Origin of the sequence: Kribbella sp. NPDC003505, assembly GCF_040610875.1 — a bacterium.
GTDB lineage: Bacteria > Actinomycetota > Actinomycetes > Propionibacteriales > Kribbellaceae > Kribbella.
Window position 1 is genome coordinate 220364 of the sequence record NZ_JBEXNA010000005.1, and the last position, 56083, is coordinate 276446.

At 70.4% G+C, this 56083-nt stretch carries 54 protein-coding genes and 1 pseudogene (2 of these 55 cut by a window edge); 27 read left to right on the plus strand and 28 right to left on the minus strand.

Annotated features, from left to right (window positions below):
• On the minus strand, window positions 1–861 hold the 5' portion of the coding sequence (locus ABZX12_RS18985; RefSeq protein ID WP_355694703.1) for a proline dehydrogenase family protein. It extends 69 nt beyond the left edge of the window; only the first 861 of its 930 coding nucleotides appear in the window; the start codon lies at window positions 859–861; its stop codon lies beyond the left edge, outside the window.
• A 68-nt stretch (window positions 862–929) separates the two neighbouring features.
• A complete protein-coding gene (gene tnpB / locus ABZX12_RS18990) occupies window positions 930–2303 on the minus strand; it encodes an IS607 family element RNA-guided endonuclease TnpB (protein ID WP_355694705.1) in 1374 nt (457 codons plus the stop codon).
• 133 nt (window positions 2304–2436) lie between these two features.
• Between tnpB and ABZX12_RS18995 the strand changes: the two genes are divergently transcribed.
• The 4 genes from ABZX12_RS18995 to ABZX12_RS19010 are packed head-to-tail and all read left to right on the plus strand — an operon-like array spanning window position 2437 to window position 6047.
• On the plus strand, window positions 2437–3471 hold the full coding sequence (locus tag ABZX12_RS18995) for a DUF695 domain-containing protein (protein WP_355694707.1): 1035 nt from the start codon (window positions 2437–2439) through the stop codon (window positions 3469–3471).
• Between the two features lie 58 nt (window positions 3472–3529).
• Window positions 3530–4036 carry a SigE family RNA polymerase sigma factor gene (locus ABZX12_RS19000; RefSeq protein ID WP_355694709.1) on the plus strand — a complete coding sequence of 169 codons (507 nt, stop codon included), beginning with the start codon at window positions 3530–3532 and terminating at the stop codon, window positions 4034–4036.
• Window positions 4037–4047: 11 nt separating this feature from the next.
• Window positions 4048–5079 carry a hypothetical protein gene (locus ABZX12_RS19005; protein WP_355694710.1) on the plus strand — a complete coding sequence of 344 codons (1032 nt, stop codon included), beginning with the start codon at window positions 4048–4050 and terminating at the stop codon, window positions 5077–5079.
• 59 nt (window positions 5080–5138) lie between these two features.
• Window positions 5139–6047: a hypothetical protein gene (locus tag ABZX12_RS19010; RefSeq protein WP_355694712.1), complete on the plus strand. Its 909-nt coding sequence runs from the start codon at window positions 5139–5141 to the stop codon at window positions 6045–6047.
• 1 nt (window position 6048) lies between these two features.
• On the opposite strand, the gene ABZX12_RS19015 is transcribed toward ABZX12_RS19010, so the two are convergent.
• Genes ABZX12_RS19015 through ABZX12_RS19040 form a run of 6 tightly spaced genes read right to left on the minus strand, consistent with a single transcriptional unit; the run spans window position 6049 to window position 10499 of the window.
• On the minus strand, window positions 6049–6786 hold the full coding sequence (locus tag ABZX12_RS19015) for an ABC transporter permease (protein ID WP_355694714.1): 738 nt from the start codon (window positions 6784–6786) through the stop codon (window positions 6049–6051).
• A complete protein-coding gene (locus ABZX12_RS19020) occupies window positions 6783–7505 on the minus strand; it encodes an ABC transporter ATP-binding protein (protein WP_355694716.1) in 723 nt (240 codons plus the stop codon). Before ABZX12_RS19020 ends, ABZX12_RS19015 begins: the two co-directional genes overlap by 4 nt.
• A 46-nt stretch (window positions 7506–7551) precedes the next feature.
• Window positions 7552–8121, minus strand: a complete 570-nt coding sequence (locus tag ABZX12_RS19025) for an HDIG domain-containing metalloprotein (protein WP_355694718.1) — start codon at window positions 8119–8121, stop codon at window positions 7552–7554.
• Window positions 8121–8711, minus strand: a complete 591-nt coding sequence (locus tag ABZX12_RS19030) for a TetR family transcriptional regulator (RefSeq protein ID WP_355694720.1) — start codon at window positions 8709–8711, stop codon at window positions 8121–8123. The genes ABZX12_RS19025 and ABZX12_RS19030 overlap by 1 nt, the downstream gene beginning before the upstream one ends.
• Window positions 8708–9562 carry a sugar phosphate isomerase/epimerase family protein gene (locus ABZX12_RS19035; protein WP_355694721.1) on the minus strand — a complete coding sequence of 285 codons (855 nt, stop codon included), beginning with the start codon at window positions 9560–9562 and terminating at the stop codon, window positions 8708–8710. Before ABZX12_RS19035 ends, ABZX12_RS19030 begins: the two co-directional genes overlap by 4 nt.
• 4 nt (window positions 9563–9566) lie before the next feature.
• On the minus strand, window positions 9567–10499 hold the full coding sequence (locus ABZX12_RS19040) for a Ppx/GppA phosphatase family protein (RefSeq protein ID WP_355694722.1): 933 nt from the start codon (window positions 10497–10499) through the stop codon (window positions 9567–9569).
• 83 nt (window positions 10500–10582) lie between these two features.
• Between ABZX12_RS19040 and ABZX12_RS19045 the strand changes: the two genes are divergently transcribed.
• Both ABZX12_RS19045 and ABZX12_RS19050 read left to right on the plus strand, forming a co-directional pair.
• Window positions 10583–11323, plus strand: coding sequence for a hypothetical protein (locus ABZX12_RS19045; protein WP_355694723.1), 741 nt, complete (start codon window positions 10583–10585; stop codon window positions 11321–11323).
• Window positions 11324–11378: 55 nt separating this feature from the next.
• Entirely contained in the window at window positions 11379–12011 is a 633-nt protein-coding gene (locus ABZX12_RS19050) for a VOC family protein (RefSeq protein WP_355694725.1), read from the plus strand.
• Between the two features lies 1 nt (window position 12012).
• Here ABZX12_RS19050 and ABZX12_RS19055 read toward each other — a convergent pair whose 3' ends face one another.
• Window positions 12013–13536: a wax ester/triacylglycerol synthase family O-acyltransferase gene (locus ABZX12_RS19055; RefSeq protein WP_355694726.1), complete on the minus strand. Its 1524-nt coding sequence runs from the start codon at window positions 13534–13536 to the stop codon at window positions 12013–12015.
• 201 nt (window positions 13537–13737) lie between these two features.
• Window positions 13738–15162, minus strand: coding sequence for a family 20 glycosylhydrolase (locus tag ABZX12_RS19060; protein WP_355694728.1), 1425 nt, complete (start codon window positions 15160–15162; stop codon window positions 13738–13740).
• Window positions 15163–15251: 89 nt separating this feature from the next.
• Between ABZX12_RS19060 and ABZX12_RS19065 the strand changes: the two genes are divergently transcribed.
• From ABZX12_RS19065 to ABZX12_RS19115, 11 genes are all read left to right on the plus strand, one after another.
• Complete coding sequence (locus ABZX12_RS19065; protein WP_355694729.1) at window positions 15252–16451, plus strand: MFS transporter; 1200 nt, start codon at window positions 15252–15254, stop codon at window positions 16449–16451.
• A 4-nt stretch (window positions 16452–16455) separates the two neighbouring features.
• Window positions 16456–17151, plus strand: a complete 696-nt coding sequence (locus ABZX12_RS19070) for a methyltransferase domain-containing protein (RefSeq protein WP_355694731.1) — start codon at window positions 16456–16458, stop codon at window positions 17149–17151.
• A gap of 113 nt (window positions 17152–17264) precedes the next feature.
• Window positions 17265–17816: a hypothetical protein gene (locus ABZX12_RS19075; protein WP_355694733.1), complete on the plus strand. Its 552-nt coding sequence runs from the start codon at window positions 17265–17267 to the stop codon at window positions 17814–17816.
• Window positions 17806–19065, plus strand: coding sequence for an ABC transporter substrate-binding protein (locus ABZX12_RS19080; RefSeq protein WP_355694735.1), 1260 nt, complete (start codon window positions 17806–17808; stop codon window positions 19063–19065). The genes ABZX12_RS19075 and ABZX12_RS19080 overlap by 11 nt, the downstream gene beginning before the upstream one ends.
• Window positions 19065–20837, plus strand: coding sequence for an ABC transporter permease subunit (locus tag ABZX12_RS19085; protein WP_355694737.1), 1773 nt, complete (start codon window positions 19065–19067; stop codon window positions 20835–20837). Before ABZX12_RS19080 ends, ABZX12_RS19085 begins: the two co-directional genes overlap by 1 nt.
• Window positions 20834–22108 (plus strand): hypothetical protein, encoded by a 1275-nt coding sequence (locus ABZX12_RS19090; protein WP_355694738.1) that lies wholly within the window; start codon window positions 20834–20836, stop codon window positions 22106–22108. The genes ABZX12_RS19085 and ABZX12_RS19090 overlap by 4 nt, the downstream gene beginning before the upstream one ends.
• A 9-nt stretch (window positions 22109–22117) precedes the next feature.
• Window positions 22118–23518 (plus strand): DNA repair protein RadA, encoded by a 1401-nt coding sequence (radA, locus tag ABZX12_RS19095; RefSeq protein WP_355694740.1) that lies wholly within the window; start codon window positions 22118–22120, stop codon window positions 23516–23518.
• A gap of 130 nt (window positions 23519–23648) precedes the next feature.
• Window positions 23649–24587, plus strand: coding sequence for a beta-ketoacyl-ACP synthase III (locus ABZX12_RS19100; protein ID WP_355694742.1), 939 nt, complete (start codon window positions 23649–23651; stop codon window positions 24585–24587).
• 179 nt (window positions 24588–24766) lie between these two features.
• The gene (gene disA, locus ABZX12_RS19105; protein ID WP_355694744.1) at window positions 24767–25861 is read left to right on the plus strand and encodes a DNA integrity scanning diadenylate cyclase DisA; all 1095 of its coding nucleotides are present in this window, start codon (window positions 24767–24769) and stop codon (window positions 25859–25861) included.
• A gap of 195 nt (window positions 25862–26056) precedes the next feature.
• Window positions 26057–26629, plus strand: coding sequence for a PadR family transcriptional regulator (locus ABZX12_RS19110; RefSeq protein ID WP_355694746.1), 573 nt, complete (start codon window positions 26057–26059; stop codon window positions 26627–26629).
• The gene (locus ABZX12_RS19115) at window positions 26605–28122 is read left to right on the plus strand and encodes a DHA2 family efflux MFS transporter permease subunit (protein WP_355694747.1); all 1518 of its coding nucleotides are present in this window, start codon (window positions 26605–26607) and stop codon (window positions 28120–28122) included. Before ABZX12_RS19110 ends, ABZX12_RS19115 begins: the two co-directional genes overlap by 25 nt.
• Here ABZX12_RS19115 and ABZX12_RS19120 read toward each other — a convergent pair.
• The gene (locus ABZX12_RS19120; RefSeq protein WP_355694749.1) at window positions 28110–28784 is read right to left on the minus strand and encodes a hypothetical protein; all 675 of its coding nucleotides are present in this window, start codon (window positions 28782–28784) and stop codon (window positions 28110–28112) included. The genes ABZX12_RS19115 and ABZX12_RS19120 overlap by 13 nt on opposite strands.
• Window positions 28785–28807: 23 nt before the next feature.
• Between ABZX12_RS19120 and ABZX12_RS19125 the strand changes: the two genes are divergently transcribed.
• Window positions 28808–29698 (plus strand): A/G-specific adenine glycosylase, encoded by an 891-nt coding sequence (locus ABZX12_RS19125; protein WP_355694751.1) that lies wholly within the window; start codon window positions 28808–28810, stop codon window positions 29696–29698.
• A gap of 55 nt (window positions 29699–29753) precedes the next feature.
• Here the strand turns inward: ABZX12_RS19125 and ABZX12_RS19130 are convergent, their stop codons facing one another.
• From ABZX12_RS19130 to ABZX12_RS19155, 6 genes are all read right to left on the minus strand, one after another.
• The gene (locus ABZX12_RS19130) at window positions 29754–30704 is read right to left on the minus strand and encodes a DivIVA domain-containing protein (RefSeq protein ID WP_355694752.1); all 951 of its coding nucleotides are present in this window, start codon (window positions 30702–30704) and stop codon (window positions 29754–29756) included.
• Between the two features lie 72 nt (window positions 30705–30776).
• A complete protein-coding gene (locus ABZX12_RS19135; protein ID WP_355694753.1) occupies window positions 30777–32759 on the minus strand; it encodes a kinetoplast-associated-like protein in 1983 nt (660 codons plus the stop codon).
• 511 nt (window positions 32760–33270) lie between these two features.
• Window positions 33271–35820 carry an ATP-dependent Clp protease ATP-binding subunit gene (locus tag ABZX12_RS19140; protein WP_355694754.1) on the minus strand — a complete coding sequence of 850 codons (2550 nt, stop codon included), beginning with the start codon at window positions 35818–35820 and terminating at the stop codon, window positions 33271–33273.
• A 341-nt stretch (window positions 35821–36161) separates the two neighbouring features.
• Window positions 36162–36491 (minus strand): Lsr2 family protein, encoded by a 330-nt coding sequence (locus ABZX12_RS19145; protein ID WP_355694755.1) that lies wholly within the window; start codon window positions 36489–36491, stop codon window positions 36162–36164.
• A 229-nt stretch (window positions 36492–36720) separates the two neighbouring features.
• Window positions 36721–38241 carry a lysine--tRNA ligase gene (gene lysS / locus ABZX12_RS19150; protein WP_355694757.1) on the minus strand — a complete coding sequence of 507 codons (1521 nt, stop codon included), beginning with the start codon at window positions 38239–38241 and terminating at the stop codon, window positions 36721–36723.
• 10 nt (window positions 38242–38251) lie between these two features.
• The gene (locus tag ABZX12_RS19155; protein ID WP_355694759.1) at window positions 38252–39475 is read right to left on the minus strand and encodes an MFS transporter; all 1224 of its coding nucleotides are present in this window, start codon (window positions 39473–39475) and stop codon (window positions 38252–38254) included.
• Between the two features lie 58 nt (window positions 39476–39533).
• Between ABZX12_RS19155 and ABZX12_RS19160 the strand changes: the two genes are divergently transcribed.
• The 5 genes from ABZX12_RS19160 (at window position 39534) to ABZX12_RS19180 (ending at window position 42241) form a co-directional block, all read left to right on the plus strand.
• On the plus strand, window positions 39534–40103 hold the full coding sequence (locus ABZX12_RS19160; RefSeq protein WP_355694760.1) for a winged helix-turn-helix domain-containing protein: 570 nt from the start codon (window positions 39534–39536) through the stop codon (window positions 40101–40103).
• A 72-nt stretch (window positions 40104–40175) separates the two neighbouring features.
• Window positions 40176–40622 carry an NfeD family protein gene (locus ABZX12_RS19165; protein ID WP_355694762.1) on the plus strand — a complete coding sequence of 149 codons (447 nt, stop codon included), beginning with the start codon at window positions 40176–40178 and terminating at the stop codon, window positions 40620–40622.
• Window positions 40610–40747, plus strand: coding sequence for a hypothetical protein (locus ABZX12_RS19170; protein WP_355694763.1), 138 nt, complete (start codon window positions 40610–40612; stop codon window positions 40745–40747). The genes ABZX12_RS19165 and ABZX12_RS19170 overlap by 13 nt, the downstream gene beginning before the upstream one ends.
• A 5-nt stretch (window positions 40748–40752) precedes the next feature.
• The gene (locus ABZX12_RS19175) at window positions 40753–41526 is read left to right on the plus strand and encodes an SPFH domain-containing protein (RefSeq protein WP_355694765.1); all 774 of its coding nucleotides are present in this window, start codon (window positions 40753–40755) and stop codon (window positions 41524–41526) included.
• Window positions 41527–41572: 46 nt separating this feature from the next.
• A complete protein-coding gene (locus ABZX12_RS19180; RefSeq protein ID WP_355694767.1) occupies window positions 41573–42241 on the plus strand; it encodes a DedA family protein in 669 nt (222 codons plus the stop codon).
• Here the strand turns inward: ABZX12_RS19180 and ABZX12_RS19185 are convergent.
• Entirely contained in the window at window positions 42227–43534 is a 1308-nt protein-coding gene (locus tag ABZX12_RS19185) for a hypothetical protein (RefSeq protein ID WP_355694769.1), read from the minus strand. The two genes, ABZX12_RS19180 and ABZX12_RS19185, sit on opposite strands and share 15 nt — an antisense overlap.
• Window positions 43535–43658: 124 nt before the next feature.
• On the opposite strand from ABZX12_RS19185, the gene ABZX12_RS19190 reads away from it, so the two are divergent.
• Window positions 43659–44219, plus strand: a complete 561-nt coding sequence (locus ABZX12_RS19190) for a carboxymuconolactone decarboxylase family protein (protein ID WP_355694771.1) — start codon at window positions 43659–43661, stop codon at window positions 44217–44219.
• Here ABZX12_RS19190 and ABZX12_RS19195 read toward each other — a convergent pair.
• From ABZX12_RS19195 to ABZX12_RS19225, 7 genes are all read right to left on the minus strand, one after another.
• Window positions 44207–45643 carry a multicopper oxidase family protein gene (locus tag ABZX12_RS19195; protein ID WP_355694773.1) on the minus strand — a complete coding sequence of 479 codons (1437 nt, stop codon included), beginning with the start codon at window positions 45641–45643 and terminating at the stop codon, window positions 44207–44209. The genes ABZX12_RS19190 and ABZX12_RS19195 overlap by 13 nt on opposite strands.
• A gap of 29 nt (window positions 45644–45672) precedes the next feature.
• Window positions 45673–46119 (minus strand): hypothetical protein, encoded by a 447-nt coding sequence (locus ABZX12_RS19200; protein WP_355694775.1) that lies wholly within the window; start codon window positions 46117–46119, stop codon window positions 45673–45675.
• A gap of 77 nt (window positions 46120–46196) precedes the next feature.
• Entirely contained in the window at window positions 46197–46961 is a 765-nt protein-coding gene (locus ABZX12_RS19205; RefSeq protein WP_355694777.1) for a type III pantothenate kinase, read from the minus strand.
• Complete coding sequence (gene nadC / locus ABZX12_RS19210) at window positions 46961–47815, minus strand: carboxylating nicotinate-nucleotide diphosphorylase (protein WP_355694779.1); 855 nt, start codon at window positions 47813–47815, stop codon at window positions 46961–46963. The genes ABZX12_RS19205 and nadC overlap by 1 nt, the downstream gene beginning before the upstream one ends.
• Window positions 47808–49475: an L-aspartate oxidase gene (locus tag ABZX12_RS19215; protein WP_355694781.1), complete on the minus strand. Its 1668-nt coding sequence runs from the start codon at window positions 49473–49475 to the stop codon at window positions 47808–47810. Before ABZX12_RS19215 ends, nadC begins: the two co-directional genes overlap by 8 nt.
• Window positions 49476–49497: 22 nt before the next feature.
• On the minus strand, window positions 49498–50325 hold the full coding sequence (panC, locus tag ABZX12_RS19220; protein WP_355481933.1) for a pantoate--beta-alanine ligase: 828 nt from the start codon (window positions 50323–50325) through the stop codon (window positions 49498–49500).
• The gene (locus ABZX12_RS19225; protein WP_355694783.1) at window positions 50322–51197 is read right to left on the minus strand and encodes a Rossmann-like and DUF2520 domain-containing protein; all 876 of its coding nucleotides are present in this window, start codon (window positions 51195–51197) and stop codon (window positions 50322–50324) included. Before ABZX12_RS19225 ends, panC begins: the two co-directional genes overlap by 4 nt.
• 82 nt (window positions 51198–51279) lie before the next feature.
• Between ABZX12_RS19225 and ABZX12_RS19230 the strand changes: the two genes are divergently transcribed.
• Window positions 51280–51837 (plus strand): 2'-5' RNA ligase family protein, encoded by a 558-nt coding sequence (locus tag ABZX12_RS19230; RefSeq protein WP_355694785.1) that lies wholly within the window; start codon window positions 51280–51282, stop codon window positions 51835–51837.
• Window positions 51837–52718 (plus strand): SAM-dependent methyltransferase, encoded by an 882-nt coding sequence (locus ABZX12_RS19235; RefSeq protein WP_355694787.1) that lies wholly within the window; start codon window positions 51837–51839, stop codon window positions 52716–52718. The genes ABZX12_RS19230 and ABZX12_RS19235 overlap by 1 nt, the downstream gene beginning before the upstream one ends.
• Before the next feature lie 17 nt (window positions 52719–52735).
• Here ABZX12_RS19235 and ABZX12_RS19240 read toward each other — a convergent pair.
• Window positions 52736–53998 (minus strand): annotated as a pseudogene (locus ABZX12_RS19240) (PH domain-containing protein); the annotation flags it as partial.
• Window positions 53986–54474, minus strand: coding sequence for a PH domain-containing protein (locus ABZX12_RS19245; RefSeq protein ID WP_355694788.1), 489 nt, complete (start codon window positions 54472–54474; stop codon window positions 53986–53988). The pseudogene ABZX12_RS19240 and the gene ABZX12_RS19245, both read right to left, overlap by 13 nt.
• A gap of 26 nt (window positions 54475–54500) precedes the next feature.
• Here ABZX12_RS19245 and ABZX12_RS19250 point away from each other — a divergent pair, with 26 nt between their 5' ends.
• A complete protein-coding gene (locus ABZX12_RS19250) occupies window positions 54501–55700 on the plus strand; it encodes an NADH-quinone oxidoreductase subunit D (protein WP_355694790.1) in 1200 nt (399 codons plus the stop codon).
• A gap of 6 nt (window positions 55701–55706) precedes the next feature.
• Here ABZX12_RS19250 and ABZX12_RS19255 read toward each other — a convergent pair whose 3' ends face one another.
• Window positions 55707–56083: the 3' portion of an NAD(P)-binding domain-containing protein gene (locus ABZX12_RS19255; protein WP_355694792.1), read on the minus strand. Its footprint extends 319 nt past the window's final position; 377 of the gene's 696 nt are visible here — the last part of the coding sequence; its start codon lies beyond the right edge, outside the window; the stop codon is at window positions 55707–55709.

Genomic DNA, 56083 nt, shown 5'->3' on the forward strand with positions numbered 1-56083 from the left:
CAGGTAGCCGTACCAGTCCTCGCCGTACGGGACGTAGACGCGGACCGTGTGGCCGAGGCCGGCCAGCCGGAGCTGCTCCTCGGGGCGGATGCCGTACAGCATCTGGTACTCGTAGCTGCCCGGCTTGCGCCGCGCGCGGTCGGCCAGCGCCCCGGCGATCCGGATCAGCCGCGGGTCGTGCGACGCGATCATCGGGTAGCCACTGCCGTTCATCAGGATCTTCAGGGCGCGGACGTAGGCCTTGTCGACCTGGCGCTTGTCCTGGAACGCGACCGACTCGGGCTCCTTGTAGGCGCCCTTGCAGAGCCGAACGCGGGAGCCGGCGTACGCGAGGTCGCGGCAGTCGGCCTCGGTACGCCGCAGGTACGCCTGCAGGACCGCGCCGGTCGCCGGGAAGTCCTGGCGCAACTCGCGGAGGATCCCCAGCGTCGAGTCGGTCGTGGTGTGATCCTCCATGTCCAGCGTCACCGCTGTCCCGGCGTTGCGGGCGGCGAGGCAGATGGTCCGCGCGTTGTCGAGCGCGATCTTCTCGCCGTCGCCGGGCAGCGCCTGCCCGACCGCGGACAGCTTCACCGAGACCTCGGCGTACTTCGTCAGGCCGGCGGCGGACAGCTTCTTGAGCAGCTCGAGGTACGCGTCGGCGGTCGCGGTCGCGGCGGCCGGATCGGTGACGTCCTCGCCGAGATGGTCGAGGGTGACGCGCAGCCCGTTGCTGACCAGCTTCTCGGTGGCCAGCACGGCCTCCGGAGCGGTCTCCCCGGCGACGAAACGCGCGACGATGCCGCTGGACACCGGCAGCGACGCCACCGCCTTCTTGATCTGGGGACTGCGGGACACACCCAGCAGCATTCGCCGAAGCACTCCGTGTTCCTCCTCAACCAGGGGTCACTGGTTCGATAGTCGCACCGTTGCAAGCCAGTAGTCAGCGTCTACACACTCACAGCCTCTGGCGAGGCGGTCCCGGTCTCATGCACTGGGCTGCCGGGTAGACGGTTCACAGCCACCTGCCCGGCAACCCGGGACTTCTGGTCGGCTCCACGTCCGTTTAACGTCTCCGCACCACTCGCGGCGACCGCCAGCGCGGCGAGGTTCCTCGCCGCGTTCTCATCACGGTCCATCACCAGACCGCAGGACACACAGCTGTACTCGCGTTCGGACAAGAGCAGCTTGGCTTTCACCACTCCACAGTTCGAACAAGTCTTGCTCGACGGGAACCACCGATCGGCCACGACCAGCCGCCCACCGCTCCACGCGGTCTTGTACGCCAACTGCCGCCGGATCTCGCCGAAACTCGCATCCCCGATCCGCCGCGCCAGGCGCCGATTCTTCAGCATCCCGTCAACATTCAGGTCCTCCACGACGACCGTCCCGTACTCGCGGGCAACGGCCGTGGTCAGCTTGTGTAGCGCGTCGGCACGCTGATACGCGACGCGGTGGTGAATCCGGTTGCGCTGAGCGTTGGCACGTCGCCATCTCTTCGACGGCACCCGGCCGCTACGCCGGTCCGGACCGACGCGACGGGACACGCGCCGCGACAGCTTGCCGAGCTTCCGCAGCGACGCCTCCAGATGCTGTGGATTCGGGATCATTTGCGGAGCACCGTCCGGTCCTGCCAGGACAGCGAGGCTTTTGATGCCCAGGTCCACGCCGACAACTGCGTCAGGCCGATTCGGAGCCCGTTCGCTTGTGTCCTGTTCGACGGTGAACGAAACGAACCACCTGCCGCGCTCGAACCGGATCGTCGCCGCCATGATCCGGGCAGTGCCGTCCAGCAATTCCGCTGCCGGGGTCTCGTGCAGCCGCACCCGGCCGATCCGCGGCAGTACGGCGTACCGCTCCTCACAACCGATAGCACCGGTGGTGAACCGGCACGACTTCACCGCCTTGCGCTTGGACTTGAATTGCGGGAACCCGGTCGCAGGACCGCGGCGTCTGCCGGTGCGCGAGTCGCGCCAGTTCTTCAGCGCGGCTGCCAACTGGGTCAGACCGGAGGAGTAGGCCTCCTTCGAGTACTCCGCCCACCACGGCGCAACGCTCGCCTTCACTTGGTTCCAGGCTCTACGGAACGAATACATCGACCACGAGATCGACGGAGTCATCAGCTCTGTCGGGACGCCGTAGCTGGCTTCGGCCGCCCGCTGATCCATCACCGCCCTGACCCATCCAAGTCCCCAGTTGAACGCCTTACGCGCCGCACCACAGTGCCCGTCCAGGAACCGAGCCTGACGGGGAGTCGGATTCAGTGCGTACTTGTACGCCCGCAGCCTCGGGTAGTTGTCGAGCACAACAGCATCTTCGGGCATACGAGCAGTCTCGCCGATCCCACCGACACAACTCAGCCGTTGCCGACTCCCCACCCTGCTTGACGGGCGAGGAAGTCGGCGTCCTACCCTGTCGCCGCGGCAGATCAACCCCTGCTTGTTAGAGGATGCGCCCATGCCCATCTTCAAGCGCCGCCGGCGGAACGTCGTGGAGGCCGATCCGATCGGCGCGTTCTGGTCCTGGTGGTCGAGCACCGGAGCGGCCGGCGTCGCGGACGCCGTCACCCGCCGGGAGCCGACCGGCGCGAATGCGGAACTGAACGAGCGGGTCGCCCGCATCCATCCCGACCTGGAGTGGGAGCTCGGCCCCGGGCTGCACGCCGAGCACGTCCTGATCGTCACCGCGGCCGGCAACCCGGCGCAGCGCGCGATCGCCCGCCGCTGGCTGCGCGCCGCCCCGCCGTCGGACCCGGTCTGGGAGTACGCCGACCTGCGCCGCCCCGGGCCCGCGGCGACGCTGCAGTTCGACGGGCTCCCGCCGGTCGCGATCGACGAGTCGCTGGTGTCGATCGAGCCCGACGCGGCCGCCGTGCACGTCGGCGTCCACCACCCGCTGTTCCCGTCGCTGTCGGTGGACGCGCAGCGGCGGGTGACGTTCCTGATCCTCGACCTGGTGCTCGGCGAGGAGATGGTGGAGACGTGGGTGGGCGCGATCGACACGCTGCCGGACGCGCCGCAGGACGCCGTACCGGTGACCGAACTGCTGCCGGCGGTGGCCGGGTTCGCCGCCGAGCACACGCTCGAGGACGGCAGTCCGGCGTGGAAGATGCTGGAGGGGACCCGCGACGGACAGCGGGTGATCGCGACCGCCGAGTACCCGCTGCGGTCGATCCGCCGGCCGCACCTCGACACCCACGTGGCGGTCGCCATCCACTATCCCGTGGTCCGTGAGGACGGGCTGCCCGAGTCCGAGATGCTCGACGAGCTGCGCGCCTTCGAGGACCACCTCACCGACCGCCTCGGCGGCTCCGGCAACCTGCTCGCCCACGAGACGTCCGCCGGCGTCCGGATCCTGCACTACTACGTCGACGGCACCACGCCCGCCGACGCCCAGCTCCAGGCCGCCACGACCGGCTGGCCGCACGGCAAGGTGGCGCTGACCGCCTCCCCCGACCCCGCCTGGCAGAACGTCGCGCACCTGTCGGGGTGATGCAACCTGGGAGTCCGGGCCTTTCGTCTTGAGGGGGAGATGGAGAGTGGAGGCGCGGATGGCGGAGCGGGACCGGGAGTTCGTCGAGTTCGTCGAGGGAGCCGAGGCGGCCTTGCGGCGGACGGCGTTCCTGGTGTCGGGTGACCGGCACCGGGCCGACGACATCGTCCAGGACGCGCTGTACAAGCTGTACCTGGCCTGGCCGAAGGTGCGTCGGACCGGCAACCCGTTCGCGTACGCGCGCCGGACGGTGGTGAACGCGGCGTACGACGGGAAACGCCGGCCGTGGCGCCGGGAGGTGGCGATCGCCGACGTACCGGACCGGGCCGGTGACGACGACTTCGCGGTCGGGCACGCCGACCGCGACGAGGTCCTGGCGGCGCTGCGCTCACTGGGCCCACGGCAACGGGCGTGCGTCGTGCTGCGGTACTACGAGGACCTGTCCGTCGAGCAGACGGCGGAAATCCTCGGCTGTTCCACCGGCACCGTGAAGAGCCAGTCGGCACGTGGCCTCGAAACTCTCCGACGAGCCATCGACCAGCGGCGGGCGAGCCGAGCGCTGTGAAGGAGAACGAGATGGAAGACGTACGAGAGATCAGCGCCGAACTGCACCGGCTCGCCGAGTCGGAGACGATGCAGCCGCTGGACACGACCGAACTACTGGCCCGCGGCCGCCGCACCAGGCGCCACCGCAAGCTACTGGGCGCGGGCGGCGCGGTCGCAGGAGTCGCGGTGATCGCCCTCGGCGCCAGTTTGCTGCCCAACCTGAGCTCGGCCGGCAACCAACCGGGGATCGCCGGCAACCCTCCCGATCAGTTCGAGCCCGTGCCGGGAGTTCCGCGTGGCGAGGCCGGCGCGGACCAGCGGATCACCATGGCCGAAGCGCAGCGCCGCTGTGAGCTGCGGAATCCGGACGAGAAACGCAAGCTCCGGGACACCAAGGGCGCGCGGTCCGGCCACGTGGCGCAGTACGACTTGAAGGTCGGCGACAAGAAGAACCTGTGCATCGTCCCCGGCGGCGACAAGCCGTCGCCCGAGTTGGTCGCGGCGGCGAACAAGGATCCGTTGCCGAAGAGCATGACCGCCAAGCTGCGCAACTGTTCCGTCCTGGCCTGGGTCGACGTGACCGGCTGGCAGGTCGTGGCGTCCGACGAGTCGAAGACGCTCGGACAGGCCGAGGTGGTCGCGGTCTCCCCCACCGGCCACAAGGTCATGGAGTGCTCGTTGCAGACGAACGTCCCGCTCGCGACCGGCCTCCAGGGCAACACGACGTTCGCGACGCTGACCAACCTCACCGGCAGCGACCCGGTGCTGAACCCGGCCGACAAGTCCGGCCGGACCGACATGTACGTCGGAGGGGGTGGTGGTGGGCCCTGCACGGCGGGAGTCTGCAACGGGTGGGGCATGTCCGGTTGGGGCCGGGTCGCGTCGAAGGACGCCGTCGTGGTCCGCCTGCGGATCGGGAAGGGCCCGATCTACCAGGTGCCGGTCGGCGAGGGTGGCTGGTTCGCCTACACCTGGAAGAGCTCGGCCAAGTACAAGCAGGGCACGTTCCCGAAGGTCGCGGCGTACGACAAGGCCGGGAAGATCGTCAAAGTCTTCGAATAGTTATCAACCGAACAGCGGTGCCGTAGGTCTTACCCATCGAACTTTTCGAAGGGGGAGACATGGGGAAACTGCGGACGACCTTGACTTTGCTCGCGGCGGCCGGACTGGCCGCCGCGGGTGTGAACACCGCCGCCGCCGCGACGACGGCAGCCACCGCGTCCTGCGGGCTGAACCTCGGCTCGGTGACGGCCGGTGGTGACCAGACGCTGCAACGGCTGACCGCGTCGGCGCCGCCGGTGGCCGGCGCGCGGAGCGTCGTACCGAACGTGTACGCCGACGGCGCGGTGCGGACGGTCGCGACACTCGTCAACGAGGCGACGGCGACCGGCAGTTCCCGGTACGGGCGGGTCGTGCTCGGGGACTCGATGTACCAGCACTGGCTCGAGCTCGACAAGAGCGGCAAGGTGACGTCGTCGGAGCTGGCCCGGATCGGCGGCGGGTGGAGCAAGTTCGTCGACCACGAGACGTCGGTGTTCAACGACGACCCGGCGCACCCGCGGACCTACGAGTACGCGCTCCGCTCGGACGGCGTGCTGTTCCGGTGGGTCGTCGGCGACACCGGCGCCTGGAAGGCGTACGGATCGGCCTCCGGTTTCGCGGCGGTGAAGTCGATGACGCTGATCAGCAAGGCCGCGGCGTACGACACGTTCCTGGCGAACACCCGCGGCGGTGCGCTCTACACCATCCGCATCCCGGTCAACTCCCAGCTGCGGCCGGTCGTCACCAAGGTGCGGTCCGCGACCTGGCAGGGATTCGAGACGCTCGTCGCCGGTGGTTGCGGCAACTACGGGACCGTTGTCGTCGGCATCGACAAGGACGCCAAATCGGCGTACTTCTACACCTTCGGTCACGCGGACGGGGCGAAGACGTCGATCACCGGCCACGGAAAGGTGCCGGGCACCTTCGCCGACCCCAGCTACTTCCGCTGGGCCCCGCCGGTGAAATCCGACTGGCTGTTCGGCGAGTGAGCTAGGCCGTACGACGTCTGAGGGTGGCGGCGCCCAACCCGAGCGCGGCGAGGATGAAGCCGAGCACGACCAGGGTGTCGCCACCGGTCCCGGTGGTGAATCCGTTGCCTTTAGCAACTCCTAGGACAGCGTCGACGGCGTAGGACAGCGGGAGGACGTCGCTGATCGCCTGCAGGACCGGCGGCAGCTGGTCGCGGGGAACGAGCAGTCCGCACAGCAGGATCTGCGGGATCATCACGGCCGGCATCATCTGCACGGCCTGGAACTCGGTCGCCGCGAACGCGCTCGCGAACAGGCCCAGCGCCGTACCGAGGACACCGTCGAGGACCGCGACCACACCGAGCTGCCAGGCGTCGCCCTGGATGTCCAGATCCAGCAGGTACAAGGCGATCGAGACGACCACCAGCGCCTGGACGACGGCGATCAACGCGAAGGCGAGCGCGTACCCGAGCAGGAAGTCCAGCTTGCCCATCGGCATCGTGAACAGCCGGGACAGGGTGCCGCTGGACCGTTCGCGCAGCGTCGCGACCGACGTGACCACGAACATGACGATCGACGGGAAGACCGCGAGCAGCGGCCCGCCGATCCGGTCGAAGACCATCGGGGAGTCGGTGAACATCCACCACATCAGGGTGACCAGCAGGGTCGGCAGCACGATCAGCATCGCCACCGTCCGGTGGTCCCGGCGCAACTGCGCCAGCACCCGGGCCGCAACGGCGAACGTCACCCGCGGGGTCATCGCGCACCAGCCTTCCGGTCGATCAGGGTGAGGAACGCCTGCTCCATCTCCTCGGCGCCGGCTGACGCGAGCAGGGCCTGCGGCGTGTCGTCGGCCAGCAGTTCGCCCTCGCGCATCAGCAGGAGCCGGTCGCAGCGGGAGGCCTCGTCCATGACATGGCTGGAGACGAGCAGCGTCGCGCCGCCGTCGGCGAGCCGATGGAACAGCGCCCAGAGATCGCGCCGCAGCACCGGGTCGAGTCCGACCGTCGGCTCGTCGAGCACCAGCAACTCCGGATCGCCGAGGAGCGCGGCGGCCAACGAGGCCCGCGACTGCTGACCGCCGGAGAGGCGGTCGACACGGACGTCCGCATGGTCGGCGAGGTCGACGGCCTCGATCACCCGTTCGATGTCGCCCGACGCGACCCCGAGGACCGCCGCGAAGAAGCGCAGGTTCTCGGTGACGGTCAGATCGCCGTACACACTGGGCTCCTGCGTCACGTAGCCGATCCGCCCGCGCAGCTTCGGCGCGCCGGCCGGCAGCCCGAGGACCGAGACGTCGCCGGTCACCCGCGCCTGCAGGCCGACGATCGCGCGGATCAGCGTGGTCTTGCCACAGCCGGACGGCCCGAGCAGCCCGGTGACGGTCCCGGCCCGGAGGTCGAACCCGATCCCGTGCAGGACCTCCCGGTCGCCGCGCACCACGACGACGGCACGGCAGCTCACCGCGTTTTTCATCATATGATGAATTTAGCGCGAACCGTGACCGACGGCAACAGGGAGATTTTCAGACGACGGCGTACCCGGTGGCCCGGCTCAGCGCGTCCAGCGACGGGTCGCCGTACCGCTCCCGCAGCGCCGCGAACCGCGTCACCTTGTCCGCGCCGAAGCGGCCGACCTCGGCGGCGTAGGTGTCACCGGACAGGAACACCGGCGGCCGCCGCTTGCTGTGGAACTTGTCCGCGTACAGGACGAGCTCCTCCTCGGGCGTCCGCGGCAGATAGTCGTCGACCGGGATCGGCAGCGCCTGACGTACGACGTCCTCGCGGGTGATCCCGACGCCGGTGTGACACGACGCGAACCGGCAGATCTCGGCCGGGAACCCGAGCGACGCCAGCACTGCGTGCCCGAGCACGCCGTGCCGCACATAGGCCGTCGAGTCCAGGCGGTAGACCCCGATGTCGTGCAGCAGAGCCCCCGCCCGCACCAGGTCGGCGTCGAGGTCCAGGCCGGCGAAGAACTGCGAGGCCACCGAACAGACCAGCCGGCAATGCTCGTACACCAGCTCGAACGACGACCGGCTCGGCGCGTGGTCGCGGTGCAGCGCGCGGATCTCCCGGTCGGTCGGGATCTCCATCAGCCGGAGACGTACTGCTGGATCGCCGGCGCGATCCGGTCGACGAGGGCGTCCAGGCCCGCCGAGGCCACCGGCTCGAGCTCGACCACGTAGCGGGTCAGCGCCAGGCCGATCAGGTGGCTCGCGATCAGCGCGACCCGCAGCTTCGCGTCCGGGACGTCGAGGAACCGCGAGACCGGCTCCAGGATCATCCGGGTCATTCCGTCGCGCATGATCCGGGCGACCTCGTCGCTGGTCACGACGCTGCGCAGCATCGCCTTCATCCGCTGCTGCCCCTCGTCCGACTCCCAGACGCCGAGGAACACCGTCGCGATCCGCCGCCCGAGGTCCTCGCGCGAGCCGTCCAGGATCGCCGCGGCCACCTGCCGCGGATCCAGCGGCAACGCCATCGCCTCGATGAACAGCTCGTCCTTGCTGTCGAAGTAGTGGTGGACGAGCGCGGCGTCGACACCGGCCTGGCGCGCGACCGCACGGATCGAGGTGGCCGCGAATCCCCTGTCCGCAAAGGATTCCCGGGCCGCCCGGAGGATCTCACCCCTGGTGTCGGGCCCGCCCGGACGGCGTCCCGGCGTACGGCGGGCGATCGTCACGGAGTCAGCTCCGAGATCTCCCCCTCGGGGGTGACCGCGAACGGCGTCCGGCGGGAGCCTGCCTTCACGAAGTGCTTGCGGGTGAACTCCAGCGACTCGACCAGGTCGATCTCCCGCTCGGACCGGCTGGCCGCGCGGCGGGTGTTGATCTCGATGACGATGTGGCCGCGGAAGTCCTGCTTGGCCAGCGCGGTCAGCAGGTCGGCGGCGCGCTGCGTGCCGCGGCCCGGCACCAGGTGCTCGTCCTTGGCGGAGCCGGTGCCGTCGGTCAGGTGCACGTGGGTGAGACTCTTGCCCATCGTCGCGGCCAGCTCGACGCAGTCCTGCTCCGCGGTGGACGCGTGCGACAGGTCGAGGGTGGTGTGCGCGTAGCTCTGCTCGGTCGGGTCCCAGCTCGGTGCGTACGCCTGCAGGCCCTTGCCCGGCGCCCGCCACGGGTACATGTTCTCGACCGCGAAGATCACGCCGGTCTCCGCCTCCAGCCGCGCGATGCCCTCGACGAAGCCGCGCGCGTACTCCCGCTGCCAGCGGAACGGCGGGTGTACGACGACCACGTCCGCGCCGAGGTCCTTGGCCGCCTCCGCGCTGCGCTCGAGCTTGCCCCAAGGGTCGGTCCCCCAGACCCGCTGGGTGATCAGCAGGCAGGGCGCGTGCACCGCGAGCACCGGCAACTGGTGATAGTCGACGAGGCGCCGGACTGCGTCGATCTGGGTGCTGAGCGGATCGATGCCGACCATCACCTCGACGCCGTCGTACCCGAGCCGGGCGGCCAGTTCGAAGCCGCTGGCGGTGGACTCGGGGTAGACGGAGGCGGTGGACAGGCCGATCTTCGCGGTCGTACGGGGGTTCATTCGTTCACCGGGGTTGCAGCTGGTCGAGCCGGGACAGGATGACGCCTTCACGCAGGGCCCACGGGCAGACCTCGAGCGCGGGCAGGTCGAAGAGGTCCATCACGGCGTCCGCGACCAGCGCGCCGGCGGTCAGCTGGGAGGCGCGGCCGGGCGAGACCCCGGGCAGGGCGGCCCGCTCGGCGGCCGACATCTTGGTCAGTTTCGGGATCCACTCGTTCAGATCGTCGCGGTTCAGCGTGCGCGGCACGTACGGCCCGTCGGCGGACGGGGCCGCGCCTGCGATCCGGGCCAGCGAACGGAACGTCTTGCTGGTGGCCACCGAACGCTGCGGCTTGCCGGCCCGCAGGACCGGACCGGCGACCGCGGCCAGCTCCAGCCGGATCCGGCGCCGCAGCGCCCGGACCTCGTCCCTGTCCGGCGGATCCGTGGTCAGCCCCTCGCGGGTCAGCCGGCCCGCGCCGAGCTGCACCGACTCCGCCACGGTCGGCTGCTCGTCCGACCCGGCCGCGATCTCCAGGGATCCGCCGCCGATGTCGAACACCGCGAGCCGCCCGGACGACCAGCCGAACCACCGCCGGACCGCCAGGAACGTCAACCGGGCCTCGTCCTCACCGGTCAGCACCTCGAGGTCCACGCCGGTCTCGTCCCGGACCCGGGCCAGCACCTTCTCGCCGTTCGGCGCCTCGCGGAGCGCGGACGTCGCGAACGAGAGCACCGACTCGCAGCCCTTGTCCTCGGCCAGCTCGACGGCTTCCTTGGTGAACGCGATCAGCCCGTCGGCGCCGGACTCGGCGATCCTGCCGTCCTTGTCCAGGTGCTCGGCCAGCCGGAGCTCGGTCTTGTGCGAGTACGCCGGCAGCGGCGCGGCGCCACGGTGCGCGTCCACCACGAGCAGATGAACAGTGTTGGATCCCACGTCGAGTACGCCGAGCCGCATACCCTCACGCTACTGGACAACCGCACAGGGTGCGTCTCGCGGTGCATTCACGCATGCGCGCCTTCGGCGCGTACGCTTTTCAGGTGCCTGAGGTTTCTCTCGATTTCCCCCGTGCCTGGGTCGAGTTCACCGACCCCGCCGACCCCGACCAGGTCTTCCGCTGCGACCTGACCTGGCTGACCTCCAACTGGAGCTGCATCTTCGGCGGCGGTTGCCAGGGGATCTACAAGGGCCGTCCGAACGACGGCTGCTGCACCCTCGGCGCGCACTTCTCCGACGCCGACGACGAGAAGCGGGTGAAGAAGTACGCCAAGGAGCTCGGCAAGGAGGACTGGCAGTTCCGCAAGGAAGGCCGGGCGAACGGCTGGGTCGAGACCGACGACGACGGCGAGCGCAAGACCCGGGTCTGGGAGGGTGCGTGCATCTTCCTGAACCGGCCGGGGTTCCCCGGCGGCGCCGGCTGCGCGCTGCACGGGCTGGCGCTGAAGCGCGGGATCCATTTCGTCGAGACCAAACCGGATGTGTGCTGGCAGCTGCCGATCCGCCGGACGTTCCGCGAGGTCGAGCGGCCGGACGGTACGACGTACACCGAGGTCGGCATCGGGGAGTACGACCGCCGCGGCTGGGGTCCGGGCGGGCACGACCTGGACTGGTACTGCACCGGTAACACCGAGGCGCACATCGCCGTCGAGCCGGTGTTCGAGTCCAGCAAGGTGGAGCTGCAGACGCTGATGGGCGTGAAGGCGTACGACGTCCTCGCCGACCTGTGCCGGCAGCGCCTGGAGGCCGCGCGGCCGTTGCTGCCGCACCCCGCCTCGAAATAGCGCCGACACACCCTGGGTGTGTCGGCTGTCGGTGCGAGACGTAACAATGACTCACATGCGTCTGGATCATCTGTCGTACGCGTGCGGACCCGATGGCTGTGCGGCCACGCTCGAGCGGCTGTCCGCGCTGCTCGGCGCCGAGTTCCAGGACGGCGGCGTGCACCCGCGGTTCGGCACCGTCAACCACATCCTGCCGCTGGAGAACGACCGCTACATCGAGGTGGTCGACGTGCTCGACCACCCGGCGTCGGACAAGGCGCCGTTCGGGCAGGCGGTCCGCGCCCGCAAGGAGCTCGGCGGCGGCTGGCTGGGCTGGGTGGTCGCGGTCCGCGACATGGCCGCGATGGAGAAGCGCCTCGGGCGGCAGGCGGTGCCCGGCAACCGGCACCGGCCGGACGGGGTGAACCTGACCTGGCGGCAGATCGGCGTGAAGGGCCTGATCGCGGACCCGCAGCTGCCGTTCTTCATCCACTGGGACGACCTCGCCGAGCACCCGTCGATCGGCGGCAAGGACCTCGAGCTCACCGGCCTGGAGATCGCCGGCGACCCGTCCCGGGTCACCGACTGGATCGGCCACCCCGCCGACCATCTGCTCGACGACCTCGACGTCACCTGGGCCGGCCCGAACGGCCAGCCCGGCCTGGTCGCAGCCACCTTCAGCACGCCGAACGGCCCGGTCCGGATCTGAATCAGTGCAGGATCTCCAGGTCGGCCAGGGAGGTCTCCAGGTGGCCGAGCAGGCGCTGCAGGTGCGGGACGGTGCGGCGGCAGCCGACCAGGCCGAAGTGCAGCTCGTGCGCGTAGCTGGTGACGCTGATGTTCAGCGCCTGGCCGTTCAGGACGATGCTCGCGGGATACATCCCGAGCAGGCGTGAGCCGTTCCAGTAGAGCGGGCTGTCGGCGGGGCCCGGCACATTCGAGATGACCACGTTGTACGGCGGCGTCGTGCGGCCGGCCACGCCGGGAAGGATCGCGGCAGGACCGGCGACGCCGAAGCCCAGCGCGCCGACGATCAGGTTCTGCAGCGGGCTGAGGCCGGACAGGACGCGCTTGGCGTGCGCGGTCGACGCCATGATCCGGTGGATCCGGCGCTCGGGGACGGCCTCGTCGGTGGCGAGGTCGGCGATCAGGGTGGCGAGCGAGTTGCCGCCGCCGGGGGCGTCGTCCGTGGTCCGCAGGGAGACCGGCACCATCGCCGTCAGCCCTTTGTCCGGCAGGGCGTTCTGCTCGAGCAGATAGTTGCGCAGGGCCCCGGAACACATCGCCAGCAGGACGTCGTTGAGCGTCGCGCCGGTGATCGCCCGGACCTTCTCCAGCCGCTCGATCGGCCACGACTGCGCCGCGAACCGGCGAGCGCCGGTGATCGGCTGGTTGAAGATCGTCCGCGGCGCCTGGAACGGCATCGTCGACTCCAACAGGCCCTTCAACCCGGCCGCGGGCAGTCCGGCCAGTTCCGCCAGCAGGTGCCCGGCGGCGCCGGCCCCGTGCGCAGCGGCACCGAGCGTGCGCCCAGGCACGCGACCGAGAGCGGCAAGCAACCCCGCAGGAGTCGGCAGCCCACCGAAGGCCCCTCCCGGGGCAGCACCGAGCCCGGGGCCGGCGGCACCAGGCGCGACCCCGTCGCCGACTCTCGGCCCGGCGCCTTCGCCGCGGAGCGGCTGCTCCCCCCGGCCCGGCAGAGCGTAGGTGGCCGGCATACCTGTGCGGGTCGAGTCCGTGGTGAGGGTGTCCTGCATCCAGCGCAGTGCGGTGACGCCGTCGATCATCGAGTGGTGGATCTTGCTGTAGATCGCGAACCGGCGGCCCTCGACGCCGTCGATCAGGTGCATCTCCCACAGCGGGCGGTGCCGGTCGAGGAGGGTTCCGTGCAGGCGGCCGGTGAGTTCGAACAGCTCGCGGAACCGTCCGGGCCGCGGCAGCGCGGACAGCCGGACGTGGTATTCCAGGTCGATCTCGTCGTCCTGCTCCCAGGACCAGTAGCCGAGGTCGACCACCCGGTTCCGCACCCGGCGCGCGAACAGTGGGTTGACCTCCGGCGCCGCCACGATCTCGTGGTACAGCCGCGACACGAAGTCCCGCGACGACTCCGGGAACACGTGGTCCCGGCCGGCCCCCTCCGGAAGCTCGAAGAGCATCAGCCCGCCGACATGCATCGGCTGCTCCCGGGTCTCGCCCCCGAGGAACATCGCATCCAGCGGCCCCACCGCGGTCATGCGCCCTCCGCTCCCGGTCCGGTCTCCGGACCCATCGTCGCGGCCGGGCCCCCGCCCGTCCACACCTGCCCCTACGCCAACCGCCTCGATCCACGACTTTGTGCACCGGATCCGCGCCTCGCACACCGAAAACCACGGATCCGGTGCACAAAGTCGCCTCGGCGGGGGCGGGTGGGGCGGGGTGTGGGGCGGGGTGGGCTGTTAGTCGAGGGGGCGGTGGTTGAGGCCGAGGGCCTCGATGCGCTTGAGGTGCGGGCGGAGCCGGCCGAGGAACTCGTCGTAGGAGACCTTCGGGGAGCCCCAGGCACGTTCGGCGAAGGCGGACAGCCGGGGCAGCAGCATGTAGCCGACCTGCTCCGGACCCTCCATGTACTCGGTCCAGATCTGGCACTGGGTGCCGATGACCAGCGCCTTCTCCGCGTCGGACAGCGCCGCCGGGACCACCTCGAAGTCGTACACCTTCTCCAGCGGGATCTTGCCGCCGATCGCCAGCGGCTCGGTCGCGGGGTCGCCCTGGTAGTAGTCGAAGTACACCGACTCGCACGGCGCCATCACGACCTGGTGCCCGGCCTTCGCCGCGACCTCGCCGCGCTGGGCGCTCCGCCACGCCATGATGACCGCATCCTTCGGGCAGTCGGTCTCGACCATCTCGTCCCATCCGACCAGCCGGCGGCCCTCCTCGGCCAGGACCTCCGCGACCTGCGCGGTGAACCAGCCCTGCAGCTGCCCCGGCTCGTCCAGCCCCAGCTCGGCCTGCCGCTTCTGCGCCGCGTCCGACTCCGCCCACTGCACCGACGGGCACTCGTCCCCGCCGAGGTGGATGTATTCGCCGGGAAAGATGTCCAGCACCTCACGCAGCACGGTCTTCACGAACTCGACCGTCGCGTCGTTGACGTTCAGCACGTCGTCGCTGATCCCCCAGACCTGCCGCACGGACAGCTGCCGGTCGGGGTGGTTGCCCAGTTCGGGGTACGCCGCGATCGCCGCCTGCATGTGCCCCGGCAGGTCGATCTCGGGGACGACGGTGATGCCACGCTCTGCGGCGTACGCGACGATCTCGCGGAGGTCGGCCTTGGTGTAGAACCCGCCGTGCCGCGTCCCGTCGTACTCGAACTCGGTCTGGCCGTGCGACATCCTGCCGACCATGCTCCCGGCCCGCCACGCGCCGACCTCGGTGAGCCGCGGGTACGCCTCGATCTCGACCCGCCAGCCCTGGTCGTCGGTGAGGTGGAAATGCAGCACGTTCAGCCGGTGCAGCGCGAGGACGTCGATGATCTGGAGCACGAACTCCTTGGGCATGAAGTGCCGCGCGACGTCGAGCATCATGCCGCGCCAGCCGAACCGCGGCGCGTCCGCGACGTGCGCCAGCGGTACGGCGACCTTGCCGCCGCCGGCCGGCTCGGCGGCCTCGACGAGCTGGGCGTACGTCGTCTCGGCGTGCCGCAGCGCGTCCTCGGAGCCGGCCGTCAACCGGGCGCCCTCGCCGGTGATCTCGATCCGGTACTCGGCGGCGCCGAGGTTCTCGACGACGTCCCGGACGGCCTCGCCGAGCGGGTCGGCGGTCACCCAGCGGCCGTCGTGGACGGTGAGTTCGCGCGGGGCAGGAACGATCGCGATGTCGGACATCCGGACTCCAGGGGAAGCAGCGCGGGTCGATTTATGTCAGGACGATCCTATAAGCGGCTTCCCTGTCAGGTTCATGAGAGGGTTTGCCCGTGACGAGCGAGCAGCAGCGGACAACTCTCCGGGTCCTGGTGGCGAGCAACGCGCTCGGCGGCGTCGCAACAGCCAGCGGTTTCGCGGTAGCCGCGCTGCTGGCGGAGAACGTCTCCGGCTCGACGTCACTCGCGGGCCTGGTCGCCACCTCGACCACGCTGGGCGCAGCCGTCCTGGCCGTCCCCCTCGCCGGCCTTGCCCGCACCTCCGGTCGAAGGGTCTCGCTGTCGCTCGGCTACCTCATCGCGTTCGCCGGCGCCGCGCTGACGATCGTGGCCGCGCAGATCGGTTCACTCGCACTGCTGCTGGCCGCCGGCTGTCTGTTCGGCAGCGGCTCGGCTTCCAACCTGCAGTCGCGGTACGCCGCAACGGACAACGCGGAGCCCAGCCGGATCGCCAGGTCGCTCGGACTGGTCGTCTGGGCGACCACGATCGGAGTCATCGTCGGACCGAACCTGACCGGTGTCGGCGGCTCGGTCGGGACGTCGCTCGGCCTCCTGGCGCTGGCCGGGCCGTACGTGTTCTCGGTCGTCGCCTTCGGCCTCAGCTCAGCCACGGTGTGGGTCGGGATGCGCAGCCAGGTGCGGCCCGCCAAGGTCGAGCGCCAGCCGCTCGCGGAGACGTTCCGCCAGGTGCTGAGCATCCCGCACGCGCGGCTGGGCCTGCTGGCGATCGCGACCGCGCATGCGGTGATGGTCGGCGTGATGTCGATGACCTCGGTGCACCTGCGGCACCACGGCGCCTCGCTGACCATCGTCGGCTTCGTCATCAGCGGCCACGTGGCCGGCATGTACGCCCTGTCGCCGCTGACCGGCTGGCTGGCGGACCGGCTCGGCCGGATCCCCACGATCGGCATCGGCCTCGGCGTCCTGGCCGTGGCGATGACGCTGGCCGCGGTCGCGCCGGACGACGCGCATGCGCTGACCGGACTCGCGTTGTTCACGCTGGGCCTCGGCTGGTCGGCCTGTCTGGTCGCCGGGTCGACGCTGCTGTCGCGGTCGGTCCCGGACGACATCCGTACGTCGGCACAGGGCCTGTCGGATCTCACCATGGGCGTGCTGGCTTCCCTTTCGGGCACCGCTGCCGGCCCGGTCCTCGCCTATCTCGGCTTCCACTGGCTGGCGGTCTTCTGCGGCATCCTGCTCGTTCCGGCCGCCCTGCTCGCCGCGACCACCAAACAGGCAATGGCTAGGGTCTAGCGGTGTGAGCATCGCGGAAGGCGGGATTCCGAGCCCGAACATCTGGCAGCACCCGAAGGTGTACGAGGTCGAGAACCGCGCGGTCGACCCGAACGGCGTGATCGAACCGGCGATGCGGGCGATCCGCGACTGGGCCGGCGCGACCGTGCTCGACATCGGCTGCGGCACGGGCTTCCACCTGCCGATGTTCGCGTCGACCGCCGCCCGCGTGATCGGCGTCGAGCCGCACGGAACACTCGCCGACGCGGCCCGGCGGCGGACGAGCGCGTTGCCGAACGTCGACGTCCGGCAGGGTGCGGCGCAACGCCTGCCGGTGCCGGACGCGTCGATCGACGTGATGCACGCGCGCTGGGCGTACTTCTTCGGGCCCGGCTGCGAGCCCGGGCTGGCCGAACTGGACCGGGTGATGCGCCGCGGCGGGACCGCGTTCGTGATCGACAACGACGGGAGCCGTTCGACGTTCGGCGAGTGGTTCAGGACGTCGTACCCGATGATCAAGCCGCCGGAGGTGGAGCGGTTCTGGGCGGACCGCGGCTGGCACCGGACGACGCTCGACATGGGCTGGCGGTTCGAGACCCGCGCCGACCTGGAGGCGGTGGTGAAGATCGAGTTCACCCCGAAGGACGCCCGGCGGATCCTCGCGTCGCACACGGGCGTCGAGGTCGACTACGCGGTCAACCTCTGGAGCCGGAGCTTCTGACGACACTCGGGCGCCTGCGCACGGACCTCGCCGCCTCATAGGGTTGACGAACCACTTGACGAACCACTTGACGGACCGCTGGACGGGGCTTTCTGGGGAGGCGCCAGGCACGGATGGACGGACTGCTGCTCGAACGAGTGCCTGGGTTGCCGGAAAGGCTCCGGGTCGACGTCGGTGAGCAGCGTGCGGTGGTGGTGCCTCAGGCAGCCGACCGTCGCAGGCTGGCCGACGTCGTGACCGGATTGGACGAACCACCGCCCGGAGCACTGGTCCTGACCGGCGGAGCGGTCCGGCTGGTGCCCGCGGAAGGCGGTCTGCTCCCCCACCTCACAGTGCTCGACAACGTGATGCACGGACACCGCACCTCGCAGCAGGTCACCAAACAAGCTGCCCGGGAAGCGAGTCTGGTCAAGGCCGTCGGCTGCGGTCTCGAGGACGTCCTGGACCGCTACCCGTACGAGATCACGCCCGGCCGTCGTCGCCTGGCCGGAGTGGCCCGCGCGCTCGGCGCGTACCCTCGCGCGATCGTGCTGGAGGACGCGAACGGCCTGCCGACCTGGGGCTCCCTGCTGTCGCTGCGGCCCAACCCCGACCTCGCCTCAGCCGCTCTGCTGCTCATCACGACCAGCGCGGCCCGTACGGCGGGATTCGTCGATGCCGAGTAGCCGCAGAGTGTTCCTGGGGGCAGCGGCAACGCTTCTGCTGACCGGATGTTCGAGTGACGTGCTGGGACTGCGGCGCGCGGTCCGGGTGGCGGTCAGCTGGAGCGGTGAGGAGCTGCGCGCGTTCCACAAGGTGCTGGACGGCCTGGGTGCGTTGGACTACCCGGTCGAGGTCGTGCCGCTCGGCGACGACATCTCCACCGCCTTCGGCGCGCGCTCCACCCGCAGGCCGGACATCGTCATGCTGCCGCAGCCAGGTCTGGTCCCGCGGCACCTGGCCGACCTGGAGCCGGTCCCCGACGACATCGCACAGCTCGGCCGCGCGCGCCTGTGGAAAGAGCTCCTGGTCCACGAAGGAACGACGTACGGCGTGCCGTTCAAGACGGCGCACAAGTCAGCGGTCTGGTACCGGCCGTCGGTGTTCCGCCAGGCAGGCGTCGAGCCGCCGCGGCTGTGGAGCGAGTGGCTGACGCTCAACCGGACACTGACCCAGGCCGGTGTCACACCGTTGGCGCTGGCCGCGGGTGACGGATGGGTGCTGACGGACTTCTTGGAGAACATCCTGCTGGGTATCGCGCCGTCCGTGTACGCCGGACTCGCGACAGCGACCGACCCGCGTCCGTCGCAGCAGCCGGAGGTCGCAGCCGCGCTTCGGTTGCTGGGCACCATGTGGTCGGCGCCCGGTGTCCTGGCCGGCGGTGTGAAGGAGTCGCTCGTCCAGCAGTTCCCGGATGCACTGGTGGAGGTCTTCGGGCATCGCAGGGCCGCCATGGTGCTCGCCTCCGACTTCGCCGAGCCGGTCGTGCGCTCGTTTGCCGCAGACCCTGACGACATAGGGCTTTTCACGTTCCCTCCCATGGCTGCAGGGGCTGCGGCACCAGTTGTCGTCGGAGGTGACGTGATGGTGCTGCCGAAGCCGACCACGCAGGACGCCCGCGACCTGGTCCGCCGGCTGTCCGCGCCGACCGCGGCGGACCCCTGGATCGCGGAGGGCGGGTTCCTGGTCGACGGCCGGACCAGTGGGTACTCCCCCGAGCTCACCCGGCTGGCAGAGCAGCTCACCAAGCCCGGCGAGCAACTGCGGTTCGACCTGTCCGACCAGCTCGGGCGCATCGGCGACATCAACGGTCTGTGGCGCGTCCTGACCGACTTCCTGATCGCGGTCGGCCGGCCCGGGGCCGTCGTACCGGACGCGGTGGACGACGCGGTGGACGAGGCGATGGCCGAGCTGCGGAAGGTGGAGGAGAGCTGATGGGCCTGCACACCAACGGCCTGTCACTCGAGGTCGTCGGCCGGGAGATCACCGGCCGGCCGGTCCAAGGCAGACCACGCCGACCGGCCGGCCCGTACCTCTTGGGGCTGCCGGCGTTGTTGCTGAGCTGCCTGCTGCTGATACCGATCGGCGTGACCGTGGTGACGGCGTTCCGGACCGACGGCGGTTTCGGTCTCGGCAACTTCGCGGTGATGGGTGACCCCTCCGCATTGCATGCCGTGGGCAACAGTCTGTTGTGGGTGCTGGTCGCGTTCGGGACGGTCGGCGTCGGATTCCTCCTGGCACTGTTGAGCTATCGGCTCCCGGCGGTCACGACGTTCCTCCAGCCCGCGCTGGTCATTCCGTTCGCCGTGTCGATCCTGGTATCCGGTGCGACCTTCCGGCTGATCTTCGACCCGACTCCGGAGCGCGGGACCGTCACGGCCGTCTCGACCTGGCTGTTCGGCTCCAGTCCGGTGTGGTTGGGCCCTGGTCTGTTCTGGCTGGTCCTGGTGTCGGCGTTCGGCTGGACCTGGCTCGGGTACGTCGTCTCGCTGTTTCGCGCCGGCCTGGACGCGATCCCCGATGACGTGACCCGCACGATCACCGCTGAGGGCGTGCGCGGCTGGCGTCGGGTGCGGGCGTTGGAGATTCCGCTGCTGCGTCCCATCACCGGGGTGATCACGCTGACGCTGGTCATCGCGGCGGTGCGGGTGTTCGACCTGGTGCTCATCGTCGTACCGGGGTCCATGCAGAGGTCGGCCGACGTGCTGGGGCTGAACTGGTGGCGGGCCACCACCACGGGCGGCGATTCCGGACGGACAGCGGCGCTCGGTGTCGTGCTGTTCGCGATTGTCGCCACGGTCGGGCTGATCGGCGTCCGCGGGCTGCGGCGGCGCCGGTGGGCGATGCCGGTGACCGTCGTACGGCCGGATCCGTCGCTGGGGCGTCCCAAGCCCACCAGGGTGGTGCGACGGTTCGGGTGGTTCATCGGGTTCGCTGTCGCGCTGGTGTGGATCTTCCCGGCCGTCGTGCTCGTCGCCACGGCGTTGCACTCGCCGCGGGGGGCAGGGCTGCACGGCTGGTGGTCGTTCTCGGGGCTCGGGTTCACGTCGTTCGGAGCAGCGGCGAACGTCGGGCTGTTCCGGGCGCTGCTGTCCACGCTGGTCATCGCGGCCGCGGCAACAGCTGTCCTGCTCGTGATCGCCGTACCGACGGCCTATCTGGTCGCGTGGGGCGGTCTGCCGACGCGGCTCGGGCGGATCGCGATGGGCGTGTTCGTCGTACTGGCCGTGACACCTGTGCAGATGTACGCCGCACCGCTGCGGGACGCGATCGACACAGCCGGCCTGGCTGGGTCCCGGGTCGCGCTGGCCCTGGTACATGCGGCTGCTGGTCTGCCGTTCGCCGTACTGCTGTTGAGGTCCGCCTTCGCGTCCGCACCGCCCGCACTGGTGTCCGAGGCGTTGCAGGGTCCTGCGCGTCAAAGCGCCGTACTGGCGACTGTGCAGCGGACGTACCGGCCCGCACTGGTTGCTGTTGCGGTGTTGGAGTTCGCACTGGTGTGGAACGACTTCATCGTCGGGTTCCTGATCAGCGGCCCGGGCACGACGCCGCTGTCGCTGGTGCTGTGGGGTGAGGCGCGACAGTTCTCCACATCGAGCGGACCGGTCGCCGCCGCAGCTGTTGTCGCGTCGGTCGTCCCTGTGGTGCTGATGCTGTCGTTCTGGCGGATCGTCGTCCGCGGGCTGACGACCGGGAGCCGCCCATGAGCGAAGAGACGGAGCAGGACGAGCCGTCGCGGACACAGGAGTTCTCGCTGGCGATCGGCGCCGTCGCCTCCGGTCTGCTGACGGACCTCACGTCGCAGCTGCTGAACCAGAGCTTCGGTCAGCGCGGCATCGTCCAGTGGGTCGGGTACTCCGTGACCGGCCTGCTGGTGCTGATCTCCTTCCTGCGCATCCGATCCCGCACCCGACGGGCGCGACGACGCCGGCAGCAGGCCGCCAGTCCGCTGCACGCGGCCGCCGAAGAGGCCGAGCAGTGGATGATCGCGCTCGGGACCGACGCCGGCGGCATGGCCGCGGCCGAGTGGTTCACGCTGCACGAGGACGGGCTGCGTGAGCTGCTCGCCAACGAGAAGGCGCAGAACGCGGCCGTCGACGACTTCGCCCGGATCTGCGACGCCCTCGAGGCCTGGTACGTACGACGCCCCGATCCGGACGCGCTGCTGCAATTGAGCGAGCTCCTGACCACGACCGCCGAGTCCAGCGGTCGCCGCGGTCTCGCCGAGCTGGCAGCGGCGCGCGCCGCGACGGCGTACCGGATGCTCGGCGACCTGGACGCGGCCACCACCCGCCTGGGCGTCTCGAGCAACATCGCCGCCCACGGCCGTACGGCGGCCGCGCTGAAGATGCGGCGTCAGGTCGAACGCGCCCTGCTGCACCTGGCGCGCGCCGATCGCGCACCGGCCGGGAGCGACCGCGACGAAGCCGTCCTGAATGCCCGCGACCGGCTGGACGACGCACGGCTCACCCGCCCCGGTCCGGACCTCGCGGCGGACGTGGCGATCGCCATCAACCTCGCCGTCGTCCACCTGTACCAGTACGACGGCGAGGGCGCCCTGGAACAGCTGCGGCCGGCCCTCGCCCGCGCGACCGCGGCCGGTGACCTGAGCGGCCAGGCGCACGCGCTGGAGCTGATGGGCGTGGCCGCGTGGATGCGGCGCAATCCGCACGAGGCCGGCAGCCGCTGGGAGCACGCCGCCCACCTGTACGCCGAGGTCGACGAGCGCGACGGCCACGCCCGCTGCCTGCAGCACCTCGGCTCCGCGGCCGTGATCGCGGGCGACCTGGACAAGGCCCTCGACCTGCTCGAACAGAGCTCGATGCTGCGGACCTCGGAGAGCGAGATCCTGACCAAGTACCTCGACGCGGCCCGGCGGACCTCGGAACTCCCGGTCGTCGCCGACGACCCGCCCCGCCGGACGCCGCGCACCTGGCTGCGCCGCGCCCTGAGACGTTTTGTCGGCGGGCTGAAATAGGTTGGGCCCATGGCGAAGGCGGCGACTCAGGCCAAGAGCAAGGCGGCGTACGCGTGCTCCGAGTGCGGTTGGACCTCGGCGCGCTGGATCGGCCGGTGCGGCGAGTGCCAGGCCTGGGGCACGGTCGCGGAGATCGGTGCGCCGAAGGCCGCCCGGATCACCGCCGGCCCGGTGACGTCGCCGGCGATGCCGATCGCCAAGGTGTCTGCGATCGAGGCCGAGTCCCGGCCGACCGGGATCGGCGAGCTCGACCGGGTGCTCGGCGGCGGCGTCGTGCCGGGCGCCGTGATCCTGCTCGCCGGTGAGCCTGGCGTCGGCAAGTCCACCCTGCTGCTGGAGGTCGCGGCGCAGTCGGCCCGCGGCGGCCAGCGCACGCTCTACGTGTCCGGCGAGGAGTCGGCCGCACAGGTGCGGCTCCGTGCCGGGCGGACCGACGCGCTCGTCGACGACCTGTTCCTGGCCGCCGAGACCGACCTGTCCGCGGTCGTCGGCCAGGTCGACGCGGTCGAGCCGTCGTTCCTGGTGATCGACTCCGTGCAGACCATGGCGCACCCGGAGGTCGACGGCGCACCGGGCGGCGTGACGCAGGTCCGCGAGGTCACCGGTGCGCTCGTCCGGCTCGCGAAGGAGCGGCACATCGCGGTCGTGCTGGTCGGCCACGTCACGAAGGAGGGCGCGATCGCCGGCCCGCGGATGCTCGAGCACCTGGTCGACGTGGTGCTCGCGTTCGACGGCGACCGGCACTCCGGCTTCCGGATGGTGCGCGCGACCAAGAACCGGTTCGGACCGTCGGACGAGGTCGGCTGCTTCGACATGGTCGACACCGGCATCGTCGAGGTCACCGACCCGACCGGGTTGTTCGTCTCCGAGCACGCCGAGCCTGTGGCCGGCACCTGCGTGACGGTGATGATGGAGGGCCGCCGCCCGCTGCTGGCCGAGGTGCAGGCCCTGGTCGGCCCGTCCGCCGCGCCGCAGCCGCGCCGGACCACGTCCGGGCTGGAGTCGTCCCGGGTCGCGATGGTGCTCGCCGTGCTCGGCAACCGGGCCGGCCTGAAGCTGGCCGACCAGGAGGTCTACGTCGCCACCGTCGGCGGCGTGAAGATCACCGAACCGGTCGCGGACCTGTCGGTCGCGATCGCGGTCGCCTCCTCGGTGATGGACAAGCCGATCCACCCCGGCCTGGTGGCGATCGGCGAGGTCGGCCTGGCCGGCGAGGTGCGGCGCGTCGGCGGTCTGGAGAAGCGGCTCGCGGAAGCGGCCCGGCTCGGGTTCACCAAGGCGATCGTCCCCGCCGACATCCCGAACCGGAGCAAGGACGTGAAGCCGATGGACATCCAGAAGAAGTACGGCCTGCGCACCTTCGCCGCCCCGGATCTCCGCTCCGCCCTGATGGCCGCGGGCCTGGCCTGACGCCCCTGTGGCGCGCGCCACAGCTGAGACGGGGGATCCACACCCGCTGGTCCGGGAACGTACGCTGGGGGCGCCCCTCGCCGGGTTCAGTGTGGAGCACCGGCGTACGTCGATGACCCCAGGAGACCTGATGACCGGATCCAGAGTTGTCGCGCTCGGCCACTACCAGCCGGAACGGGTGCTCACCAACGACGAGCTCGCGACCATGGTCGAGACCAACGACGAGTGGATCCAGAGCCGGGTCGGCATCCGCGAGCGCCGGATCGCGGCCGCGGACGAGCAGGTCGACGAGATGGCCTGGCGCGCCGCCGACAAGGCGATCGCGAACGCCGGCCTGGACGTCGCCGAGATCGACTACGTCGTGGTCGCCACCTGCACCGCGATCGACCGGTCGCCGAACATCGCGGCCCGGGTCGCCGCCCGGCTCGGCCTCGGCAACCCGGCCGCCATCGACCTGAACACCGCGTGCTCGGGCTTCGCGTACGCGCTGGCCACCGCCGACCAGGCGATCCGGGCCGGCGCCGCCTCGAAGGCGCTGGTGATCGGCGTCGAGAAGCTCAGCGACTGGACCGACTGGACCGACCGCACCACCTGCGTGCTGATCGGCGACGGCGCCGGCGCCGCGGTGCTGGTCGCCGACGCGGACCCGGGCGTCGGTCCGGTGGTCTGGGGTTCGGTCCCGGAGATGTCCGACGCGGTCCGCATCGAAGGGCGCGAGGGCCCGTTCCAGCAGGAGGGCCTGAGCGTCTTCCGCTGGGCCACCACGCAACTGCCGGAGATCGCCAAGCAGGTCTGCGAGAAGGCCGGCCTGAAGCCGGAGGAGCTCGGCGGCGTCGTCCTGCACCAGGCCAACCTGCGGATCATCGAGCCGCTCGCCAAGCGCCTCGGCGCGGTCAACGCGGTGGTCGCCAAGGACGTCGTGGAGTCCGGCAACACCTCGGCCGCGAGCATTCCGATCGCGTTGTCGAAACTGGTCGAGAAGCGTGAGATCCCGTCCGGCGCGCCGGTACTGCTGTTCGGATTCGGCGGCGGCCTGTCGTACGCCGGTCAGGTCATCCGCTGCCCCTGACGTGACAGGCGTCGGCCCTCCCGACGCCGGATCCACGCGGGAAACGGGGACTGCACGGTCCGATGCACGGGCGGGTGCACGCGCATTCGCGGCCGCTCGCCGATCGGCGGCGGCCGGACCGGACGAGCCCGCGGATATCGGCGCGTCGGCACGCGCCGGACCGCATAGACTCAGGTTCCGTGGCGGCGAACACGGACAAGAACAGCACCGGCGCCCGGCTCCGCGCGACGCTCGCGGCGGTGGCGCCCGGTACCGAACTACGCGAAGGCCTGGAACGGATCCTGCGCGGCCGGACCGGCGCGCTGATCGTGCTCGGACACGACAAGGCCGTGGATGCGATCTCCACCGGCGGCTTCGAGATCGACGTCGAGTTCACCGCGACCGGGTTGCGCGAGCTCAGCAAGATGGACGGCGCGATCGTCCTGGACCGAGACGCCACCCGGCTGATCCAGGCGGCCGTGCACCTGATGCCGGATCCGTCGATCGTCACCCAGGAGACCGGCACCCGGCACCGGACCGCGGACCGCGTCGCGCGGCAGACCGGGTTCCCGGTGATCTCGGTGTCGCAGTCGATGCACATCATCGCGCTGTACGTCGACGACCAGCGGTACGTGCTCGAGGACTCCGGCGCGATCCTGTCCCGCGCCAACCAGGCCCTGGCCACCCTCGAGCGCTACAAGCTGCGCCTCGACGAGGTGTCCGGCACGCTGTCCGCGCTCGAGATCGAGGACCTGGTCACGGTCCGGGACGTGGCCGCGGTCGCGCAGCGGCTGGAGATGGTCCGCCGGATCGCGACCGAGATCGACGGGTACGTCGTCGAGCTCGGCACCGACGGCCGGCTGCTCACCCTGCAGCTCAACGAACTCGTCGCGGGCGTGGCCGGTGAACGCGAGCTGGTCGTCCGTGACTACCTGCCGCCGGCCACGGGTCGCCGGCCCAAGACCGCGGACGACGTGCTGCTCGAGCTGGACGCCGTGAGCCCGACCGACCTGCTGGACATCGGCCAGGTCGCCCGGGCGCTGCAGCTCGGCGGCGCCGAGCAGCTGGACGCGGCGGTCACCCCGCGCGGCTACCGGCTGCTGGCCAAGGTGCCGCGGCTGCCGGGCGCCGTGATCGACCGGCTGATCGACCACTTCGGCCACCTCCAGAAGTTGCTCGCGGCAAGCATCGACGACCTGCAAACGGTCGAGGGCGTCGGCGAGAACCGGGCCCGCACGGTCCGCGAGGGCCTGTCCCGGCTGGCCGAGTCCAGCATCCTCGAACGCTACGTCTGAGTACGCGCCTGGACATGGTTCTTCCCTCGTGTTGGGGGTTCTTCGTTGGCATACGAGCAGAGAACCCTCACCACGAGCGGATAAGCCTTCTCCGCACTGAGGACGTGTCCGTGCTCCTTCGGCTTGCTTGAAAATCCGTTTCAGAGTAATACTCCACATGGAACATTTCGCGCGGAACAATCCAGATGGAGCAGCATGGCAGACCTCACCCCGCTGGCGATCTCCGTGCTGGCGCTGCTCGAGGAGCGGCCGATGCACGCCTACGAGATGTACCAACTGCTGATCACGCGCCACAACGACCGGCTGCTCAAGGTCCGGCCGGGCTCGCTGTACCACACGGTTGAACGGCTGGCCGGTCAGAAGTACGTGCGGGCCACCGGCACCGAGCGCGCCGGCAACCGTCCGGAGCGGACGACGTACGAGATCACGCCGGAGGGCAGTACGGCGCTGCGACTGCGGGTGGAGACCGCGATCGAGGAGTACGTCTACGAGTACCCGCTTTTCCCGGTGGTACTGAGTGAGGCACACAACCTGGACGCCGACGACGCCGTGCTGCGGTTCCGCCGTCGCGTCGAGGACCTCGGACTGCAGCTGGACGAGATCGACCACGCGCTCGCGGGCGCCGCGGCGAGGGGTGTACCCGAGCCGTACTGGATGGCCGGCAGCTACGTCCGCGGGCAGATCGCCGCGGAACGTGACTGGCTCGTCACCACCATCGAACGTATCGAGAGCAAGGATCTGGAATGGCAACCCCGCAACAATCCGTGACGCCCGAGATCCGGCCGTGGCCGGCGTTGTGGGCGCTGGTGCTCGGCTTCTTCATGATCCTGGTCGACTCCACCATCGTCTCGGTCGCGACCCCGGCGATCCTCGAGGACTTCGGCTCCGACGTCGGCACGGTCGTCTGGGTCACCAGTGCGTACCTGCTCGCGTACGCCGTACCGCTGCTGATCACCGGCCGCCTCGGCGACCGGGTCGGCCCGAAGAAGCTGTACCTGACCGGGCTGGCGCTGTTCACGCTGGCGTCGGTGTGGTGCGGCCTGACGAACACGATCGAGCTGCTGATCGTGGCCCGCGTGTTCCAGGGCCTCGGCGCCTCGATGATGACGCCGCAGACGATGGCGGTGATCACCCGGATCTTCCCGCCGGACCAGCGCGGCCGGGCGATGAGCCTGTGGGGTGCGACCGCCGGTGTCGCCACGCTGGTCGGCCCGATCCTCGGCGGTGTCCTGGTCGACAGCCTCGGCTGGCAGTGGATCTTCTTCATCAACGCGCCGGTCGGCGTGGTCGGGTTCGTGCTGGCGATGCGCCTGGTGCCGGACCTGCCGACGCACGAGCACAAGTTCGACCTGATCGGCGTCGTGCTCAGCGCGGTCGGGTTGTTCCTGCTGGTGTTCGGCATCCAGGAGGGACAGAAGTACGACTGGGGCCAGATCAAGGGCCCGATCTCGGTGTGGTCGCTGATCATCGCCGGGCTGGTCGTCCTGGCGGCCTTCGTCTTCTGGCAGTCCCGCAACCGGGGCGAGCCGCTGCTCCCGCTCGGCCTGTTCAAGGACCGGAACTTCTCGCTGGCGAACGTCGCGATCACCACGGTCGGGTTCGCGATCACGGCGATGGCGTTCCCGCTGATGCTGTGGGCCCAGGCGGTCCGCGGCCTGACCCCCACCCGGTCGGCGCTGCTGCTGGTCCCGATGGCGGTCATCTCGGGCGCGCTGGCGCCGTTCGTCGGGCGGCTGGTCGACCGGACGCCGCCGCGGTTCATCGCCGGGTTCGGGCTGCTGTGCTGCTCGACGTCGCTGTTCTGGATGAGCCAGGTGATCGAGCCCGACATGCCGATCTGGGAGCTGCTGCTGCCGATCGCGCTGCTGGGTGTCGCCAACGGCTTCATGTGGGCGCCGATCGGTACGACGGCCACGCGGAACCTCCCGCTGCACCAGGCCGGCGCCGGCGCGGGCGTCTACAACACGACCCGGCAGGTCGGCGCGGTCCTGGGCAGCGCGAGCATCGCCGTACTGATGGAGTCGCGGCTGGCGCACAACCTGCCGGCGGCGGCCGGCGGGACACCCGCGGGTGAAGGGTTCTCGACCGGGCAGCTGCCCGAGATGATCCGGCCCGGGTTCAGTGACGCGATGGCACAGTCACTGGTGCTGCCGGCACTCGTGCTGCTGATCGGCCTGGCCGCCGCGCTGATGTTCACCGCACCCAGCCACCTGAAGAAGCAGCCCGCCGAGTCGGCGCAGCCGGCTGATCAGACCACCTGAAAGGCCTGCAGGCTCGACAAGCGGCCGTCGTACTCGGCCTTGACGACATAGGTTCCGGGCTTGGCGACCGGTTGACCCGGAAGACAGCCAGGCCTGGACCGACGTCCGTTCCAGGGCACGGTGACGGCCGCTTGTTTGCCCTTGGCAACGACGAGGGTGGCGGCCTGGACCACCTTGTCGCACTGGGTGGTGCTCCAGATCAGGTCCTTGCCGGACGTCACCGTGACCGTCAATGTGTCGGCGTTGACGGTCGCCTTGCAGCCCTCGTCGACCGGGTTCAGCTGGACGACGAAGTTCAGCACCGAGCCGGAGACGATCTTCCGGTTGGCGGGCAGGGCCGCGACGGTCAGGTCCGAGCCCTCGCAGGGCTGGTCGCCGCGCGGCGTGGTCTTCGTCGGCTTCGGCGTCGGGGACGCCGTCGTCGTGCCCGACGCAGTGCTTGGTCCGGCGCTCGGGGTGGGCGTCGGGGTGGAGGCCGGCGCGGCGCCGGTCGGGTTCGATTGCGGGTCCGACGAGGCGGCGTTCTTGGTGTCGTCGCCACCGCCGGCGAACAGCCGGGAGATCAGGATGACCAGGACCACGACGACTGCGAGCACAAGTCCGCGCCGGAACCAGTAGACGCTGGCGGGCAGGTGCCCGACCGGACGGAGCAGGCTGCTCATAAGCGCACTCTAATATCGGCCTTGTGCAGGACCATTCAGGCTCGCCGTTGGCCATCCACGACCCAGTACTGCGCTGGTACAACGCGAACGCGCGGGAGCTGCCGTGGCGGGAGCCCGGCGCCGGGGCGTGGGCCGTGATGGTCAGCGAGTTCATGCTGCAGCAGACACCGGTGAACCGGGTGCTGCCGGCGTACCGCCGCTGGCTGGCGCGCTGGCCGAAGCCGGTGGACCTGGCCGCAGAGGCTCCTGGTGAGGCTGTGCGGGCCTGGGACCGGCTGGGCTACCCCAGGCGCGCCCTCCGCCTGCACGCGGCCGCTCAGGCGATTGTGGAGCGTCACGGCGGTGAAGTGCCGGACGACCACGACGCCCTGCTCGCGCTGCCCGGAGTGGGGACCTACACGGCCGCCGCGATCGCGTCCTTCGCGTTCGGTCAACGGCACGCGGTCGTCGACACGAACGTCCGCCGGGTCCTCGCCCGGGCCCTGACCGGCGTCGCCCAGCCGAGCATCTCCCCCACCGCGGCCGACCAGCGGCTCGCCGTCAGCGCCCTGCCCGCCGACGAGGCCACAGCCGCCCGGTGGGCGGTGGCGTCGATGGAGCTCGGCGCGCTCGTCTGCACCGCCCGGACGCCGCGCTGCGCCGACTGCCCGATCCGGTCCCGGTGCGCCTGGGTCCGCGCCGGAAGCCCGCCGTACGACGGCCCGCCGCGGCGCGGCCAGACGTACGAAGGCACCGACCGCCAGGCCCGCGGCCGGCTCCTGGCCGTCCTGCGGTCCGCGTCGGCGCCGGTACCGAAGTCCGACCTGGACGCTTCCTGGCCCGACGCCGCCCAGCGCGAACGCGCCCTCGACGGACTGGTCGCCGACGGCCTCGTCGAGCCCCTCGCACGCGGTCGCTACCGCCTGCCGGGCTGACACACCAAGAAGCCGGCTCGAAGGTCTCGAGCCGGCTTCTTGAGTGGTTGGTACTTCAGTTCTTCTTGCTGCCGGTGGTGGCGTCTGCCTCGTCGTCGGCCAGCAGGTCGAGCGGCATCGCCGGCTGGCCGGACAGCGTCGCCAGCATCTGGCGGACGTTGGTCAGCTGCGCGTTGATGCTGTCCCGGCGCTGCGTCGCGGCCGCGAGCTCACGCTCGGACTCGGCACGGATCCGCTCGGCCTTGTCCTTCGCGGCGGCGACGATCTCCTGGGCCTGCCGGTTCGCGTCGGCCAGCTGCTGCTGGGACAGCCGCTCGGCCTCGGACCGCGACCGGTCGGCCTCCCGCTGCACCTGCGCGGCGCGGTCGGTGACGGCGGCCAGCTGCTGCTCGGCCAGCGCCGTGCGGGCGGCGAACTCCTGCTCGACCTTGCCCCGGCGCTCGGCCAGGGTGGTCTCGAAGGCGGCCGCGGCCTGAGCGGACTTGGCCCGCTCCTGCTCGTACAGCGCCTGGGCCTCGCTGCGGCGCGCGGTCGCGTCGCGCTCGGCCTCGTCGCGCATGTCGTCGGCCTGGGTCCGGGCCTCCTCGAGGATCCGGGCAGCCTCGGCGTCGACCTCGCTCTTCCAGTCCAGGGAGTACTGCTCGGCCTCCTTGCGGACCTTCTTCGCGTGCGCCTCACCGTCGGCGACGATCGCCTCCGCGTCGGTGCGGGCGCGGGTCACCAGGTCGCGGGCCTCGTCGTCGGCCAGCGAGAGGATCTTCGCGACGCGCTCGCCGAACTCGGTGAACGTCGGCGCGCGGTCCTTGGAGTCCTCCTGGGCGGAGATGACGGCCGCCTCCGCGGCGTCCGTGCGGGACTGCAGCTCCTGGACGTGGCGCTGCAGCTGCTCGGACTGCTGCTGCAGGGCGGTCAGGGAGGTGGTCAGCTCACGGATGTGCTGGTCCACCTGGGCAGGCTCGTAGCCACGCAGAACGGTACGGAACGGGGTTGGGCTTTCACTGCTCATGTTTTCCGATGCTCACTTCGATGGGTGGGTGGATCACACATTGTCACTGACAAGGATCTGACTGTCACGTCCTCATCCTGATTCCCCCGTGGAACCCTCACTGGAAGACATTCCACCACCTGGGCGGAACCCCGGTACAGCGAGTGCCTCGATCACACCCGAAAGCTGGGTGAGCTCCTTGGTGATCTCATCACGGCGCTGGTTCAGCGCCGCGACCCTCGCCTCGGCGTCGGCGAGAAGTTTTCGGGCCTGGGCACGCAGGGCGTCGGCGTGCTCGCGGGCCTGGGCCTCGATCTGCTGAGCCTCGGCGCGGGACTTGCGGATCAGCTCGTGCGACTGGCGCTGCGCCTCGGACAGGTCGTTGGCGGCGCGCTCGCGCAGCACCTGCGTGCTCGCCTCGGCCTCGGCCTCGCGACGGTTCGCCCGCTCGATGATCTCCTGCGCGTCCTGCGCGGCGGACGTCCGCAGCCGGTCCGCCCGCGCCTGCGCCTGGGCGGTGACCTTCTCGGCCTCCTGCTTGGCCGCGGCCAGCGTCGACTCGGCCTGCTCGCCGGCCGAGTACAGCGTGGTCTCGGCGAGCTGGGTCAGCTCGGCGTTCTCCCGGGCGATCGCTTCCTGGGTCTGCCTGAGCCGGCTGGTCGACCGGCCGACCACGCGCCGCAGGTGCGCGCGCTTCTGCTTCAGGTACTTGTCCGCGTCGGCGGCGGCCTGCTCGCGGATCGACCGCGCCTCGGACTCGGCGGCCGCGATCAGGTCGTCGACGGTCTTCCGGCTCCACAGGGTCTGCTTCTCGGCCTCGGCCAGCGCCGCCTCGGCCGCCTTGTTCGCCTGCTCGACGATCCGCTGCGCCTCGGCCGCGGCCGTCCGGCGGTCCGCCTCGATCGAGTCCACGACGAGCTTGGCCTGGGCTCGGGCGTCGGCCATCAGCCGCTCGTTGCCGGCCTCGGTCTCGGCCTTGCGCTCGGCGATCTCCGCGACCGCCTCGGCCCGCAGCTTGTCGATCTCCAGCGAGATCGCGGCCAGCTTGGCCCGCTCGGTCTCCTCCAGCTCCGCCGTCCGGCGTTCCAGCTCGGTACGGTTCTCGCCGCGCAGCCGCTCGATCTCGGCATGCGCCTCGGCGATCTCGAGGCGGGACCGCTCGCGAGCCGTCTCGACCTCGCGCTCGACCGCGGCCCGCAGCTCACTCGCCTCGGTCTCGGCCCGGGCGATCAGATCGGCCTCGTTGCGGACCGCGGCCTGGGACACCAGGGCGGCCTGCTCACCGGCGTCGGCGACCAGTTGCTGCGCCTCCCGACCGGCCCGGTCGACCATCGCCTGCGCCGACTCCCGGGCCAGCTGGGCCTCTTCGAGCAGGTCGTCGGCCTCCTCCCGCAGCCGGGCGGCCTCGCTCTCGGCGGCCGCGAGCCGCCGGTCCGCCGCCGCCTGGGACTCGACCCGCAACTTCTCGGCGGCCGCCTCGCTCTCGGCGCGCAGCCGGTCGGCCGCCAGCTCCGAGTCCGCCCGCCGCCGGGCCACCTCCTCGGCGACCGTGGCCCGGAGCTGCTCGGCCGCGGACTCCGACTCGACCTTCAGCCGCTCGGCGATCGCCGCCGCCTCGCGGCGCACCCGCTCGGCCTCGGCGGTCGCCTCGGAGGTCAGCTGCTCGGCCGCGGCGGCAGCATCCCGCCGGACCCGCTCGGCGTCGGCGGTGGACTCGGCGCGGAGCCGGTCCGCGGCTTCCTCGGCCTCGGAGCGGACCCGCTCGGCTTCGGCGCCGGACTCGACACGGAGTTGCTCGGCGGCCCGCTCGGCGTCGTTCAGGACGCGCTGGGCGGCCGTCATCGCGTCGGTCCGGAGCTTCTTCGCGGCGGCCTCGGCGTCGGCCTTCAGCCGCTCGGTCTCGGCGCGGGTCCGGCGCGCTTCGTCGCGGGCGAGATCGTTCTCGTGCTCGGCCTGCTCGCGGAGGGTGTCGGCGATCCGCTGGGCCCGCTCGAGCACCCCGCCCGCCTGCCGCACGCCAAAGGAACCGGTGTCGGCGACCGGTTCCTGGGTCAGTGGCAGACGCGGAGCGTCCATGCGACGAGATGATTCCATTCCCGGCCCCCTTTCCGACAGTCCGGGTCCGAACAGCGTGCTCACAGGGTTAACAACGCGGTAGACAGGCGGTAGGTAACTGCTTCATCAGCAGTCGCGCGATCTTCCCATCGAACCGAAGGCGGACGGAAGCCGTCTGGGCACCGAAATGATCACGCTCCGCAGGACGATACGACCAATCAGTAGCATCCACGCAAATCAGGCGTGTCTTCCGTACGCCGAACCCCACCGCAGTACTCCACCACCACTCCACCCCGCCCCCGGCCTCGCGCTCGCCGAGTCGTGGCAATCGGCGACCCCCCGCGCCGCCGAGTCGTGGATATTGGCTGCTCCGAACAGCCGATATCCACGACTCGTTGCCACACCCCAGAGCCATTTGCCACAACTCGGCGAGCGGGGCGGAGGTGGGGCGAGCGGGGGGTACGGGTGTGGACGTGCGAGACGCTCGGGCGGGGATGCCGTCCGAGCGTCTCGTGTGGTGGTCGGTTGTGGGTCAGCTGTCCTGGAGGCCGGTGCTGCCGGTGGAGCCGCCGGTGGTCAGGTCGGTGAGCTCCAGGTCGGACGTCGAGGACTTCTGGTTACCGGTGAAGGTGAAGTACTCGGTCAGGCCGTCGTCGTTGACCGTGCCTTCCGGCGCGGCGTCGACGAGCACGATCTGGCCGGGACGCAGCTCCCCGAACAGGATCTTCTCGGCCAGCACGTCCTCCACGTCGCGCTGCAGTGCGCGGCGCAGCGGGCGGGCGCCCAGGACCGGGTCGAAGCCGCGCTTGGCGACGAGTTCCTTCGCCGCCGGCGTGAGCTCGATGCCCATGTCCTTGTCCTTCAGGCGCTGCTCGATCTGCGCCACCATCAGGTCCACGATCCGGACGATGTCGTCCATCGTGTGCTGGTGGAAGACGACGATCTCGTCCACGCGGTTCAGGAACTCCGGCCGGAAGTGCTGCTTCAGCTCCTCGGTGACCTTCGCCTTCATCTTCTCGTACGAACCCGTGACGTCGTTCGCCTGGGAGAAGCCGAGGGAGACCGACTTCGCGATGTCCTTCGTGCCCAGGTTGGTGGTCATGATGATCACGGTGTTCTTGAAGTCGACCACGCGGCCCTGGGCGTCGGTCAGACGACCCTCGTCCAGGATCTGCAGCAGCGAGTTGAAGATGTCCGGGTGGGCCTTCTCGACCTCGTCGAACAGCACCACGCTGAACGGCTTGCGGCGCACCTTCTCGGTCAGCTGGCCGCCCTCTTCGTAGCCGACGTACCCAGGAGGCGAACCGAACAGCCGGGAGGCCGTGTGCTTCTCCGAGTACTCCGACATGTCGAGGCTGATCAGCGCGTTCTCGTCGCCGAACAGGAACTCGGTCAGCGCCTTCGACAGCTCGGTCTTACCGACACCGGACGGGCCGGCGAAGATGAACGAGCCGCTCGGGCGCCGCGGGTCCTTCAGGCCGGCGCGGGTGCGCCGGATCGAGCGGGACAGCGCCTTGACCGCGTCTTCCTGGCCGATGTAGCGCTTGTGCAGCTCCTTCTCCATGTCCAGCAGCCGCGAGGACTCCTCCTCGGTCAGCTTGAACACCGGGATGCCGGTCGCCGTGCTGAGCACCTCGGCGATCAGCTCCTCGTCGACCTCGGCGACGACGTCCATGTCGCCGGCCTTCCACTGCTTCTCCCGCTCGGACTTCGCGTTGATCAGCTTCTTCTCGTCGTCGCGCAGCCGCGCGGCGCGCTCGAAGTCCTGCGCGTCGATCGCCGATTCCTTCTCCCGGCGCACGGTCGCGATCTTCTCGTCGAACTCGCGCAGGTCCGGCGGAGCGGTCATCCGGCGGATCCGGAGCCGGGCGCCGGCCTCGTCGATCAGGTCGATCGCCTTGTCCGGCAGGAACCGGTCCGAGATGTACCGGTCGGCCATCTGCGCGGCGTTCACCAGCGCGGCGTCGGTGATCGTCACCCGGTGGTGCGCCTCGTACCGGTCGCGGAGGCCCTTGAGGATCTCGATCGTGTGCGCGATCGAGGGCTCGGCCACCTGGATCGGCTGGAACCGGCGCTCCAGCGCGGCGTCCTTCTCGACGTACTTGCGGTACTCGTCGAGGGTGGTGGCGCCGATGGTCTGCAGCTCACCGCGGGCCAGCATCGGCTTCAGGATGCTCGCCGCGTCGATCGCGCCCTCGGCCGCGCCGGCCCCGACGAGGGTGTGGATCTCGTCGATGAACAGCACGATGTCGCCGCGGGTGCGGATCTCCTTGAGCACCTTCTTCAGGCGCTCCTCGAAATCGCCGCGGTAGCGCGAACCGGCCACCAGGGCGCCCAGGTCGAGGGAGTAGATCTGCTTGTCCTTCAGCGTCTCCGGGACGTCACCGCGGACGATCTGCTGGGCCAGACCCTCCACGATGGCGGTCTTGCCGACGCCCGGCTCACCGATCAGGACAGGGTTGTTCTTGGTCCGCCGGGACAGCACCTGCATGACCCGCTCGATCTCGGTCTCGCGCCCGATCACCGGGTCGAGCTTCGCCTCACGAGCGGACTGGGTGTAGTTCCGGCCGAACTGGTCGAGCACCAGGGAGCTGCTGGGCGCACCCTCGGTGGGCGCACCGCCGGCGGCGGTGGTCTCCTTGCCCTGGTATCCGCTCAGCAGCTGGATGACCTGCTGCCGGACCTTGTTCAGGTCCGCACCGAGCTTGACCAGGACCTGCGCGGCGACACCCTCACCCTCGCGGATGAGGCCGAGCAGGATGTGCTCGGTGCCGATGTAGTTGTGGCCCAACTGCAGGGCCTCACGCAGGGAGAGCTCCAGCACCTTCTTGGCGCGGGGGGTGAACGGGATGTGCCCGCTCGGTGCCTGCTGCCCCTGGCCGATGATCTCCTCGACCTGGGAACGAACGGCCTCGAGCGAGATACCCAGGCTCTCGAGAGCCTTGGCGGCGACACCCTCACCCTCGTGGATCAGGCCGAGCAGGATGTGCTCGGTCCCGATGTAGTTGTGGCTGAGCATCCTGGCCTCTTCCTGTGCCAGGACGACTACCCGACGGGCGCGGTCCGTAAATCGTTCAAACATCGCCAAAGCGCTCCTTGCCTCAGAGGAGTCGGACGTGCCGTGGTGGCCGACCCCCGTACCTGCATGCTAGTCCCCGGTGCCGACAGGCTCGCTCTCGGCGAACACCCGATCACGCGTCCGTCGGCCCTCAGGTCGGCATCACAAGGGAACAACCGCACTGATCACCAGCGTGTTCCCGGTGCACCGTGATCCGACAGCGTGTTCGCCACCAGCGAATTCCGCCGAACTACCTGCCGACTCAGCGATCGCATCCGACACGCCGTGTCCCACTCTGTGAAACAACCGGAATGCGGACGGTCCCGACACCCGAAGCGGGTGCCGGGACCGGCGGCAGCTGGAAATTACTTGGCTTCGTTGTACGCCGCGCGCACCTCGGCCGAGATCCGGCCGCGCTCGCTGACCTCGTAGCCGTTCTCCTTCGCCCAGGCCCGGATGTCCGCGGAGTCCGAGGCCGACCGGCCACGGCCCCGCGCCCGGCCGGTCGCGCCGCGGCGGCCGGCCACCCGGCGGCCGGAGCCGACATACGCGGCGAGGGCGTCGCGCAGTTTGGCGGCATTCTTCTTGGACAGGTCGATCTCGTACGTCGTTCCGTCCAGCCCGAAGGTCACGGTCTCGTCGGCCTTACCGCCGTCGAGATCGTCCTCGAGAACCACCTGCACCCTTTGCGCCATCGATGACAACCTTTCCGCGCCCGCCATCGGGCACAATCCCCCTGCCGAATTGTTAGCACCTGATTTGTACCGCACAAACCAGGCACTTGTCATTCATCGACGCTGCGCATCCTCGGTTACCTTGAGTATTCACCCGGTTCGATCCGGCCCGGCCGGAATGAATTCGGTCCCTGGATTTGCGAAGGCCGTCCGTTGTGCTATGCAACGACCCGCGCGGGGATTGCCGAAATCACTCCGGGCGGAGCAACGGGAACAGAATCGTCTCCCGGATACCGGTCCCGGTGAGCAACATCACCAAGCGGTCCAGGCCCATCCCCATCCCGCCGGCCGGCGGCATCCCGAATTCCATCGCGCGCAGGAAGTCCTCGTCCAGGTCCATCGCCTCCGGGTCGCCGGCCGCGGCCAGCAACGACTGTGCCTCCAGGCGATCGCGCTGGATCACCGGGTCGTTCAGCTCCGAGTACGCAACCCCGAGTTCGACCCCGTTGAAGAACAGGTCCCAGGCCTCGACCAGGCCCGGAATTTCCCGGTGCGGCTTCGCCAGCGGCCGTGCCGACTCCGGATAGTCGCGGACAAAGGTGGGCTGGATCAGCGTGTGCTCGCAGAGCTTCTCGAACAAGTCGACCGCGATCTCGCCGGCATTCCGGCCGGGCTGCAGCTCGACGTCGTGCTGCTCGGCCAACTTGGTCAGCGTGGCCAGGTCGGTGCTCGCGTCGACACTCTCGCCGACCGCTTCGGAGAGCAGCCCGAAAAGCGTCGCGTGCTGGAACGGCTGCTCGATGTCGATGACCGAACCGTCGCGCCCGGTGATCGTCGTCCGGCCGATCGCCCGGCCCGCGTTCCGGATCAGCTCCTGGATCAGCTCGGCCATCGTGTCGTAATCGCCGTACGCCTCGTACGCCTCGATCATCGAGAATTCCGCCGAGTGCGTGGAGTCCAGCCCCTCGTTGCGGAACGTCCGGCCGATCTCGTAGACCCGGTCGACGCCGCCGATCATCGCCCGCTTGAGGTCGAGCTCGAGCGCGATCCGCAGCTTCATCTCCTGGTCGAAGGCGTTCAGGTGGGTCGAGAACGGCCGGGCCGCGGCGCCGCCGTTGGTCAACTGCAGCACCGGTGTCTCGACCTCGACGAAGCCGCGCTCGTCGTACGTCGCGCGCAGCGCCTTCAGAACGGCCGCCTTCGCGCGGACCATCTCGCGCGCCTCGGGCCGCACGATCAGGTCGACGTACCGCATCCGGACACGGGCCTCTTCGCTGAGCGGCTTGTGCTCGTTCGGCAGCGGGCGGAGCGTCTTCGCGGCCATCTGCCACGTGGTCGCCTGCACGGACAGCTCACCGCGCCGGCTGGTGATCACCTCGCCCTGGACCGACAGCAGGTCGCCGATGTCGACGAGCTGCTTGAACCGGGCCAGCTCCTCCTCGCCGAGGTCGGCGAGCGAGAACATCACCTGCAGCTCGGTCCCGTCACCCTCGCGGAGCCGGACGAAGCAGAGCTTGCCGGTGTTGCGCAGGAAGATCACCCGGCCGGTCACCGAGACCTGCTCACCGGTCCGCGTGTCGGGCTCCAGGTCCTGCGCGTCGTACTTGGCCCGCAGGTCCTTCAGCAGGTGCGTCCGCGGCACCGAGATCGGGTACGGCGGCACTCCTTCCGCCAGCAGCCGGTCACGCTTCTCCCGGCGGACCCGCATCTGCTCGGGCAGGTCGTCCTGCCCGCTGTCGGGGTTCACCGGGTCCACGTGTGCATCAGTCATGCCCCAAAGGCTAGTGACTGACCGCCTCCAGCTCCGAATCCTTTGTTCCGGCCGTGCTCCGGGTGACGACGGCGCCGAGCACCGCGGCGGCCGCCGCGCACGCGAGTCCACAGGTCACGAACGTGCCTCGCGGACCGAGCACCGCACCTGCCAGACCGCCCAGCAGCATCGCGAGAATGCTGAACGACCGGACCGTGCCGTTCAGGGCCGCGATCACCCGGCCGCGGACCGTCTCCGCGGACCTCGTCACCACGAGCGCGTTGGCGGCCGCGTTCAGCATCCCGCTGCCGACGCCGATCGCGGTGGCGCCGATCATCAGCGTGACGAGGTTGCCGGCCAGCCCCATCAGCACACTCGACCCGCCGATGGCCGCCATCCCCACGACGACTCCGACGGCCCTGGACCGGTCACCGTTCAGCCGGCCGCTGGACCAGGCGCCGAGGATCGCCCCGGCGCCGGTCGCCGCGCCCGCCGCGCCGTACAGGGAAGGGCCGAGACCGAGTTCGCCGGTGATCAGGAAGACCTCCACGACGTTGACCGCCTCGCCGGCGACCACGAACAGCCAGATCGCCGGCACGAGAACGCGCAGCAGGTCGTCACCGAAGATCGCGCGCAGGCCGGCCGACACCCCGCCGCCCTCGTCGGCGCTGCCGGGCTCCGGCCGCCGACGGGTCCGGACCAGTTGTGCCACGAGCACCAGGACCAGGAAGGTCCCGGCGTCGACGAGCAGGGCGCCACGGGTCCCGGCCCAGCCCACCAGCACACCACCGGCCGCCGAACCCGCCAGCATCGCGACCCCGATCAGGGCCTGACTCGTCCCGGTGGCGCGACCGACGAGATCCTCGCCGACGATTCGCGGGATCAGCGCCCCCCACGCGGGCCCGGAGACCGCTTGGCCGACCTGCAGCACACACACCAGCGCCAGCGTGTTGGCCAGGTCGTGAACGAGCGCCAGCCCGACCCCGGCCACCACCTGCAGCAGCCCTGACCAGACCAGAACCGTCCGCGAGTCGAAGCCGTCCACGATCCGCCCCGCGAACGGGATCATCGCCACGGTCGGCACGGCGAACGCGAGCAGGAGAGCCGTGATCGCGGCCGGGCCGTGACCTTCGGAGACGCGCAGCATCAGCGCGATCAGCGCGATGGAGTCACCCGCGAACGACAGCGCGCGGGCGGGCAGTACGAGCCGGATGTCCCGGTGCGACCAGATCGAGGTCTGAAGTATTTGCTTCATAGTTATGAAGTTAATGCTTCACATTTTCATCCGTCAAGGGGTTCGCTACGCTGACGTCGTGGCCAAGCAGAAGCCCGCGGTGGTGATCACCGATCCGCACGCGATCCGCGCCCTGGCGCACCCGGCGCGGCAGCGGGTCATCGACGAGCTCTACAACGGCCAGGTGCTGACCGCGACCGAGTGCGCCGAGATCGCCGGGCTGACGCCGTCGGCGATGAGCTACCACCTGCGCGCGCTGGAGAAGTGGGGCATCATCGAGCGCGCCGACGAGACTGCCGACGGCCGCGAGCGGCCGTGGCGGGCCCGGGCGGCGAGCCTGCGGATCGACTCGCAGAGCGGCGGTGCCGGGCGACTGGCGGGCCAGGCGATCATGCGGACGGCCGTGGACGGGGTCCTCGAGCAGTTCGCGGAGATGGCCGAGGACGATCCGTGGGACGACGTCAGCTCGATGAGCCGCTCCCGGTTGTGGCTGACCCACGACGAAGCCCGGCGGTTCGGCCAGGAACTCAACGACCTGGTCGACCGGTACAAGGAGAACCGGACGCAGGCCGATCATCCGGCCGGTGCGCGCCAGGTCAGCTCGCTGATCGCCGTCGTGCCGATCGGGAAGGCGCCGGAAGGCAGCTGAACCGTTAGCTGCCTGGCGGCGTATCCAGGAGTACCTTCGAAGCAGAGGGTGTTTCTCCGCCGGGTGGTTGTCATGCAGTCCTGGATCCTGTGGTTGATCATCGCCGCCGTCCTCGGCTCGGCCGAGTTGATGACAGCGACCTTCGACCTGCTCCTGCTCGCCATCGCGGCGCTCGCCGCGGCCGGGATCGCCGCCCTCGGACTCGGCGTCGGCTTCCAGGTGCTCGCGTTCGTGGTCACCGCCGCCGCGATGGTCACCCTGGTCCGCCCGATCGCGCGCCGGCACCTGACCGGCCACCCGAAGCTCCGCACCGGGGTCGCCGCGCTGGTCGGCCGCGAGGCCGTCGTGCTCGCCGCCTGCGACCGGGACGCCGGGCGGGTCCGGATCGGCGGCGAGGAATGGAGCGCACGCTCCTACGACCCGCACCTGCACATCCCCGCGGGCACCCGGGTCGACGTCTTCGCGATCGAGGGGGCCACCGCCCTCGTGCATCCCCAGGAGGAACCATGGCCGAACTGATCATCGGACTGGTCGCCGCACTGCTCGCCGTCGTCCTGGTCCTGCGGACGGTACGGATCGTGCCGCAGGCCCGGGCAATGTCGAGCGCCTCGGCCGGTACCTGCGTACGCTCGAACCGGGGCTGAACATCGTGATCCCGTTCGTCGACCGCCCCCGGCAGCTGATCGACCTGCGCGAACAGGTGGTGTCGTTCGAGCCGAACTCGGTGATCACCGAGGACAACCTGGTCGTGCACATCGACACGGTGCTGTACTTCCAGGTGACCGACCCGCGCGCGGCGGCGTACGAGATCGCGAACTACATCCAGGCGATCGAGCAACTCACCGTCACCACCCTGCGCAACGTCATCGGCGCGCTGGACCTGGAGAAGACCCTGACGTCGCGCGAGCACATCAACTCGATCCTGCGCGGCGTCCTGGACGAGGCCTCGGGCAAGTGGGGCATCCGGGTGAACCGGGTCGAACTGAAGGCGATCGAGCCGCCGGCGTCGATCAAGGAGTCGATGGAGAAGCAGATGCGGGCCGAGCGCGAGAAGCGGGCCGCGATCCTGGCCGCCGAGGGGCAGCGGCAGTCCCGGATCCTGACCGCGGAAGGCGACCGGCAGGCGGCGATCCTGCGGGCCGAAGGACAGGCGAAGGCGATCGACACCGTGTTCGACGCGATCCACCGCAACGACCCGGACCCGAAGCTACTCGCGTACCAGTACCTGCAGATGCTCCCCGAGCTCGCCAAGGGACCCGGCAACACGTTCTGGGTGATCCCTTCCGAGGTCACGACCGCACTGCAGAACGTCACCAAGGCGTTCAACGGCGAGGCCCCCACGGTGGCGCCGCAGGTGCCGTCCCAGGTGCCGTCCCAGGTGCCGTCCGGCAACGGCCACGACCCTGAAATCTCCCGGGGATAGTTGCCCGGTCACCAAATCGGTTGTCCCACGATGTCACTATGGGTGCATGGGGGAACCTCTGCTGATCGCGCAGGCGATCGCCATCCCGTCCGGGGTGGCCGTCCTGGCGTACCTGGTGGTCGGACTTGTCATCGGCGTGGAGAGCATGGGGGTGCCGCTGCCCGGTGAGACCACGCTCATCGCCGCCGCGCTGCTCGCGTCGCAGCAGCACCACCTGAAGATCGAGTTCGTGATCCTGGCCGCGGCGGTGGGTGCGATCGTCGGCGACTCGATCGGCTACTTCATCGGCCGCAAGGCCGGCCGCCGGCTGTTCGAACGGCTCGGCCGCCGCTTCCACCACTTCTCCGAAGACCGGATCGTGCGGGCCGAGAAGTACTTCCACAAGTACGGCGTCTGGACGGTGTTCTTCGGCCGGTTCGTCGCCCTGCTGCGGATCTTCGCGGGCCCGATGGCCGGCATGCTGCGGATGCACTACCCGCGGTTCCTGGCCGCGAACGCGGCCGGCGGCATCGCCTGGGCGACCACGATCGGCGTCGTCGCGTACAAGATCGGCGACAACGCCGACCAGATCTTCGGCCGGGTCTCGGTCGGCGCGCTGATCGCGGTCGGCGTCGCGGTGGTCGTGCTGTACGTCGTCCGCAAGGTCCGCAAGCGCAGCCGGGAGCAGACCGAGGCGCTCGACGTCGCCCCCGCGGTCGAGTCAGCGGACGTGTAGCGCCAACTGCGGCGTGGTGGTCCCGTCCATCGGCCGGCCGAACATCATCGCGCCGGGAATCACGAACCGGTAGACGAAGTCGCCCGGCTGCGCCGCCTTGAACGCCAGTGCCGCCTGGCCGCGGCGCATCGGCAGCGCCTTGGAGTCCACCCACCGCCGGGTCTGCCGGTTCCACGCCTGCAGCATCACGATCGTGTTCATGGCCGGCTTCACCGCCACCGACACGGTCACCGTCGAGCCGCGGGCGACCGCGGTGTCGCCGCCGGCGAAACCGGCCGACGCGACCCGGACGACGCTTTTCGTGTACGCCGGCCTGCTGGTCGACGTTCCCGTCAGCATCCCGCCCTTGACGTACTCCGGAACGACGATCTTGTACGGGCGGCTGCCGCCGGTCGGCACCGCGATGTCGTAGTACCCGCCACCCGTCGTCGACCCGCGCGCGGCCGGGGTCCACCGTGCGCCCGGCGCGACCTGGGTCAGCACCACGACCGGTACGCCGGCCGGCGTCGCGCGCCTGCTCGTGCACGGCGACTCGAGGTCGCAGCCGACCTGGTGCAGGATGACCCGCCCGCGGATCCGGATCGGCACACTGAACTGGGCCAGCGCCGGGACGGCCGCGTTGATCGAACTGGTCAGCCCGAGCACCTGCCCGCCGGTCCGGGTGCTCCACTCGTTCTGGGTGCGCAACTGGAAGACGTACGGCGGTTTGACGCTCTTGACCACCTGCCGGTTCGAGGTCGTCGCCGGGCCGATCACCTTGAGCATCTGGCCGGGCCGCCCGATCATCGGCACGTACCGCTGGGTCTTGCCGCCCTTCACGTCCAGCGGATCGTTCGGCGTGAAGTCCTGCGGCGCGGCCGGCACCGACCACCTGACCAGGATCCCGCGGCCCTGCGGCGCCACCGCGGCCGCGCTCGGCAGCACCGGCCCGTCGGTGTCGAACACCGGCGACCTGGTCAGATCGCTGGTCACGCCGCCCTGGGACGTCCCGGTCGCCACGGCGATCTTGTAGTTCCCGTCCGGCGGGAACGCCGAGGTCGGGATCTCCCACCGGTTCGGATCACCGGCCGGGATGTACTTCACGTACGACGGGCTCTCGCTGAGCACGCCCTCGATCGTGATCCGGTTCGGCTGGGCGGTGTCCTTCCAGGTCACCACCACGGCCGGCCGGCCGTTCGGCGCCCACGCGACGGCGACGTCGGTCGGCGCCGGGTCCGTGGCACAGGCCGTCAGCGAGACGGCCCCGGCCACCATCGCCAGCGCCACGGCGAGCACCCGCCGCATTCCGCCCATCCCACGTCTCCTCACGACCGACCGGGTGAACCATACCCAGACCCAGGTGCCCTTTCCCCAAGACCGTTGCCGGATCGGTACCCCACACTTACCTTGAGGTAAGCCACTGAGGGGGGAAACCACGATGGCATTCATCGAGACGCCGAACGATCCGGAGTTGTTCGAGGCGAACCGGGCGCCGGCCGGGCACGTGCCCAACTTCGTCCACGCGTTCGCCGCGCGGCCCGCGGTCTACGAGGCTTGGAAACAGCTCAACGGCGCGATCAAGGAGTCCATGGACCTGCGCCGCTACGAGCTCGCCACGCTGGCCGCCGCGACCGCGCTGAAGTCGAGCTACTGCAGCCTCGCGCACGGGCAGGTGCTGGCCGACAAGTTCTACACCGCCGAGGAAGTCGTGGCGCTGGTGGACGAGCCGCCGAACGACCCGGTCGACCGCGCGGTGATGGCGTTCGCGCGGAAGGTCGCACTCGCCGCCGACACGGTCACGCAGGCCGATGTCGACGAGCTGCGGACGCTCGGCCTGTCGGACGCCGACGTGCTCGACGTCGTCCTGGCCGCCGCGGCGCGGTCCTTCTTCTCCAAGACCCTCGACGCCACCGGCACCCAGCCGGACTCGGCGTTCAACGGCCTGCCCGACACGCTGCGCGCGGCGCTGACGGTCGGCCGCCCGATCTACTCGGGCTGATTGTCCGGCGCGCCGCCGAGGTGGTACCCGGTCGTGACACCGGCGTACATCAGGTGCGTCACCAGGCCTTGCGCGGCGTGCGGGAGGTTGTGGCAGTGGTCCATCCAGATCCCCGGGTTGTCGGCCACGAAGGCGACCTCGTAGGTCTCCTTGTCCTCGACGTTGAGGGAGTCCGTCCACCACGGACTCCCGGTCGCGCGCACCCCGTCGCGGCTCAGCACGACGACGTGATGGCCGTGCAGGTGCATCGGATGGACCTGGCCGGAGGTGTTCGCGATCGTCATCCGGACCACGTCGCCCTCGCTGACCACGAACATCGGCACGTCCGGGAACTGGTGCCCGTTGATCGTCCACCACAGCCCGGGCCTGCCGTCGAAGAACCCGATCCGCCGGCCGATGCCGTACCGGAACGAGCGGGTCGCCTTCGCCGGATCGAACCCGAGCGGTCGCGGTGATCCGTAGCTCAGCAGGTCGACGCGCTCACGCGGCTCGGTCCCGGCCGGTGCGTCGCCGTCCCCGATCACCAGCGTCGTCGGTCCGCCGCCGAGACCGATCCGGACCGCCTTCGCCGTCGGCACCTCGAGGTCGATCCGGCCGCCGGCGGTGACGAGCACCGATTTCCCACTCACCTCGGTCGGTCCGTTCACGTCGGTCCCGTCGACCGCGACCACCTTGTACGGCGCCCCGTCCACCCAGACCGCCATCGGCCCGTTGTCGGTGTTGATCAGCCGGACGCGCGCGATCGGGCCCGGCGCCTGCACCCGCCGTTCGCCGTACCCGCCGTTCACCGTGCGGATCTTGTCGTAGGTGTGGACCGCGGCGACCACGTCCGTCGGCGTCGGCTCGATGACCAGGACGCCGTACAGGCCCTTCCGCACCTGCTCGTGCGACACCTGGTGCGAGTGGTACCAGTACGTGCCGGCGTCCTTCGCGACGAAGCGGTACACGAACGACCGGCCGGGTCCGACCGCGTCCTGCGTGACACCCGCGACACCGTCCTCGGCGTTCGGTACGTCGACACCGTGCCAGTGCAAGGTGATGCCGTCGGCAACGTTCTCGTTGCGCAGCGTGACCTGCACCAGCTCGCCCCGTTTCGCGACGATCCGGGGACCGGGCGACGTGTGGTTCAGGGTGTACCCGTCCGTGGATCCGCGACCCGGGATGTCGAAGCGCTCCTCGCGCGCCACCAGGTCCACCGTGACATCTGGCTTCTGGCTGACGGGACCGGTCAGCTGACGGACGTCCGTGCCGTGATGGTCGTGCGCCGCCGCCGGCCCGCCGCCGTAGTCGGCGTACCCCATCGCCATCGGCGAGAGGTCGTTCGGGACCAGGCTCCGCTGCCAGAAGAACCCGAGCGGCGCGAGCACGACGATCGTCGCGGCGATCGCGATCAGCGCACGACGAGACGGCGGCCGCAGAGTCACGGCCGCCGCCCGTCAGTTGCCAGCGGCATCTACGGCGTGGTCTCGGTGGTCGTGGCCGGAGCCTCGGCGGCCACCGGGGCCGGTCCTGCCGCGCGCCGCGAGGCCATCCCCGCGACCGCAAGCAAGGCGAACGCATTCAGGCCGTGCAACGCGCCGATCACCGGTACACCGAAGGACGCGGCGGCCAGCCCGAACTGCAACGCGACCAGGCCGAAGACGTACAGCGCCCAGCGGACGCCGCCGTCGACTTTCGCGAAGAACGACACGACCAGCAGCAGGATCGCGAGCAACGGGATGACCCCGCTGCCGACGATCGTGTGGATCATGTGCCCGGCGTTGGCGTCGGAGTCCTTCGTGAACACCAGACCGTCGTCGACGTCCTTGATGACCGTGAACCAGGCGAGTGCGATCGCCATCGCCTGGACCAGCACGCCGATCGCGATCAGTCCGGCCAAGGCACGGTAGACAGACCTCATATTTCCCCCAACCCCCTGAAGTCACCCTCGGCTCATAGTGAGCCAGGTCACCTCAGGGGCACAAGAGGTTGATCCGGTCAGCCGTGGTTGCGGGCGAACGCCTGATACAGGCCGCGCAGGGTCAGCAACGGTTCGTCGCGGACCGGCGTCCCGAGCTGGCCGGCGAGCAGCGGCGCGAGCGCACCGGTCAGGACGACCGGAAGGTCCTGGCCGAGAGACTGCTCGGTCCGGATCCGCGCGACCAGGCCGTCGACCAGCGCGGCGAAACCGTGGATCGCCCCGGACTGCAGGGCCTCCACGGTGTTCTTCGCGACCACCGAGCGCGGTCGGACCAGCTCGACGCGGCGCAACTGCGCGGCCGCCTCGCCGAGCGCGTCGGTCGCGGTTTCGATGCCCGGGGCAATCACTCCGCCGACGAAGGCGCCGGCCGGGTTGACCACGTCGATCGTGATCGCCGTGCCGACGTCGACAACGAGGCAGGGCGCGCCGTACAGCGTCACCGCTGCCAGCGCGTTCGCGATCCGGTCCGTGCCGACCTCGCGCGGGTTGTCCACCAGCACCGGCAGTCCGGTCTTCACGCCGGGCTCGACGACGACGCTCGGCACCCCCTGGTAGTAGCGCGCGACAACGTCGCGTAGTTCGTGCAACACGTGCGGTACGGCGGAGGACACGGCGATCCCGGACACCGGCGACTCACCTGTGAGCAGGCCCTGCAGCAGCACGGCCCACTCGTCCGCCGTCCGCCGCGGATCGGTCCCGACCCACCAGTGCCGCTTGACCGTGCCCTCGAACACCAGGCCGACGAGCGTCCTGGTGTTCTCCACGGCAACGGCCAGCAACATCAGGACTCCTTGAGGTCCAGCGCGATGTCGAGCACGGGGGCGGAGTGCGTCAGCGCGCCGATCGCGAGGTAGTCGACGCCGGTCTCGGCGACCGCGCGCGCCTTGTCCAGCGTCAGCCCGCCGGACGCCTCGAGCTTCGACCGGCCGGCCACCTTCTCGACCGCCTCGCGCAGCAGCGGGACGTCCATGTTGTCCAGCAGGATCAGCTCGGCGCCGGACTCGACCGCGATCAGGGCGTCCTCGACCGAGTCCACCTCGACCTCGATCGAGATCTCCGGGTACGCCTTGCGGACCAGCCGGAACGCTTCGGCGACGCCGCCGGCCGCGATCACGTGGTTGTCCTTGATCAGCGCGGCGTCGGACAGGCCCATCCGGTGGTTCTTCCCGCCGCCGCAGCGCACGGCGTACTTCTCCAGGGACCGCAGCAGCGGCATCGTCTTGCGGGTGTCGCGGATCACCGCGCCGGTGCCGTCGACCTCGTCCACCCAGCGCCGGGTCAGCGTCGCGACACCGCTCAGGTGGCAGAGCAGGTTCAGCGTGGTGCGCTCGGCGGTGAGCAGCTGCCGGGTCTTGCCACGCACCGTCAGCAGCACGTCACCCTGCCGCACCGAGGCGCCGTCGCGGACCGTGAACTCGAGCTCGATCTCGTCCGGCGCGGCGACCTGACGCAGCACCAGCTCCGCGATCTCCAGTCCGGCCACCACGCCGTCGGCACGGGCGACCAGCTCGGCGACCGAGACCTGGTCCGGGTCGACCGTGGCGGTGGTCGTCACGTCGACGCCTCCGGCCAGGTCCTCCTCGATGGTGGCCCGCACGAGGTCACCGACCCACTGGCGGTCGACTGTCTCATCCATGCCGGTCATTCTCCTCGGATTCGCGCGGAACAAACGTGGTCCGCGGCACAGCCTGCTCGGCCACCGCCGGCAGGGTCAGGTCCAGGCTTCCGGACCAGTGCAGATCATCGCGGTCCGGGTGGTCCTCCCGCCAGTGCGCGCCGCGGCTTTCTTCGCGCGCGGTCGCGGCGGCGATCAGGGCGGAGGCGACCGTCACCAGGTTCGTCGCCTCCCAGCCCGGGGTCCCGGGATCGCCGGCCGGCTGCTCGACCAGTTTGCCGATCACCGCACCTGCCTCCGAGAGGCCGGAGGCGCTGCGGATCACGCCGGCGCCGACGGTCATCGCCCGCTGCACCTCGGGGACGGCGTCCGCGTCGACGAGCCCCGCCGTACGGCGGTCCACGACCGGCTCGCGCCGCGCGGGCAGGCCGTCGGCGAGGTGCGCGGCGATCCGGCGGGCGAAGACGAGGCCTTCGAGCAACGAGTTCGAGGCCAGCCGGTTGGCACCGTGGACGCCGGTGCACGCGACCTCACCGCACGCGTACAGGCCGGGTACCGAGGTCTGGCCGTTCAGGTCGGTCCACACGCCCCCGGACGAGTAGTGGCAGGCGGGCGCGACCGGGATCAGTTCGCGGACCGGGTCGATACCGTGCGACCGGCAGGACGCGAGGATGGTCGGGAACCGCACCCGCCACAACTCGTCGCCGAAGTGCCGGGCGTCCAGGTACGCATGATCCTTGCCGGTGGCAATCATCTGGCGCATGATCGCCTTCGCCACGATGTCGCGCGGCGCGAGGTCGGCGAGCTCGTGCTGACCCTGCATGAAACGCGTGCCGGTGTGGTCGACGAGGAACGCGCCCTCACCGCGGACCGCCTCGGACACCAACGGCTGCTGGCCTTTCGCGCTCTTGCCCAGCCAGAGCACGGTCGGGTGGAACTGCACGAACTCCAGGTCCCGCACCTTCGCGCCGGCCCGCAGCGCGAGGGCCATGCCGTCGCCGGTGGACACGCTCGGGTTGGTCGTTGCCGCGTACAACTGTCCGAGACCGCCGGAGGCGAGGATCACCGCCCGGGCCCGGATCGCGCCGACACCGTCGAGTTGGCCTTCGCCCATCACGTGCAACGTGACACCGGCGATCGCGCCGTCGGCCGCGGTCTGCAGGTCGAGGACGAGGGCGTGCTCGATCAGCCGGATGTCCCTGGCCCGCTTGACCGCGGCGACCAGGGCGCGCTCGATCTCGGCGCCGGTCGCGTCGCCGCCGGCGTGCGCGATCCGGTTGCGGTGGTGGCCGCCCTCGCGACCGAGCGAGATCTCGCCGTCGGCCATCGTGTCGAAGCGCGCGCCCAACTCGATCAGGTCGCGGACGGCGTCCGGTCCCTCGGTGACGAGCACCCGGACGGCCTCCGGGTCGCTCAGCCCGGCGCCCGCGACTAGCGTGTCCTGCAGGTGCTCCTCGGGTGAGTCCTCCGGGTCGAGGGCGGCGGCGATGCCGCCCTGGGCCCACTGTGTGGAGCCGGAGGCGACGACGTCCTTCGTCACCACCAGCACGGAGCCCAGCTCGCGGGCCTTGAGCGCGGCGGTCAGTCCGGCGACCCCGGACCCGATCACCACCACGTCGACGGTGTCCGTCCAGCCAGGTTCGGGCGCGGCGAGCCGTTGCGGGACTGAAACTGCAGTCATCCCGCGACGGTATCAACCGATTTCATCTGAGAGTGATGGAAATGTTGTCGATGAGACGGGTCAGGCCGACGCGGGCGGCGATCAGCATCCGGGCTTCGCCGGGGCCGATCACCGGGCCGAGGTCGGGGGCCCGCAGCGCGAGATAGTCGATCTTCACCGACGGCACCGCCTCGAGCTCGGCCTGCGCGGCGGCCATCACCGCGTCCGGCCCGTTCATCCCGGCCTTCGCGCCGGCGCTCAGCGCCCGGTACAGCACCAGGGCCTCGTCACGCTCGGTCTCGCTCAGGTACCGGTTGCGTGAGGACAGCGCGAGACCGTCCGCCTCCCGCACGGTCGGCACCGGCACGATGTCCACGTCCATGTCGAGGTCGCAGACCATCTCGCGGATCAGCGTCAGCTGCTGGTAGTCCTTCTCGCCGAACAGCGCCAGGTCCGGTGCCGTGAGGTGCAGCAGCTTCGACACCACGGTCAGTACGCCGGAGAAATGACCGGGCCGGAACACGCCCTCCAGCTCGTCCGCCAACGGACCGGGGTGCACGGTGATCGACGGCTCGTTCGGGTACAGCTCGTCGCGGGAGGGGTTGAAGACCAGGTCGACGCCCTCGTTCTTCGCGATCGCCAGGTCGCTGGCCAGCGTCCGCGGGTACCGGTCGAAGTCCTCGGTCGGCCCGAACTGCAACGGGTTCACGAAGATCGTCAGGACCACGCTGCCGTCCGGTCCGACCCGTTCGCGCGCCTCGGCCAGCAACGCGGCGTGGCCGTCGTGCAGAGCCCCCATGGTCATCACGACCGCGCGCGGCCGGATCGCGGCCGCCGCGCGCAGCTCGGCCTTGGTCTGGGTGAGTCTCATCGAGGTGCCTCCCCTGTCCGATCTGCCTGGTGCCCGTCCAGTACCTCGGTCAATCGGCGGACCGTCTCCGCGTCCAGCCGGCCGTCCGCCGCGGCCAGCTCGACCGTCGCGCGGGCCAGCTCGGCGTACGTGCTCGCGATCCTGCGCTGCGTGCTGCCCCCGCTACTGCCTCGCAGCGCTTCCAGATGTGCTGCCACCGTGTCGGCATCGCCCCGGGCGATCGGCCCGGTGAGCGCATGATGACCGGATCGCAGCGTGTTGTCGAGGGTTGCGGCCAGCAGCGGGCGCAATGTCGCCGCCGGGTCCGACACGCCCGCCTCCCGCAGTACCGCGACCGCCTGCGTGATCAGCGTGGTCAGGTGGTTCGCGCCGTGGACGAGTCCCGCGTGGTACCGCGCACGCTGCTCGTCGGCGACCCACTGCACCTGCGCGCCCAGCGCCTTCACCAGGCGCTCGACGAGCGACCGGGCGGAGTCCGGAGCGGTCGCGGTGAACATGACCCCGTCCAGCTGCACCGGGCCACCTGGAAAGGTCATCGACGGGTGCAGCGCGACCGGTGTCGCGGCGAGGCCGGCCAGTGGGGCCAGGCCGTGCGCCCCGGACAGATGAACGACGTACTGCGCGCTGGTCAGCGGCAGTGTGTGCGCCACGTCGCGGATCAGGTCGTCCGGTACGGCGACCAGGACGACGTCCGCGCTCCTGGTGACCTCGTCGGGGGTCAGCACGGGCACAGCGGGCAGAAGGCGGGCGGCGCGTTCCCGGGACGCGTCCGACCGCGCGGTGACTCCGACCAACCGATGTCCGGCTGCCGCCATGGCTGCTCCCAAGGCGGTCCCGGCCCGGCCGGCTCCGATCAAGCCGATCCGTTCCATCACTCACTCTCTTCTCGTTCCAGTCCCGCGGCGGGGTACCAGACGATCTACTTGTCAGCGTAGGTGATGAGAGCATGGCGCGGTGAGTGATGCTTGGGCAGCTGGCACCGAATTGACGGCGATTCTGATCACAGTCCCGGAGCTCGCGGCGGCCACGGACCGCTGGCGCTCGGTGTCCCGGTCGACGGCGCGGCCGCAGGTCCCGCTGACCGAGCTCATCCCGCCGCACGTGACGGTGCTGGTGCCGTGGGTCGCCGAGCCCACCGACACCGACGTGGACCGGCTCCGGTCGGCCGTGGCCGCCATCGAACCGTTCGAGCTGAGCTTCCCGACCGCCGGCCAGTTCCCGAACGGTACGGCGTGGCTGCGGCCGGAGCCGTTCGACACGGTGCGGTCGATCCTGCTGTCCGTGTTCGCCGCGTTCCCCGAGTGCCCGCCGTACGGCGGTGAGTTCCCGGACCCGCATCCGCATCTGACGATCTCGTCGTCCGCCCAGGGCGGCCCGGCCGTGGTCGCCGAGGCGAACGCCGCGCTGGCCGCGGCCCCGGCGCCGACCGTGCAGCTGACGGAGCTCGGGCTGTGGCGGGAGGACGCTGCCGGTGTGTGGGGCCGGATCGGTACCGTGCCGCTGGGTTCCTGATGACCGAGACGTACCGCGCGGCCTGGGAACGGGCGCTCTACGGACCTGACGGCTTCTACCGCCGGGAGCGCCCGTCCGCCCATTTCCGTACGTCGGTGCACGCGTCCGCGCTCTTCGGACAGGCGATCGCACGGCTGGCCCGTCAACTGGAGGTCACCACGGTCGTCGACATCGGCGCCGGCTCCGGCGAACTGGGCCAAGTGCTGCGCGCCGAGGGCCTGAAGGTCCTGGACATCGAACTCGACGACGCCCTGCCCGACCGGCTGCACGGTCTGGTGGTCGCGAACGAGTGGCTCGACAACGTCCCGTGCGAGGTCGTCGAGTGGGACGACGCGGGTCTTCCTCGCTATCTCCTCGCCGACCTGACCCCAGGACCGGTGGTAGAAGGCAACGACCTGCGCTGGTTGGAGAAATGGTGGCCGGGCGAGCCTGCTGATCGGGCCGAGGTCGGAATCCCGCGCGATCAGTCCTGGGCCGACGTGGTCAGTCGCCTCACGGCGGGAAGTCTCGCGATCGCCGTCGATTACGGGCACGTCAAGGCGTCCAGACCGCCGTACGGGACCCTGACCGGCTTTCGCGACGGACGGGAGTGCGCCCCGACACCCGACGGGACCTGCGACATCACCGCGCACGTGGCGCTCGACTCGCTCGGCGGCACCACCCTGCGCCAACGCGACGCCCTGCGCGCGTTGGGTGTCAGCGGGGCCCGCCCGAGCCTGGAGCTGGCTCAGACGGACGCCAGGCGCTACCTGTCCGAGCTGTCGGCGGCAGGTGAGGCAGCTGAGTTGCTGGACCCGTCCGGACTCGGCGGGTTCGGCTGGGTCTGGACCGCGGCGGACGCGGCCACCGTACGGCGTGCCTCGCGCGCCCTGTCCGCCTGAGCCTCCACAAGCGCCGCAGCCTCCACCTGATCGCGGTGCAGTGCCGTGGCGTCGGTCGGCCCCAGCGGCGTGTCCACGTGCACGTTCGCCAGCCCCAGACGCCGCTGCAGCGGCCCCTGTTCCAGCCGGACCGACTGCGTCTTGTGGTGCAGCACGATCGACGTACGGCGGCTCACCCAGCCACGCGTAGTGACCATGACCTGCCCGTCGACGCCGTACGCCAAGAACCGCCAGCCGATCGGCCGCAGCCACTTTGCGCGCTCCGGAGCCGGGTGCATCTGGATGCGGCTCAGATCGAGGCCGGGCAGTACGCGGGCGAGCACGTACGCCACCTCGGCGCGCTCACCCACCGGCAGCAACTGTGCGCCCTCGAGCAGGTCGTCGCCGTCCTCCCGCTGGCCGGCGACGCCGGCGATGTCCAACTCGACGCGCGACCAGCCGAGGAACCGCCAGATCAGCGGCTCGGTGATCAGCAGGCCCTGCACCCGGCCAGGCGGAACGGTCTGCCGCTGGACGTCGAACAGGCCGCGCTTGGTCCGCAGTCCGTGGCTGGACTCCGACAGCGTGAACCCGTGATTCCCCACGACCTGCTTCCAGATCGGCTGCACGACACCCAGCAACAGCGGTAGACCGGCCCACAGACCGATGTGGAAGTCCAGCACCATCGTCGCGACGATCAGCCAGATCAGTGCACCGGCACTGGCCACGACCGTGGACGACAACAGCGTCGCACCGAGCAGGCGGCTCGTCGGAACGGTCAGCAGCGGCGGAGCCACCGCCTCGGCCTGCTGCTCGTGGGCCTGCTGCTCGGCGGCCTGCTCGCCCTTGGCCCGGACCAGCAGGATAGTGCGGAGCTGCTGCGCCTCCTCGTACCGGAAGAAGCTCAGCTTCCCGTCGCTCTTGCCGCCGCCGGCCACGTCCATCCGCAGCTCGGCCATGCCGAACAGCCGGGCGACGAACGGCTGCGCCACGTCGATCGCCTGGATCCGGTCGAAGCGGATGATCCGGGTCCGGCGGAACAGGAACCCGCTGTCGACCCGGATCGCCTCGGCGGTCAGCTGCCACTTGGTGAACCACCAGGACAGTGCGCCGAGCAGGATGCCGCCCACGAGTACGGCGGCCAGGCCGATACCCGCGATCGTCAGGTTGGTCCGCAGGCCCTCGTTGTTGACCAGCGCGAAGGCCGCGACGACGAAGTACCCCCAGCCCTTGACGAAGGGGGTGAGCGGGTGAAGCCGTTGTCCGACGACCTCGGCGGTCTGCTCGGTCACAGGCCCCACGCCTGTGCCTGGCCGAGGGCGGACAAGCGGTCACGCAGCCGGCCGGCCTCGTCCGGGTGCAGCCCGGGAATCTTCGCGTCGGTCGCCGGCGTCGCCGTGTGCAGCTCCACGGTGGCCATCCCGTACGCACGCTCCAGCGGCCCGGCGGTCACGTCCACGAACTGCATCCGGCCGTACGGTACGACGACCAGCTCGCGGAACATCACCCCGTGGCTGACCAGCAGCTCGTCCTCGCGTTCGGCATACCTCCAGGACCGCTGGTTACGGCCGATCAGCACCCACGACCAGCCGAGGGCCAGCACGATCACCACGACCGCGAGCAGGCCGTACTGCCAGCCCACCGTCAGTCCGAGCGCGAGCAGCGCCGCGATCGCGGCCAGCCCGGCGACGATCGCCGCGTTCAGCCGCCGCAGCGTGGCCAGCTTCGGCGAGACCGGCGTCCAGCTGACATCGGAAGGTGCGAAGAGGTCGTCCACAGGTAAAGCCTGTCACGATAGTGGTCATGAGTACGGAAAGAGTCGTGGGAGTCGGAGCGGGAGCCGCCGGATTCGACCCTGCTTACGAGCGGGGCGGGACCGGGAGCGGTTCGGAGCTGGCCACCACCGACATGGTGCTCAACATCGGGCCGCAGCACCCGGCGACGCACGGCGTGCTGCGCCTGCGGCTGACCCTCGACGGTGAGCGGATCGTCGGCTGCGAGCCGATCATCGGCTACATGCACCGCGGCGCGGAGAAGCTGTTCGAGGTCCGCGACTACCGGCAGATCATCGTCCTGGCGAACCGGCACGACTGGCTGTCGGCGTTCGCGAACGAGCTCGGCGTCGTGCACGCGGTCGAGCGGATGATGGGCCTCGAGGTCCCCGTCCGGGCGGTCTGGCTGCGAACCCTGCTCGCCGAGCTGAACCGGGTCCTGAACCACCTGATGTTCCTCGGCTCGTACCCGCTGGAGCTCGGCGCGATCACGCCGGTGTTCTACGCGTTCCGCGAGCGGGAGACGATCCAGGCGGTGATGGAGGAGCTGTCCGGCGGCCGGATGCACTACATGTTCAACCGGGTCGGCGGCCTCAAGGAGGACCTGCCGTACGGCTGGCTCGGCCGCGCGGCCGCCGCCTCCGCCGCGGTCCGCACCCGGCTGCCCGACATCGAGGAGATCATCCTCGGCAACGAGATCTTCCGCGCCCGCACCGTCGGCGTCGGCAAGCTCTCGCCGGAACTCGTCGCGCAGTACGGCGTCTCCGGCCCGATCGCCCGCGCCTCCGGCGTGGACGCCGACCTGCGCCGCGACGAGCCCTACCTGGCCTACGGCGAACTGCAGGACGTGCTGCGGGTCGTGACCCGCCCCGAGGGCGACTGCTTCGCGCGCTTCGCCGTCCTGCTCGACCAGGTGAAGGTCTCGCTCGACCTGGTCGACGCCTGCCTCGACAAACTGGCGACGCTGCCCGCCGGACCGGTCAACGTCCGGCTGCCGAAGATCCTGAAGGTCCCCGAGGGCCAGACCTACGCCTGGACCGAGAGCCCGCTCGGCATCAACGGCTATTACCTGGTCTCCCGCGGCGACAAGACCCCGTGGCGGCTGAAGCTCCGCTCGGCCAGCTTCAACAACATCTCCGCGCTGCCCGCCCTGCTCCCCGGCACGATGATCCCCGACATGATCGCGATCCTCGGCAGCATGTTCTTCGTCGTCGGCGACATCGACAAGTAACGCGCCTCAGACGTCGCGCCGGGCCACCGGCGGCCGATGAGCGGCGGCGATCAACTGCACGAGCCGGGCCACCGGCAGCGGCTTCCCCGGATCGGGGTGCTGCTTCGCCTTGGACAGGTACGGCGTCACGTACGCGGCCGTCTCCGGTTCGAATCGCCAGCTCTCGCTCAGCGGACCGACGTCGACCACGTCGAACCCGAGCATCCGGATCAGGTCCGTGGCCGCGGCCTTCGCCTCCACGTCGTCGCCGGCGATCGGCAGCGCGCTGCGATCCGGCGCGTCGGCCGGCCTGGCCAGTGTCACGATGTTCCGCGCGGCGATGTTGTTGAACGCCTTCACCGTGTGGGCTTCGGGCAACCGTTCCTGCAGGAGCTGCGCCGTCG

Excerpts from the sequence above, each read along its gene's own strand:
- ABZX12_RS19130 (WP_355694752.1), bottom strand. The coding sequence starts at position 30,704 with ATGAGCAGTGAAAGCCCAACCCCGTTCCGTACCGTTCTGCGTGGCTAC.
- ABZX12_RS19135 (WP_355694753.1), bottom strand. The coding sequence starts at position 32,759 with ATGGACGCTCCGCGTCTGCCACTGACCCAGGAACCGGTCGCCGACACC.
- ABZX12_RS19170 (WP_355694763.1), top strand. The coding sequence starts at position 40,610 with ATGGCCGAACTGATCATCGGACTGGTCGCCGCACTGCTCGCCGTCGTC.
- ABZX12_RS19025 (WP_355694718.1), bottom strand. The coding sequence starts at position 8,121 with ATGGAGATCCCGACCGACCGGGAGATCCGCGCGCTGCACCGCGACCAC.
- nadC (WP_355694779.1), bottom strand. The coding sequence starts at position 47,815 with ATGGATGAGACAGTCGACCGCCAGTGGGTCGGTGACCTCGTGCGGGCC.
- ABZX12_RS19020 (WP_355694716.1), bottom strand. The coding sequence starts at position 7,505 with ATGATGAAAAACGCGGTGAGCTGCCGTGCCGTCGTCGTGGTGCGCGGC.
- ABZX12_RS19055 (WP_355694726.1), bottom strand. The coding sequence starts at position 13,536 with ATGACCGCGGTGGGGCCGCTGGATGCGATGTTCCTCGGGGGCGAGACC.
- ABZX12_RS19165 (WP_355694762.1), top strand. The coding sequence starts at position 40,176 with ATGCAGTCCTGGATCCTGTGGTTGATCATCGCCGCCGTCCTCGGCTCG.
- ABZX12_RS19015 (WP_355694714.1), bottom strand. The coding sequence starts at position 6,786 with ATGACCCCGCGGGTGACGTTCGCCGTTGCGGCCCGGGTGCTGGCGCAG.
- ABZX12_RS18995 (WP_355694707.1), top strand. The coding sequence starts at position 2,437 with ATGCCCATCTTCAAGCGCCGCCGGCGGAACGTCGTGGAGGCCGATCCG.
- ABZX12_RS19215 (WP_355694781.1), bottom strand. The coding sequence starts at position 49,475 with ATGACTGCAGTTTCAGTCCCGCAACGGCTCGCCGCGCCCGAACCTGGC.
- ABZX12_RS19145 (WP_355694755.1), bottom strand. The coding sequence starts at position 36,491 with ATGGCGCAAAGGGTGCAGGTGGTTCTCGAGGACGATCTCGACGGCGGT.
- ABZX12_RS19110 (WP_355694746.1), top strand. The coding sequence starts at position 26,057 with ATGGCAGACCTCACCCCGCTGGCGATCTCCGTGCTGGCGCTGCTCGAG.
- ABZX12_RS19190 (WP_355694771.1), top strand. The coding sequence starts at position 43,659 with ATGGCATTCATCGAGACGCCGAACGATCCGGAGTTGTTCGAGGCGAAC.
- ABZX12_RS19140 (WP_355694754.1), bottom strand. The coding sequence starts at position 35,820 with ATGTTTGAACGATTTACGGACCGCGCCCGTCGGGTAGTCGTCCTGGCA.
- ABZX12_RS19080 (WP_355694735.1), top strand. The coding sequence starts at position 17,806 with ATGCCGAGTAGCCGCAGAGTGTTCCTGGGGGCAGCGGCAACGCTTCTG.
- ABZX12_RS19000 (WP_355694709.1), top strand. The coding sequence starts at position 3,530 with ATGGCGGAGCGGGACCGGGAGTTCGTCGAGTTCGTCGAGGGAGCCGAG.
- ABZX12_RS19040 (WP_355694722.1), bottom strand. The coding sequence starts at position 10,499 with ATGCGGCTCGGCGTACTCGACGTGGGATCCAACACTGTTCATCTGCTC.
- panC (WP_355481933.1), bottom strand. The coding sequence starts at position 50,325 with ATGAGACTCACCCAGACCAAGGCCGAGCTGCGCGCGGCGGCCGCGATC.
- ABZX12_RS19090 (WP_355694738.1), top strand. The coding sequence starts at position 20,834 with ATGAGCGAAGAGACGGAGCAGGACGAGCCGTCGCGGACACAGGAGTTC.
- ABZX12_RS19115 (WP_355694747.1), top strand. The coding sequence starts at position 26,605 with ATGGCAACCCCGCAACAATCCGTGACGCCCGAGATCCGGCCGTGGCCG.
- lysS (WP_355694757.1), bottom strand. The coding sequence starts at position 38,241 with ATGACTGATGCACACGTGGACCCGGTGAACCCCGACAGCGGGCAGGAC.
- tnpB (WP_355694705.1), bottom strand. The coding sequence starts at position 2,303 with ATGCCCGAAGATGCTGTTGTGCTCGACAACTACCCGAGGCTGCGGGCG.
- ABZX12_RS19060 (WP_355694728.1), bottom strand. The coding sequence starts at position 15,162 with ATGTCCGACATCGCGATCGTTCCTGCCCCGCGCGAACTCACCGTCCAC.
- ABZX12_RS19155 (WP_355694759.1), bottom strand. The coding sequence starts at position 39,475 with ATGAAGCAAATACTTCAGACCTCGATCTGGTCGCACCGGGACATCCGG.
- ABZX12_RS19100 (WP_355694742.1), top strand. The coding sequence starts at position 23,649 with ATGACCGGATCCAGAGTTGTCGCGCTCGGCCACTACCAGCCGGAACGG.
- ABZX12_RS19035 (WP_355694721.1), bottom strand. The coding sequence starts at position 9,562 with ATGAACCCCCGTACGACCGCGAAGATCGGCCTGTCCACCGCCTCCGTC.
- ABZX12_RS19250 (WP_355694790.1), top strand. The coding sequence starts at position 54,501 with ATGAGTACGGAAAGAGTCGTGGGAGTCGGAGCGGGAGCCGCCGGATTC.
- ABZX12_RS19205 (WP_355694777.1), bottom strand. The coding sequence starts at position 46,961 with ATGTTGCTGGCCGTTGCCGTGGAGAACACCAGGACGCTCGTCGGCCTG.
- ABZX12_RS19120 (WP_355694749.1), bottom strand. The coding sequence starts at position 28,784 with ATGAGCAGCCTGCTCCGTCCGGTCGGGCACCTGCCCGCCAGCGTCTAC.
- ABZX12_RS19085 (WP_355694737.1), top strand. The coding sequence starts at position 19,065 with ATGGGCCTGCACACCAACGGCCTGTCACTCGAGGTCGTCGGCCGGGAG.
- ABZX12_RS19235 (WP_355694787.1), top strand. The coding sequence starts at position 51,837 with ATGACCGAGACGTACCGCGCGGCCTGGGAACGGGCGCTCTACGGACCT.
- ABZX12_RS19005 (WP_355694710.1), top strand. The coding sequence starts at position 4,048 with ATGGAAGACGTACGAGAGATCAGCGCCGAACTGCACCGGCTCGCCGAG.
- ABZX12_RS19075 (WP_355694733.1), top strand. The coding sequence starts at position 17,265 with ATGGACGGACTGCTGCTCGAACGAGTGCCTGGGTTGCCGGAAAGGCTC.
- ABZX12_RS19050 (WP_355694725.1), top strand. The coding sequence starts at position 11,379 with ATGCGTCTGGATCATCTGTCGTACGCGTGCGGACCCGATGGCTGTGCG.
- ABZX12_RS19200 (WP_355694775.1), bottom strand. The coding sequence starts at position 46,119 with ATGAGGTCTGTCTACCGTGCCTTGGCCGGACTGATCGCGATCGGCGTG.
- radA (WP_355694740.1), top strand. The coding sequence starts at position 22,118 with ATGGCGAAGGCGGCGACTCAGGCCAAGAGCAAGGCGGCGTACGCGTGC.
- ABZX12_RS19185 (WP_355694769.1), bottom strand. The coding sequence starts at position 43,534 with ATGGGCGGAATGCGGCGGGTGCTCGCCGTGGCGCTGGCGATGGTGGCC.
- ABZX12_RS19180 (WP_355694767.1), top strand. The coding sequence starts at position 41,573 with ATGGGGGAACCTCTGCTGATCGCGCAGGCGATCGCCATCCCGTCCGGG.
- ABZX12_RS19225 (WP_355694783.1), bottom strand. The coding sequence starts at position 51,197 with ATGGAACGGATCGGCTTGATCGGAGCCGGCCGGGCCGGGACCGCCTTG.
- ABZX12_RS19010 (WP_355694712.1), top strand. The coding sequence starts at position 5,139 with ATGGGGAAACTGCGGACGACCTTGACTTTGCTCGCGGCGGCCGGACTG.